The organism is Variovorax glacialis, assembly GCF_051216375.1.
GTDB lineage: Bacteria > Pseudomonadota > Gammaproteobacteria > Burkholderiales > Burkholderiaceae_C > Variovorax.
Map to the genome: position 1 here is coordinate 393,296 of NZ_JBPJZT010000005.1, position 56,766 is coordinate 450,061.

A 56,766-nucleotide genomic window follows, 5' to 3' on the forward strand; every position below is an offset into this window, starting at 1 on the left:
TTCGACGAATCCACAGCCTCGCCTTCCAACGAAGGCATCGAATCCGCGCTGAACCAGAACGTCCCCGTCGACGCCTATTCGCATGCAGTCGCGACGGTGGCCGACAACGTCGGTCCGGCCGTGGTGCGCGTGCAGAGCGGCACGCCCGGCCGCCGTGGCGGGCTGGGCTCCGGCGTAGTCATTGCGGGCGACGGGCTGGTGCTCACCAACAGCCACGTCGTCGGTGGCGCGCGGCGCGTGCGCATCGGGCTCGCGGAAGCAGCCGGCGACAAGGAAGCCGAAGTGCTCGGCGACGATCCGGCCACGGATCTCGCGCTGCTGCGGGCGGAGCTTCCGCGCGGTGCGGCCACGGCCACGCTTGGCGATTCGAAGATGCTCAGGCGCGGCCACCTGGTGGTGGGCATCGGCAATCCGCTGGGCTTCGAGTCGACGATCACCGCGGGCATCGTGTCGGCGCTCGGCCGCTCGCTGCGCTCGCAGAGCGGCCACCTGATCGACGACGTGATCCAGACCGATGCCGCGCTCAACCCCGGCAACTCGGGCGGCGCGCTGGTGGCGGCGTCGGGTCAGGTGGTGGGCATCAACACGGCGATGATCGCCGGGGCGCAGGGGCTGGCGTTCGCGGTGTCGAGCAACACGGCCCGCTTCGTGATCGGCGAGTTCATCGCGCATGGCCGGGTGCGGCGCGCGCACCTCGGCATCGCCGCGCAGACGGTGCCGCTGCCAAGGCGCGTGGCGCTGGCCGTTCATTCAGGGGCCAGCGCCGTGCGCGTCGGCGAAATCCAGCCCGGCGGCGCCGCGGACCTCGCCGGCTTGCGCGTGGGCGACATCCTCCTGGCGCTGGACGACGTGGTGGTCGGCGGTGCGGACGATCTCCTTCGCCTGCTCGGCGCGGACCGCATCGGGCGGCCGGTGGAGGTGTCGCTGCTGCGCGATGGCCGACTCGTCACGCGGACAGTGACGGCGCAGGAACGCCCCGCGCCGACCTCAGCGCGACGGTAGGACGGCCGGCTGGGCGATCGCCGCCTCGACGTCGCGGTGGAACTTCGCCGAGCACCATTCGGTGGCGCCGAAGTGCAGCACCCGGTTCGCGCCGCTGGCGAGCGTGGACTGTGCGGACACACCGAGCGCGAAGTCTTCGTCGAGCGCGCTCCAGAACGAATCGACATTCTTGCGCCAGTAGTTCAGCGACTTCTCGGTCTTCGGCATCTCGGGAATCAGCGTGCTTCCGAGCACGCGCGAGCCGTCGACCCCTTCGGGCAGCACGGTGAAGGCGTTGGCGTGGTCGCCTTCGTGCAGGATGAACGTCGCCGGAAAGAAGAAGTAGATGATGTTCGAGTGCGGCCCCACCTGCCATTCGCTGGTGGGCTGGCCGCGCAGGCTTTCGATGCTGCGCTTGGGCAGGAAGAGACGATGGTGCTGGCCGTCGTGGTCGGCCATCAGCAGGTTGTCATGGAACAGCGGCGCGATGCTGTCGCGGTGCGCGTACTGGAAGTGGTAGGTCTCCAGGTTGGCCTCGAAGGGAATCTTCCAGTTTGCGGCGTTGGGAAATTCGCGCCGGTGAAAAGGCACCCAGCTGTCGTAGCCCCATGAACGGAGGTCCGCGCCGAAGCGACCCAGCCAGGCATCGATGTCGAGCACGGCGGCCTCACCCTTGCCCACCACACGCGGAACGACCCAGACAAGCCCCAGCGCCTCCGCAGCAGGCAACCGCGCCAGCCCGCAGTCCGAGGCCGGCGCATGCGGAAAATCCTCGCCATGCGGACGTCCGCGCAAGGCACCGTCGAGACCGTAGCTCCAGCTGTGATACGGACACACCAGCACCCGCTGGGTCGACGCGCCCGGCGGCTTCAGCCGCGCCCCGCGATGCCGGCAGGCGTTGATGAAGGCGTTGATGCGCCCCTCTCCGTCGCGGACGATCAACAGAGGCAGTCCCGCCACATCGATGGCCAGCGAGTCGCCCGGCTGCGCGAGCGAGGCGGAGGGGCACAAGGCGAGCGGATAGCGACGAAAAAGGACTTCGACTTCACTCTGATAGCGCACAGGATCCAGGTAGCGCTCCACCGGACTCGTGGTCGATTCGCCGCGCTCACTGCCCTTGCTCTCGATCAGCGCCATCGCGCGCCTGATCAGCGCGACCTGCTCCTCATGATTCATGAATGGACCCGATTGGTTTGTGACCCGCTCCGCATCATTCCAGAAATACCGCGGAACCGGCTCCGCCGGGCCGTTGGTATTGCCCCCTGAAAGGGGGTGGAGAGCGACACGCAGTGCGCGAGCCTGGGGGTCAGTGAAAGTCCCTGCTCTTGTTGACCTGCGCCAGCCTGCCCAGCATCGGCGTCAGGTCCCTGAACCCCGTCGCCACCAGGTGCCGCACCTCGCCCCCGCTGTCCACATCGCGTTGCCACGTGCCCTGCACCGCCAGCAGCGTCGACTTGAGCAGCGGCTCGCGCCAGGCCTCGATCACGTGGCTCCAGACGATCACGTTGACGTTGCCCGTCTCGTCCTCGAGCGTGACGAAGATGGTCCCCTTGGCGGTCTGCGGGCGCTGGCGGCCCTTGACGATGCCGCAGGCCCGCACTGTCTGGCCGCTGGGCAGCGAGCGCAGTTGCTCCGCACTCATCAGGTTCATGCGGGCGAGCCGTGAACGCAGCAGCGCGAGCGGATGGCGGCGCAGCGTGAGGCCGAGCGACACGTAGTCGCCGAGGATTTCCTCGCCCTCGGGCGCGGCGGGCAGTTGCAAGGTGGGCTCGTGGATCGGCACGCCCTTGAGCAAGGCGGGTGCGCGGCGCTGGGCGGTGGCGTCCCACACCTGCTGGCGGCGGTGGCCCGAGAGCGACATCAATGCATCGGCGGCGGCCAGTGCCGCCATGTCCTTGGCGTCGAGTTCGGCCCGCAGTGCCAGGTCTTCGGTGCTGGTGAAAGGCGACTGCGCCCGCGCCGCGAGAAGACGCTCGGCGCCGGCCCGGCTGAGGCTGGCGACTCGGCCCAGGCCCAGGCGCACGGCGGGCGGGCCGGCGTTGCCGAGGCGATCGGCATAGCGTGCATCGGTGCCGGCCGGCATGCGCGGCGCGTCGGGTGCGCGGGCTTCGAGGCTGCTGTCGAATTCGCTCGCCGTGACATCGACGGGCCGCACCTCGACGCCGTGGCGCCGCGCGTCCTGCACGAGCTGCGAAGGGCTGTAGAAGCCCATCGGCTGGGAATCGAGCAGTGCCGCCAGGAAGCAGGCAGGCTCGTGGCGCTTGAGCCAGCTGCTGACGGTGACCAGCAGCGCGAAGCTCGCGGCGTGGCTTTCGGGAAAGCCGTAGTCGCCGAAGCCGAGGATCTGCTTGAAGATCGATTCGGCAAAGGCGGCCTTGTACCCTTTGCGGAGCATGCCGCGCACGAGCTTGTCGTGAAACTTGCCGAGGCCGCCCTTGCGCTTCCAGGCAGCCATGGCGCGGCGCAGCTGATCGGCCTCGTCGGCTGTGAACTCAGCCGCGATCATGGCGATCTGCATCACCTGCTCCTGAAAGATCGGAACGCCCAGCGTGCGCTCCAGGGCCGGGCGCAGTTCGTCGCTCTCGTAGTGGATGGGGAGCCCCTTGCGCACCCGTTCGCGCTGCTTGAGGTAGGGATGCACCATGCCGCCCTGGATGGGCCCGGGCCGCACGATCGCGACCTCGATCACCAGGTCCTCGTAGCTGCGCGGCTTCAGGCGCGGCAGCATCGACATCTGCGCCCTGCTCTCGATCTGGAAGACCCCGACGGTGTCGGCGTCGCAGATCATGTCGAACACCTCCGGGTCGTCATTGGAAATCTGATGCATCTGCAGCGCCGTGCCGCGCCAGCGGTTCATGAGGTCGAGCCCGCGGCGGATCGCGCTGAGCATGCCAAGTGCGAGCACGTCGACCTTGAGCATGCCCATGGCTTCGAGGTCGTCCTTCTCCCACTGGATGACGGAGCGGTCCTTCATCGACGCCTTTTCCACCGGCACCAGGCGCGTGAGCCTCGTATGGGTGAGGACGAAGCCTCCGACGTGCTGGCTCAGGTGGCGCGGGAAGCCCTTGAGCTCGCAGGTGAGGTCGATCCATTGCTGCAGCTTGAGCGGGTCTTCCTGCACCCCCGCACGCAGGGAAGCTGCCTGCAGCTGCTCGCCGAGCACGGTCTCGTCGAACCAGTAGTGGTCCTTGGCGAATTCGTCGATGAGCCGCGCATCGACGCCGAGCGCCTTGCCCACGTCGCGCAATGCGCTGCGCGAGCGATAGCAGATCACGACCGCGGCGATGGCGGCGCGCTCCCGGCCGTACTTGTCGTAGATGTACTGGATGACTTCCTCGCGCCGCTGGTGCTCGAAGTCGACGTCGATGTCGGGCGGCTCGCGGCGATGGCGGCTCAGGAAGCGCTCGAACAGCAGGTGGCCCTTGGCGGGATTGATCGAGGTGATGCCGAGGCAGTAGCAGACGGCTGAATTGGCGGAGGAACCGCGGCCCTGGCAGAGGATATTTTGCGAGCGGGCGAAGCGCACGATGTCCTCGACCGTGAGGAAGAACATCTCGTATTCGAGTTCGAGGATGAGTTGCAGCTCCCGCTCGAGCAGCCGGGACACCATGTCAGGAATGCCTGCCGGATATCTCCCGCGTGCGCCTTCCCAGGTCTTGCGCACCAGCGTCTGCGCAGGCGTCTCTCCGTTGCCCACGCTTTCGAGCGGGTACTTGTAGGTTTCGCGGATCACCTCCGGATCGAAGCGGCAGCGCTCCGCCACCCGGAGCGTGTTCGCGAGCATCTCCCGCGTGTAGAGCCCGGCCAGCCGCACGCGCTGCCGCAGGTGCCGCTCGGCGTTGGACTGCAGCGCGAAGCCGCACTCGGCCACGGTCCTGCCTTCGCGCACCGCGGTGAGCACATCCTGCAGCGGCTTGCGCGCGCGGGCATGCATGTGCACGTCGCCGGCCGCGACGAGCGACACCCCGGCACGCTCACCCGCCGCCACCAGCGTGACGAACCAGAGGTCGTCGTCGAGTTCGTTGAGCATCTCGACCGCGAGCCAGAGGTTGTCGTCGTACAGCGATTTCGCCGCCATCAGGTCTTCGTGCAGCGTGGCGGCATCGACCTCGCCGCCGGGCTGTCGATCGGGCACGAAAAGAACCTGGCAATGCTGCAGCGAGGCGACATCGCTGCCGTCCCAGCTCACGCGGTATTCGCCCTTGGGCAGTTCGGTGGTGCGCGCAGCGGTGATGAATTCGCAGAGGTTGCCCCAGCCTTCGGTGTCGTTCGCGATGACTACCAGCCTGAAGCGATCGAAGCGGAATTCGCTGCCAAACAGCAGGCGGAAATCCGGGTTGCGCGGGATCGGCGGTTCTTCCGGGTGTTCGCCGTCGTGGACGTCGAGCTTCGCGGGCAGTTCGCGCAGGCCCACATGGGCGCGCACCACGCCGGCCACCGAGCATTCGTCGGTGATCGCGAGTGCCGCATAGCCGAGCTGGTAGGCGCGCTCCACGAGTTCCTCGGGCGTGGAGGCACCGCGCTGGAAGCTGAAGTTCGTGAGGCAATGGAGCTCGGCATACCCCGGCAGGCCCGACACGGGCGGCAGCGGCTTCGGCAGCGCGTGCACCGCGGCGAGCTTGAGCGCCCGGATCTTCTTGTCGCTGAGTTCAGGCATAGAGGCCTTGCAGGTACCAGCGCACTTCGTCCGATGCAAAGGAGGCGGCCGGGCGCTCACGGAAGATCCAGACCAGGCCGGCCTCGGGGCTCTCCGCGACGTAGTAGTCGCGCACAGCGGGGCGGCCGCCGTCTTCCACACCTCCCCACCAGCCGGCTTCGACACGTTGCGGGCCGATCAGGCGACGCAATGGCCCGCGATAGCACGGGCGCTCGCCGTCCATGTCGAGGCGCAAGGGCTCGGCCAACAGCCAAGCTGGATAAATCGAATCACCCCCAGGCTCGCGCACTTCGTGTCGCTCTCCACCCCCTTCCAGGGGGCAACACCGGTGGCCCGGCAAAGCCGGTTCCACGGTGTTCCTGGCATCACTCTCAGGGGGGCGCATTTCGTTTTGTTTCCTGGAACGGGGGTGGGTGCGCTGGGTGGGCTTGTTGGCTTCCTTGTTGACTTGCAGGGCGGGGTGCCATGTCTGTTTGTGTTCGGGGCGGTGATCGGCTTGCGGCCTGGACATGAGCACCTGCTGCGGACCGAGTCGGGCGCTGAGGCGTTCGACCATTTCATGGAGCTTGTCGCCCTTGCGGTTGTCCTCGGGCAGGAAGCTGGTGCTGGCGCCGGTCCACGGATCGGTTTCGAGGGTGCGCAGCCGCAGCCAGCTCGCGGGTGCGGCGAGCGTGGTGAGGGCCAGTTTCTCGGCCAGCAGGCGGCGCAGGTGCGCCATGTCCTGCGTGGCCTCGGCGGTGCGCACGGTGATGTGCTGGTGCGGCGGCAGGTTCACGCCGTTGAAGCGCTTGAGGTCGAGCGTCCACTGCAGTTCGAGCGCGCGCGCGCCACGCTGACGGGCCCGAAGCCAGATCTGCAGCGCCGACAGCAGGCGGTTGGCCGACCACATGAGTTCGGGGGCGCCTTCGGCCAATGCGGGCAGTTCGAGCTTCTGCTCGAACACATCGGGCAGCGTGAGCCAGCGATGGCTTTCGGGTCGCAAGCCGAAGGCCGCATCGAGGACCGTGCGCAGTTCCTTGCCGAAGCGCCGCGTGAGACCGCCTCGCGGCAGTGCCGCCACATCGCCCCAGGTGCGGCAACCGAGGTGCGCCAACACTTCGAGGTGATCGCGCGCGGCGCTCAGCGTGTCGAGCGGCAGACCGGAGGGCACATCGGCAGGCGGCTGCTCGCCGCGCGCGAACATCCGCAGCCGCGCGATCGCGACGAGGCAAGTCGCGCCCTGCGCCTGCTGCACGCGCACCGGTGCGGGATTGAGGCTCAGGATCTGCCGCATCAGGCCCAGCCGCCCGCCCCACAGCCGCTCGCAGGCGGACACCTCGAGCAGCAGCGCCTCGTCGACCCAGGCGACGCGCGGAGTGAACTGCAGCGCCCACCAGCCGAGCGCCTCGCCGGAGGGCATGGTCCTTTCCTTCTCCGCCTCAGGCTGCGGCCAGCGCAACGCGATCCAGTGCATGTCGTTTTCCCTGGTGGAGGTCGATGCGCACGACCGTGGCCGCGCTTTCGCTATCGCTTTCGTGCAGCACGCCTTCCTGTTGCCGGCGCAGCTTGCGCCGGAGCTGGCTCGCCGCCAGCAGCGCGGCCATGCGCTCGCTGCAGGCCGGCAACTGGATGGGCGAGGCCAGCGGCGGCCCGCGGCGCTTGAGGATGTGGACGTCGAGCCGCGATCTGTCCTCCTCGCAGAGCGCCACCTGCAGGCGCAACCGGGCCGGCGACGTGGAGGACGCCGAAGCCGCCGGCCGGAGCACGAACAGCAGGGATTCGTGCTGCGCCGCCGCAAGCTGCAGCCGCCGCAGATCGCCCATGCGCGCCTGCGGCAGCCACGCGAGCACGGCGGCCACGTCGGCGCAGCGCAGCGCCTGCTCGCACGCCCAGAGCCGTGCGGACGCCGCCTCGCTGCGGACCCACAGCAAGGCCTCGACCGGCAGACCGTGCGCGGACAACGAAGGGCCGAAGGGTTCGTGGGGCGCGCCGATCAGCGCCACCGGCCCGGTGCCGGCCTGCACCGCTTTCGCAAGGGCCGGCAGCAGCAATTGCCATGAATGCGCTTCGGGCGCGGACAGCAACAACTCGGTCATGGCCCCGACCGGCCAACCGCCACCGGGCAACTGCGCATCGAGTTGGGCATGGCCGGTGGCGATGACCTGCGCATCGGCCATGCCCAGTTCATCCCCGCGCCAGACCTTGTGGCGCGCGGAGGGGGAGAAAGAGTCGAAGGAAGGGAGGCCCATGATCAAGCAAGAAACTGTATTTTTATACAGTATTCTTGAGGTCTGCCGGCAAATCTTTGTTCCATGCCAATGGCGGCAGGGACATACGCCCGCAGTCCTTCGCAGGCCCAGTGGGATCCCGCAAACAATTGCAAACTTCAACCTACTAGGTTAATCTCCGCCTTGGAAAAGAAGACGCCGCACTGCAAGTTGTCGCTGATCCGTTCCTTGATCGAGTCGGGAAAAGTCAGGTCCACCTATTCGGCGTTGGCCGGCGCGGCCGCCCTGGGATTTGATTTCGACGCGATCGTCGGCGTCGTGATGGCACTGACCCCTGCCGACTTTCACAAGAGCATGACCACTCACGCCGACCACCGCATCTGGCAAGACGTCTACCGCCCCCGCACCAACGCGGGCATGGTCTATCTGAAGCTCACCGTCATCGATCACGCGCTGATCGTCTCGTTCAAGGAGTCATGAACATGAGATGCCCATCGTGCGAAGCAGCCGATCTGACCCGGGCGACGCGGGACCTGCCCTATACCTACAAGGGCGAATCCACCCTCATTGCGAGCGTGACCGGCGACTTCTGCCCGGCCTGCGGCGAGAGCGTGCTCGATGCTGCCGAATCCTCGCGTGTCAGTGCTGCAATGCTGGAGTTCAACAAGCAGGTGAACGCATCGATCGTCGACCCAGGCTTCATTGCCAACGTACGCAAAAAACTCGCCCTGGACCAGCGTCAAGCCGGCGAGATCTTCGGGGGCGGAGTCAATGCGTTTTCACGCTACGAGAACGGCAAGACCAAGCCTCCCCTGGCGCTGGTGAAACTCCTCAAGGTGCTCGATCGGCATCCTGAACTGCTCGATGAAATCAGAATGGCGTAACGGCGCTGCAGCCCGCGGCCGGGACCTCACGATGTCTTCATTCACCCTCACCCGCAGCCGGCTTCTGCGCCTGGGCGCGGCCCTGTCGCTCTACGCCGCATCGCCGCTTCGCGCATTCGCTCAAAACCCTGGAGCCGTCCGCATGAACACCCGCCCCATCCCCTCCACCCACGAAGCCCTGCCCGTGATCGGCTGCGGCACCTGGATCGGCTTCGACGTCGCCGCCGGCAGCGCGGAGTACCAGCGACTGCCGGGGGTCCTCGATGCGCTGTTCGCCGCGGGCGGCAAGGTGATCGACAGTTCGCCGATGTACGGACGCGCCGAGGCCGTGACCGGCGATCTCCTGGCCGCGGCGAACCAGCGACCCAAGGCCTTTCTCGCCACCAAGGTCTGGACCAGCGGACGCGATGCCGGCATCGCGCAGATGGAACAGTCCTTCGCGCGCCTGCGCACCGATCGCATCGACCTGATGCAGGTGCACAACCTCGTCGACTGGCGCACGCACCTCAAGACCTTGCGCGGCTGGAAGGACAAGGGCCGCGTGCGCTACATCGGCATCACGCACTACACCGCATCGGCCTACGCCGAGGTCGAGGCGGCGCTGCGCGCGGAGAAGCTCGACTTCCTGCAGATCAACTATTCGTTCGACGAACGCGAGGCGGCGCAGCACCTGCTGCCGCTGGCGGCCGAACGTGGCGTCGCCGTCATCGTCAACCTGCCCTTCGGCGGTGGCGGCCTGCTGCGGCGGCTGCGCGACAAGCCCCTGCCCGCCTGGGCTGGCGAGATCGGCTGCACGAGCTGGGCGCAGGTGCTGATCAAGTTCGTGCTGAGCCATCCCGCCGTGACCTGCACGATTCCGGGAACGAGCCGGGCCGAGCACATGGCCGACAACGCCGCGGCGGGCGCAGGCGCCTTGCCGGACGCGGCGTTCTGGCGCCGCAAGGATGTTTCGCTGCCGGGCTAGGCGAGAAAGCGCAGAAGCTGCGCGTTGACCTCGTCCCAGCGCTCGAACTGCACCCAGTGCCCCGCGCCGTCGATCACGACGCCCTCGCGCTGTGGGTGGCCGGCCGCAAGCTGCGCGACCAGCGGGCGCGGATCTGCGGTCACGTCGTATTCGCCCCAGAGCAGCAACTGCGGTCCTCCGATGGCATCCAGCGCCGACTGCAAGCCGCCCGAGAGCGAGACCTCCTTACTGCGGAATCGCGTGGCATGGCACGAGATGTCGTGGATCGCGAAGGCCAGCGCATCGATGGCCGTCTTGTCGTGCAACATCAGCGCGGCCAGGTTGTGCAGCAGCGCTGCGCGCTCCTGGTCGCGGTCTTCGGCGGCGCGCCAGTTGATCATCTCCACCGACATGCGCCTCAGCGTGCCGTGGCCACCGCTGCCCATCAAGGCCAGCCGGCGGATGCCTCCGCGCCGGGCGCCGAACTTCGCGGCGACCAGGCCGCCGAAGGAGAAGCCGCCGAGGTCGATCTCGGTCCCTTCGCCGATCAGGCTGTCCAGCGTTCCGGCAAGTGCATCGAGCGAGGGATCGACGGCCGCCTGGCCCGACGCCGGCTTCGGCGGCGTATCGGAATCATGGAAGCCCGGCAGGTCGGGCAGCCACAGCGTGTGCCGGGCCGAGAGCGCCTCGACGTTGCGCAGCCAGTGCATCCAGCTTCCGTGGCCGCCATGCAGCAGCACCAGCGGCGGACGCGTCTCGTCAGTGCCGAAGCGGCGCCAGCGCACGCGCACGCCGCCATGCTCGGCGTCATGGTGGCTGGCCAACGCATCGATGCGCGCGATCAGGCGGAGCGCATCGGTTTCCGCGTGGGGGTCGAAGGTCGAGAAGTAAGGCACCGGTGCATTGTGCCGCGCACCGGGTTCAGGCCGCAGCGCCGAAGCGGAAGCTCGACACGGCGATGCCGCCCATGAAGGCGTCCTCGTGGTAGATGCGCTCCCCCGCTTCGCCTTCGGCGGCGCCGACCGCGACCATCAGCGGGATCAGATGCTCTTCACGCGGATGCGCGATGCGGGCCGCCGGTGCCGCCGACCATTGCAGGAGGCGTTCGACCCGCTGCCCGGCCGTGGCGCCGACCACCGCATCGTCGAGCCAGTCGTCGAAGGCCTTCGACACGTCACGCGCCTGCGGCCCGAACTGGCGCAGGTTGTGATAGCTCAGGCCGCTGCCGACGATCAGCACGTTCTCGTCACGCAAGGGTGCGATGGCACGGCCGAGCGCGATGTGCTCGGCCGGATCGAGCCCCCGCCGCAGCGACAGCTGCACGACGGGCACGTCGGCCTTCGGGTAGATGGCGGCCATCGGCGAGAAGGTGCCGTGGTCGAATCCGCGCTCGGCGTCCATCCGCGCGGGCAGGCCCGCCGCCTCGATCAGCCCTTGCACGCGGCGTGCAAGTTCGGGCGAGCCGGGCGCGTCGTAGTGCACGCGGTAGGTGTGCTCGGGAAAGCCGCCGTAGTCATAGATCATCGGCGGATGCGAGTTCCCCATCACGGTGAAGGCGGGCTCCTCCCAATGCGCGGAAACCATCAGGATCGCGGCCGGCGTGCGGCCAATCTGGCGCGGCATATCGGCCAGTGCGGCTTCCAGCTTGTCGTAGGTGGGGCCCATTTCCTTCTTCATCCACGGCCACGGGCCACCGCCGTGGGAGATGAAGTAGGTCGGAAGGGTGGACGGTTGCGTGCTCATGGAATGCTCCTTGGCACCAGTCTAGAGATTTCCGAAGAAGAAATCGATACGCTACGATTCATCGATTCATTTCTCCACAGGAAACCGTCGATGGACCGTCTGACCAGCCTTCGTGTGTTCAGGGAGGTGGTGGAATCGGGCAGCTTCGTCGCGGCCTCGGATCGCCTCGGCATCTCCGCGCCCATGGCCAGCAAGCACGTGGCGCAACTCGAGAAGTCGCTGGGCGCGCGGCTGCTGCACCGTTCGAGCCGGCATCTCAGCCTGACCGAAGCCGGCCAGGCCTGGTACGAGCAGAGCCGCCGCGCCCTCGACCTTCTCGACGCCGCCGAGGCCGCCATCGGGCAGAAGAACGAGACGCCACGCGGCCAGCTCAAGATCAGCGCGCCCGTGTGGTGCGCCACGCCGCGGTTCGCCCGCGTGCTGGCCGGTTACCGCGAGCGCTTTCCGGACGTGCTGGTCGACATGCACCTGGAAAACCGCAAGGTCGATCTGGCTGCCGACGGCTACGACCTCGCGCTGCGCGCCACGCAGGAGCCCTCGCCTGCGCTCATTGCCCGACCCTTGTGTCGTCTTCAGTTCCATCTGGTGGCGTCGCCGGACTACCTCGCGAAGGCGGGCCGGCCCGCGGTGCCTGCGGACCTCGCGAAGCTGGGCGCCATCGTTCCGAGCTACGTCACCCTGGAGGGTCTGGCGCTCAAGGGACCCGGTGGGCGACTGGCCCCCTTGCGCCTGCAGCCGGTTATGAAATCCGACGACACGACGCTCACCCTGCATGCCGTACGCGCCGGCATCGGCATGTCCTTCCTGCCCGAATGGCTTGTCGACGACGATCTGGCGCAAGGCCGCCTCGTGCGGCTGGTGCCTGACTTCGCAGCGCCGCCGGTGACGCTCTTCGCGGTCTACACCAGCCGGCAATACATGGCGCCGAAGCTGCGCAGCTTCATCGACTTCGTCGGCGAGCAACTGGGTGCCCGCGGGCCGGCCCGGCCAAAACCCTTTCCGCGCGGAACGGCTCCGCCGCCAGTACAGTGACGCCTCATTGGAGACAGCCTGCCTTGTTCCGTTTCTTCGAAAAACTCCTTCATCCCTATCCGCCCGCCGAACCTGTGCTGCCGCCGCACGGGCTCGTTCCCTTTCTCTGGGCGTGCACCCACGGCTTGCGGGGCAAGATCGCCACGATGGCGGTGCTCACGGCCGTGATGTCGGCCTTCGAGGCGCTGCTGTTCGCCATGATGGGGCGCATCGTCGACTGGCTCGGCGGCCAGGCGCCGGCACGCCTGTGGGATGAGCGCGGCACGACGCTGATGTGGCTCGGCTTCGCCCTGCTCGCGAGCATCGCGGTGGTCGCGCTGCAGACCATCGTCAAGCACCAGACGCTGGCGGTCAACCTGCCGATGCGGCTGCGCTGGAACTTCCACCGGCTCATGCTCGGCCAGAGCATGGCCTTCTACCAGGACGAATTCGCCGGCCGCATCACGGCCAAGGTCATGCAGACCGCGCTGGCGGTACGCGACACGGTCTTCGTGCTGGCCGATGTCCTCGTCGCGATGGGCGTCTACGTCGCCACCATGGTCGTGCTGGCCGGCGCCCTCGACCAGCGGCTGATGCTGCCCTTCATCGCCTGGCTGGCGCTCTATATCGGCTCGCTGGCCTTCTTCGTGCCGCGCCTCGGCAAGGTCGGCAAGGCCCAGGCCGATGCACGCGCGCTGATGACGGGGCGGGTCACCGACGCCTACACCAACATCGCCACCGTCAAGCTTTTCTCGCACACCCAGCGCGAGGCCGGCTTCGCACGCGCGGCGATGAAGGAATTCATCGTCACCGGCTACGGCCAGATGCGGCTGGTGAGCGCCTTCGAGATCGTGAACCACACGCTGAGCATGGGCCTGACCGCCGGCATGGCGGGCACGGCGCTTTGGCTCTGGTCGCAGGGCGCGGTCGGCGTAGGCGCGGTGGCGGCGGCGACCGCCATGGCCTTGCGCCTCCAGGGCATGTCGCACTGGATCATGTGGGAGATGACGAGTCTGTTCGAGAACATCGGCACCGTGCAGGACGGCATGAAGACGCTGTCGCACCCGCGCAGCGTCCTTGACGCGCCCAATGCGCACACGCTGGCCGTGCCGCGCGGCGAGGTGCGCTTCGAGCACACGACCTTCCGCTACGGCGACGGATCGCGCCCCGTGATCGACGACCTGACGCTCACCGTCGCCCCCGGCGAGAAGATCGGCCTCGTGGGCCGCTCCGGCGCGGGCAAGTCGACACTGGTGAACCTTTTGCTGCGCTTCCACGACCTGGAGAGCGGCCGCATCCTCATCGACGGCCAGGACATCGCCCATGTCACGCAGGACAGCCTGCGCGCGCACATCGGGATGGTCACGCAGGACACCTCGCTGATGCATCGTTCGGTGGCCGACAACATCGCGTACGGCAAGCCCGACGCGAGCGAGGGCGCGATCCACGCTGCGGCAGCGCGCGCGGAAGCGCACGACTTCATCCAGACGCTAGGCGACCCCAATGGACGCCGCGGCTACGAGGCGCACGTGGGCGAGCGCGGCGTCAAGCTTTCCGGCGGCCAGCGCCAGCGCGTCGCCATCGCGCGCGTGATGCTGAAGGACGCGCCGATCCTGCTGCTCGACGAGGCCACCAGCGCGCTCGACTCCGAGGTTGAGGCCGCCATCCAGGCCAGCCTCTATCGCCTGATGGAAGGCAAGACGGTGATCGCGATCGCGCACCGGCTGTCGACGATCGCGGCCATGGACCGGCTGATCGTGCTCGACGAGGGGCGTGTGGTCGAGGAAGGCGACCACAAGTCGCTGCTGGCGAAAGGCGGGCTGTACGCGCGCCTGTGGGCGCACCAGAGCGGCGGCTTCCTGGGGGACGGCAGTGACGAGGACGAGTACGCGGTGCAGGAACCCTCGACGGTCTGACTCGCGAGTCCTACAGGGCACGGTGACACTTGCCGACATTGCCAGGCCTGGCGAGCGCGCATTCTCGACTCGTCTTCAACAAGAGGAGTTTCCACCGTGAATTCCATCATCTACATCGTCGGTCTGGTCGTGGTTGTTGTCGCTGTGCTCTCTTTCTTCGGGCTCCGCTGAGAACACCATTTCCTCTTTTCCATTCGCCCCGGCTACGGGGTTGTCGGGGTCGCCGGGCGGCCCCGTTTTTCATGGGCGATCGGCCGATCTGGCACGGGCATAATTTCGCGCTCCCTCCGGTGCGCCGGCATTGCTCTGTGTTGTAAAGGAAGCCGTTGAACCCGTTGGCGCCCACCTCTCCGTTCCAGGATGCGACGATCACCGAGGCGGTGCAACTGGTCGAGGAGGCGGGGCCGCTGGATGACGCACAAGCGGTGCGAGAAGCGATGCGGCTTCGGACGGACGCCGCTGGCCGCATCGTCGAACGCGCGAACCTGCTCGGCCAACGCATCGGGCTTCAGGACACTTTGGCGCGTGCACGCGCGTCGTCACCATGGGTGCTGCTCGGGCTGGTGGCGGTGATCGTCATCGCGGGCCTCACGCTGGCCGGCAACGTGCTCGGCAGCGATCGGCAGATCAATGTCGTGGTGGCGCTGACCAGTCTGCTCGGATTTCATCTCGTCACGTTGGTGCTGTGGCTGCTCGGGCTCGTGGTTCCACTTGGCGGGATCAACGTGTCCTTCGGCGGGCTCTGGCTGGCGCTGACCGCGCGCGTCGCGGGCGGCAGGCACGGGCAGGCGCCGGTGCTGCTGCGGGCCGTGACACGGCTGCTGAACCGCGCCCGGTTGCTGCCCTGGGCGCTGGGCTTCGTGAGCCATGCCATCTGGACGCTCTCGTTTGCGGTGGTGCTCGCGGCCATGCTGTTCGCACTCGCGTTTCGCAACTACACGCTGAGTTGGGAGACTACGATCCTCGAGCCGGACTTCTTCGTGCACAGCGTGCAGTTGCTCGGCCGCGCACCGGCGTGGCTCGGGTTTCCGGTGCCGGATGCGCAGGCCATCCTGTCGCCGCTGGCTGCCGCTTCGGGCCAGCGTGCCTGGGCCTTGTGGCTGACAGGCTGCATCGTGGTGTACGGCCTGGTGCCACGGGCGGCGTTTGCGCTGCTCAGCGCGGTCGTGTGGCAGGCGCGCAAGGCGGCGCTGCGGCCCGACCTGTCGCAGCCGTATTACCGCAAGCTGATCGCGCGCTTCGATGCGCTGGCGCCGCCGCACATCGTCGATGCCGATCCCGGGCAGCAGGCTCAGTCGGCGCCCCGTGGCCTCGCCGCAGGTGAAACAACCGACACGCTGATGGCCGTCGGTTTCGAATTGCCCGACGAGCTTCCCTGGCCGCCGGCGGCGCTCGACATGCGTGGCGCACAGGCGATGCGCGTCGACGGCAGCGCGATGGCCCGGCGCGAGCTGTTCGATGCGCTGGCCCGCTTGCGCCCCCGGCGCGTGCTCGTCGGCTGCCATGCGGCGTCCAGTCCGGACCGCGGCACCGAGCGCTTCCTGCGCGAGGTCATGGCCCTCAGCGGGGAGTGCCGGTTGTGGGTGTTCGGCGCTGCGACGGACAACGCCGCCCGTCAGCGCTGGCATGCCTGGCTGGCCGATGCCGGACTCGATCGGCTGCCCGCAGGCGATGCGCTGGAGCCCATGCTGCACGGATGGGCCTGAGCATGAACAATTCCGCCATGCCCATCCGCATCGCCGTCGTCGGCCACACCAACGCCGGCAAGACCTCGCTGCTGCGAACGCTCACGCGCCGCGTGAATTTCGGAGAGGTGTCGGAACTGCCGGGCACCACGCGCCACGTCGAGTCGATCGACCTCATGGTCGACGGCGCATCCGCCGTGCGCTTCTTCGACACGCCGGGGCTGGAGGATGCCGTCGCGCTGCGCGAGCATCTCGAAGCCTACGACCGGAACCTGACGCCGCCCGACCGCATTCGCCAGTTCCTGCAGGGGCCCGAAGCGCATGGCGCGTTCGAGCAGGAGGCCAAGGTGCTTCGCGCGCTGCTCGACGTGGATGCCGCGTTCCTCGTCATCGATGCGCGCGAGCCGGTGCTGCCGAAGTTCCGCGCGGAGATCGAGTTGCTGAATGCCTGCGCCCGACCGGTCCTGCCCGTGCTGAACTTCGTCGGCCGCTCCACCAGCCGCGAGGCCGCATGGAAGGAACTGCTTTCGGCGTACGGGCTGCATGTGGTGGTGCGCTTCGACGCGGCTGCACCTTTCGTCGGCGCGGAGCGTGATCTCTATCGCGATCTGGCGACCCTGTTGCGCGACCGGCGTGTGGCGCTGGACGGCGTCGCCGCTTTTCTCGACGCCGAGTTCACGCAACGCCGGCAAGCGGCGAGTTCCCGCATCGCCGAGTTGCTGGTCGACGCGACGTCGATGCGTCGCACGGCCTCGGCCACCGAATTCGCCCTGGCCGAAGGTCGCCAGCGGCTGGTGACTGGGCTGCAGAAGTCGCTGTTCGACAAGGCCCAGCGTTGCGCGGACGATTTGCTCGCGCTCTACGGCTTTCGTGAAGGCGACGCGGACGAGGCGCCGCTGCCGCTGGTGGAGGGTCGATGGACAATGGACTTCTTCCATCCCGAGGCGCTCAAGGACGCCGGCATCCTGCTTGGCAAGGGCGTGGCTGTCGGCGCGGCGGTCGGCGTGGTCGCGGATCTGGCGCTGGCCGGTCTGTCGCTCGGAGCGGGCGCGGCGCTGGGGGGCGCGATCGGCGGTGCGGTGTCCCAGGGCTGGGGGCCGTTGGGCCGGAAGCTGGCCAACAAGTTGCGCGACGTTCATGAACTCACGGTGGAAGACCGCGTTCTGTTCGTTCTCCTGAGTTGGCAGTTGAGGCTGTTGCGGGCGCTGGAGCAGCGCGGCCATGCGGCGGTCGACCGGATCGATACGGGCGCCGGTGCATCGAACGCGACGGATGCCGCCCATGGAACGATTGCCGAGGTGGTCCGTGCCGCGCAACCCGCGCGCAGCCACGCGGACTGGGAGTCCGGCGCCCGTCTGCGCTGGCGCGAGGCGCCGCAAAGGCAGGATCTGGTGGCGCAGGTGGCGCACCGTGTTGCTGGCGCGATCGAGGTGGTCGAACGGGGTTGAGACGCGTCGGTTCCCGGCCTGCGTTGTGGCTGGCATCATCTCGGTCATGGAAGATCTCTCCCCTCGTCCCCTGGCGATCATCAAGCTGGGCGAAACCTTCGATGCGCTGCGCGAAAGGCGTGGCGACTTCGAGCACTGGATGGCGGCCGGTCTCGGTGACACGCGCTTGCCGGTCGTGGTGCTCGATCCGCGGCGCGGCGACACGCTGCCGTCGCCCGCCGAAATCTCGGGCGCCATCATCAGCGGCTCGCACGCGATGGTGTCGCATCGCGAACCGTGGAGTGAAAGCACGGGAACCTGGCTTGCGCAACTGGTCGCCAGTGGCACACCGGTGCTTGGCATCTGCTTCGGCCACCAGCTGTTGGCGGATGCCCTCGGCGGCGAGGCCGGAGATCATCCGGGCGGCATGGAGATCGGCACGGTGCAGGTCGAACTCACGCCCGAAGCCGCCGACGATCCGTTGATGCACGATCTGCCGTCGCGCTTCGATGCACATGTGGTTCACCGCCAGAGCGCGCTGCGGCTTCCGGAAGGCGCCATACGGTTGGCGGGCAACGACTTCGAACGCACGCAAGCGTTTCGCATCGGCGAGAACGCATGGGGCGTTCAGTTCCATCCGGAGTTCGACGTGGACATCATGCGCGGGTATGTGGATCACCTTGCGGAGCCGCTGCGTGCGGAGGGCGTCGATCCGAATGCGTTGCGAGAACGCGTGACTGGCACTGCGAATGCCGGTAGTTTGCTTGGGCGCTTTGCGCTTATCGCAGAGGCGCACGATGCCAGCGGACGCAGCGGCGTTTTTTTGAGTCTCGCTGTTGGCGATGGAGAGAGCGCCCGGTAGGCGGTGCGCGGAAAAAGGGCCGCGCGTGTCTGAGCGAAGCGAGTTTGCGCGGACCCCGCGTACCGTGAGCAGCGCAGGGAAGCCGCGAAGCGGCCGGTGACGTCGGCCGGCACAGGGCACACCGCCCGACGACGCCCCCCCGGACCCGAACTACCAAATATCAGGCAACAGCCACCCCAGAAGACGCTGCTCCAGCGATCTGCCGCAATGCGCGCTCAAAGACCTCCACAGGCTGCCCCCCAGAAATCAGGTGCTGGTTATTGATGATGATCGCCGGCACCGAATGAATCCCGGCATCCGTATAAAGCCGCTCCCGCTGACGCGTCTCGACCGCGAACTCGTCGCTATCGAGAATGGCCCGCGCTCTCTCCGTATCGAGACCAGCTTCACCCGCAAGCCGCACGAGCACATCCGGGTCCGAAGGATTCTCGCCGTCGGTATGGCAAGCCTTGAGCAACGCCTTCTTCAACGCGACCTGCTTCGCCACGTCTTCAAGCTCGGCCCAATGAAGCAGCCGGTGCGCATCGAAGGTGTTGTACACGCGGGAACGACCTTCACGCCTGAACTCGAACCCGACGGCCGCACCGCGCGCACGGATCGCTTCGCGCGCCTGCGCCTGCTGCTCACGCGTGGAACCGTACTTCTGGTTGAGATGCTCGAAGGCATCCTGGCCCTCGGACGGCATCTGCGGATTCAACTCGAAAGGCTGAAAGCGCAGTTCGGCGGTCACGTCTGGCGCGACGTTCCTGAGGGCGGCTTCGAGCGCGCCCAGGCCGACGGCACACCAGGGGCAGGACACGTCGGATACGAAATCGATATGGAGGTGGGTAGACATGGCACGGATGATGAGGCCGACCGCGCAAGTTTCAACCGCCCCGCCGTCGATCACCCCACAGGCTTTGCGCCATCCTGGCTGACCAGTTCGCGCCCGAACTGCGCCACCAGGCCGCGCAGCCAGCGATGCGCGGGCGAGTGATGCGCGCGGTCATGCCAAAGCTGGTAGAAGCGCATCCGCGGAAAGCCTTCTGGCGCCTTCAGCAGCGCCAATGGCAGCAGCTGCGCGTGATATTCGGCGAAATGACGCGCGGTCGTGAAGATCAGTTGCGTGCTGGCCGCGATCGACGGTGCGAGGCCGAAATAAGGCACCTGCACGCGCGCATCGCGCGCCAGGCGACGCTCACCCAGGTAAGTCTCGACAACCCCGCGCTGCGCCATCGCGTAGGGCACCGGCACCACATGGCCGGCGGCCAGATAGTCGTCCTCGCCGACCTGCGTGGCTCCCTTCGCCAGCGGATGGTCGCGGGCCATCAGGCAGACCAGCTCATCTTCCAGCAGCAGCGAGATGTGCAGGTGCTCGGGCGGCGCAGGCCAGTTGCCAATCACGAGGTCGAGTTCGTCGTCACCGAGCGCGCGCTCGAAATCGAAAGTCGGGCCGAGCGCGCGAAGCTCGATGCGGCAGTGCGGCGCCTCGACGCCGACGTGCTGCGCAAGCCGCGCGATCCACGACGGCGCGATGTAGTCGGGTGAAGCGATCCTGAAGCGCTGCTCGGCATGCGCTGGGACGAACTCGTCGGGCTCGATCAGCAGCGCCTCCAGTTCGGCCAACGCCCGTCGTGCCTGGCTCGCCAGGCCCGCTGCGCGGGCGGTCGGCACCATCGCCGTGCCATCGCGCACCAACAGGGCGTCCCCGAAGATCTCGCGAAGCCGCTTCAGCGAGCCGCTCACCGCAGGCTGCGTCTGCCGCAGGCGGGCGGCGGCACGCGACACGCTGCGCTCTTCCACCACCGTGGCGAGCACGCGCAGCAGGTGACCGTCGAGCAGATCGACGCCGCGTTGCATGGTGTTTTCCCCTAGTCCCCGTCTATCGATATGTCCGATGCAGTCTATAGCGAATCACATGCCGCGCCGGTATCGACAGGTCGGGGTGTCGGCTGGCCCAATCCCCAGACCCCTTCGATGACCCTCATTGACCCGCCAAGGAGATTGTTCATGGCCACCCTGGAAGTCCCGCAACACGCAGCGCCCACCGCGCCGCCCAGCGCGCTCGACGCGGCATACAGCCGCATCACCTGGCGCATCATTCCCTTCATCTTCGCGCTCTGGGTCCTGGCCTGGGTCGACCGTGTCAACGTCGGCTTCGTCAAGCTCACCATGCTCGACGAACTAGGCTGGAGCGAAGCGGTGTACGGGCTCGGCGCCGGCATCTTCTTCCTTGGCTACTTCTTCTTCGAAGTGCCGTCGAACCTGCTGCTGCAGAAGATCGGCGCCCGCAAGACCATCATGCGCATCACCATCGGCTGGGGCATCGTCTGCGTCGCGACCATGTTCGTGAAGACGCCGGCGATGTTCTATTTCCTGCGCTTCCTCATGGGCGTGTTCGAAGCCGGCTTCTATCCCGGGATCATCCTGTACCTGACCTACTGGTACCCGAGCGAAAGGCGCGCCAAGGCCTTCGGCATCTTCATGTCGGCTTCCGCCATCGCAGGCGTCCTGGGCGGCCCGATGGCCGGCACCATCATGAACAACCTGCACGGCATGAACGGCTGGTCGGGCTGGCAGTGGGTTTTCCTGATCGAAGGCATCCCGTCGGTGCTGGCAGGCTTTGTGACCTGGTTCTACCTGACGGACCGCCCCGAGGAGGCCAAGTGGCTCACGGCCGAACAGCGCCGCCTGGTGCACGAGGACATGGCGCGCGACAGCAAGGCGCTCGGCCATCGCGAAGAGAGCCTGATCGCATCGCTCAAGGACCGCCGCATGTGGCTGCTGATCCTGATCTTCTTCTGCATCATCGCGGCCAACTCGTCGCTGACCTTCTTCGGCCCGTCGGTGGTCAAGGAAGTGGGCTTCAGCAATCCCGCGACCGTGGGCTGGATCATGGCCTTCTCGTACCTCTGCGGCGCGGTCGGCATGGTCTACAACGGCCTGCACTCCGATCGCCACCAGGAGAGCCGCCTGCACTGCGCCTTCGCGGCGGCCCTGGGTGCTGTCGGGCTCGCGCTCACGGCGCTCTTCATGAAGCAAAGCCCGATGCTCGCGCTGGCAGCGCAGACGCTCGCCATCGTCGGCACGATGAGCGCGATCCCGGTGTTCTGGCAACTGCCGGGCCGCTTCCTCGCCGGTGCCGCGGCCGCGGGCGGCGTGGCGCTGATCAACTCCATCGCCAATCTCGCCGGCTTCGGCGCACCGTCCATGCTGGGTGCCATCAAGGCCTCGACCGGACTGTTGTCACCTGGCCTGTTCATCGTGGCTGCGGTCGAAATCTGCGCCGCCATCCTCATCATCGCGTTCGTGCCACGCTTCGCGAAGAAGGCGGTGGCCCAATGAGCGCGGTCCTTGCAGTCGAAGCGCCAGCATTGACGCTCGCCGATATCAACCAGGTCGACCGCGTGCGCTTCGTCGCCGCGCTCGGCGGTGTGTTCGAACATTCGCCCTGGGTGGCGACCAATGCGTGGGCCGAGCGCCCGTTCGCGAGCATCGACCACCTGCACCGCGCGATGATGGACGTGGTGCGCGCAACGTCCCGCGAGGTGCGCATCGACTTCCTGCGCATGCACCCGGAGCTGGCGGGCAAGGAAGCCCAGGCCGGCACCATGACCGGGCATTCGACGACCGAGCAGGCCGGCCTCAATGCGCTCAGCCGCGAGCAGTTGCAGACGCTGCGAACGCTCAACGCCGCGTATGCGAACAAACATGGCTTTCCCTTCGTGATTGCCGTGCTCGCCAACACCCGCGCGCAGATCTTCGAGGCCCTTCGCACACGCACCGCGAGGGATACCGACACCGAACTCGAAGCCGCGCTGGACCAGATCGCGATCATCACGCGGCTGCGGCTTGGCCGGCTGCTCGCGTCGACGGCCGTGTAGCCACGCGGCACAACGAAAAGAGTGACTGGAGACAAGACAGCATGGACACCCCGACCCTCACTCGCCGCGCCTTTTTGCCGGCGGGCCTCGCACTCGGCAGCCTTGCGGCAGGCGCTGCCGCCGCGCAGAACGCGCCGGCCGGCCTCACCACGGCGCCGGTCTCGCAACTCGACCTGAGCCCGCGCCTCACGATGCATGCGATCGACACGCACAACGGCAGCCCCGGCGCCGGCATGAGGGTGCAGCTCTCGCGGCACGACGGCGACGACTATCGCGTCCTGCGCCGCTTCGAAACCAACCGCGGCGGACGTACCGACGAGCCGCTGCTGGTCGACCAAAGCTACCAGCCCGGGCGCTACGAACTGCTGCTGCAGGTCGAGGACTATTTCGCGGCGCGCGGCACCTCGCTGCCGAAGCCGAACTTCCTCGCCCAGGTGCCGGTGCGCTTCCTGATCGCCGACCCCAAGGAGCGGATCCATCTCGCGATCCTGTTCACGCCCTGGGGTTACTCGTACTACAGAGGTAGCTAGGTCCACCCCCAGCCTCGCCCACTTCGTGTGGCTCTGCACCCCCTCGAGGGGGCGCACCCCTGCGGACCGGCGGAGCCGGTTCAGCGGGTGCCTGCCGATGGGGCTGATACCGCGGCGCTCATTTCATCGAACATAGGAGACACGACATGGCTGGCATTTCTACCCATGTACTCAACAGCGGCACGGGTCGGCCCGGCGCTGGCATGCGCATCGACTTCTCGGTGCGTGACGGCGACGGCTGGAAGCTGGTCAAGAGCGTCACCACCAATGCCGACGGGCGCACCGACCAGCCGGTGCTGGCACCTGATGCGGCGCGTGTCGGGCAGTACGAACTGCTCTTTCATGTGGGCGACTTCTTCCGGCGGCAGACGGGCGGGAACGACACGCCCTTTCTCGACACGGTGCCGGTGCGCTTCGCGATCTACGACACGCAGCAGCACTACCACGTGCCGATGCTGTGCACGCCGTGGAGTTGCTCGACTTATCGCGGCAGCTGAACGCCGCCGCTGCGCATCAGAGGCTGCGCCAGAAGTCGACGAGCAGTTGCGTGAATTCCACCGGGCGTTCGACCGCGCTCAGGTGGGCGGCTTCGATGGTGACCAGGCGCGAGCCGGGAATGGCGGCCACCATCGCCTCGGACATCGCGGGTGGCGTCGCCTCGTCGAGCGTGCCGGCGATCACCAGCGTGGGGACGGCAATACGGTGGTTGCTCTCGCGGAAGTCGATGGCGGCGACGGCGTCGCAGCTGGCGATGTAGCCGGCTGCGTCGGTGCCTACCAGGGTGTCCTGCAGCGTCCGGGCGGCGGCGGCGCCTTCCGGCGTGGAGACGTAGGCGGGCGTGAGCCAGCGCGCGACGGCGCCAGGCGCGATCGCCGCAACGCCTTGGGCCTGCACGGCCTCCACGCGTGCGCGCCAGGGCGCGGCATCGGGATAGTGCGGCGACGAGTTGGCGATGACCACGCTCCTGAGCAGCTTCGGATGCTTGGGCGCCAGCGCTTGCGCCGTCATGCCGCCCATCGAGAGACCGACGAAATGCACCGGCTCGCCTTGCGCCTCGCGCTCGATCACTTCGACCGCATCGTCGGCCAGTGTCTGCAGCGTCAACGGGCCGCGGACGACTTCGGAGGCGCCATGGTTGCGGTGGTCGTAGCGCACCACGGTGTGGGCGCGTGCCAGCAAGGCGGCGACGCCGTCCCACATGTGGAGGTCGCAGCCCAGCGCGTGGCTCAGCACGACGATCGGGCCATTGCCCTCGCGGACGACATTCAAACGGGTCATGGTGTTTCCTTTCGTGGATGAGGGATCGGCAGGCGCGGCAGCCAGACATAGGCGATCAGCACCAGCGTAAGCCCGGCCAGCGCCATCGGCACCACCATCGGCCAGGCGCCGTTGCTGAACTGGGGATTGACGAAACTCGCGGCGATCTGCCCGACGACGAACGCGACCGCCATCATCGCAAAGCCCGACCACGATACCGCGCGGCCGGCCAGGTGCGGCAATTCGCCGACGGCCCCCGCCTGCCCGCAGGGTTGATGGATGCCGTGGCCAATGCAGTAGATCGCGTGGCCCAGCAGCAGCGGCCACGCCGACAACGGCAGTAGCCAGCAGCCCAGCGCCTGCACGAGCGGACCGGCAATGCTAAGCAGCGAGCCCATCTGCACCGCGCGCACCGCGCCATGACGCGTGAGCAGGCGGCGGCACATCGTCGTGCTGAAGATGTAGACGAGCGAGCCACCCGCCGGAATCCAGCCGTACCAGGCAGGCGAAAGCCCGAGGTAGCTGATGTAGACCATCGGCGACAGCAGCAGGAAGCAGAACAGGCCGCCGTAGGTCGCGGCAGCGAGCGAGGCCCATGCGCGAAAGCTCTGGCTGGCGAAGACTTCGCGCACGCTGCCCTTTGCCGCGGAAGGATCGGACGCCTTGATCCGGGTTTCGGTGAACCCGCGAAAACACAACGCCCACAGCACCAGCGCATAGACCGCCATCCCGCCGAGCACCCAGCGCCAGCCCGTCGCCTGCACCGCATAGGCGCCCAGCACCGGCGCGATGAGCGCCACCACGCCGAGGCCGGTCAGGCCGCGCGCCATGACGTGCGGCCCTTCGTGCGCCGGGTAGAGATCACGAACTGCCGCGCGCGCACAGACAAGGATGGCCGCCATCGAAAAGCCTTGCAGGGCCCGGCAGCTCACCAGCATGGGAATGCCCGGCGACACCGCGCAGCCCAGCGCCGCGATCGTGTAGCACGCAAGGCCGGTGAGGAGCACCGGACGGCGGCCGAAACGGTCGGACAGCGGCCCGCATGGCAACTGCCCGAAACCGAAAGCCAGGACGAAGACGGTGAGGCTGGCGCTGGCGGACCCGAGGTCCCGTGCGATCGCCGGCAGTGCCGGGAGATAACTGTCGGTCGCCACCGGTTGCGCCGCGAGCAGCAACGGCAACAGCAATGCGAAGGAGATGCCGCTGCGCGCGGCAGCCCCGGTCACTTGGGTGCGTCCGCGAGCAGGCCCTTTTCGCGCAAGATGCCGGTCGCGATGCCGAACGCGTGGTTGGCCACCGGCACGCCGCAGTAGATCGCGGCCATCATGATCACTTCCTTGATGTCGTCCGGCGTGAGTCTCGATTCGGGCGGGCCGTCGAGCGCTGCGCGCACGTGCATCGCGAACTCTTCGTAGGCGTGGATGCCGAGCATCATCGAGAGCACCATGTAACGGCGCGTCTTGTCGCCCAGTGCGGGGCGCCCCCAGATGTCGTTCCAGGCGTGGCGCGTGATGAGTTCCTGGAACTCGCTGTTGAAGTCGTTGCGGTTCGCGAGCGACCGGTCGACCCAGGCGTCGCCGAGGACCCGACGGCGGTTGACGAGACCCGATTCGTAGTCGGGCGCGGGGGTATCGGGGGAAGTCATCGTACGGTGTCCGGTGTGTCGAGTTGAGCCTGCAATGCCAGGGCCTGCGCCAGCGCGGTCGCTCCGGCCACCTCGGCCAGCGCCGGGTCGAACCATTCGTCGGCGGCATCGCGCGGCAATTCCGCGCGCAGGCGGTCGATATTGGAACGCATCCGTGTGACGTCCACCTGCAATCCAGGCAATGCCCCCGCGAGCGCCCGCGCGCTGCCGTGTGCGGACATCAGCAGTTGCGGCCACTCGGCCAGTTCGGCCTGCCAGGCACCCAGTGCGCGCTCGTGCTCCTGCGGCATCGCGGCCAGGAGCGCCGCCACGCGCTGGGGCGCGCGATGCGCCGCGGCGAGCGCGACCATCGACGCCACCGGATTGCGCTTGTGCGGCATCGCCGACGAGCCGCCACGCCCCGGTTCGCTGGGCTCGGCGAGTTCGCCGACTTCGTACTGACCCATCAGTGCGATGTCCTTCGCGATCTTGCCCAGGCTGCCGACCATCAGGCCGAATTCGCAGCCGAGCGCGATCCATTCGTCGCGTTGCGTGTGCCATGTCGCGCCGGGGTCGCCCAGGCCCAGCGACTGGGCCATGTGACGGCGGACTTCAGGCCCCTGCCCTTTCATTTGCGCCAGGGTGCCGACGGCGCCGCCGAGTTGCACGTTGAGCGCGTGTCGGGCTGCTTCGCCGATGCGCGCATTGCTGCGCACGAGCGGCGCCGCCCAGCCCACGCACTTGAGCCCGAAACTGGTGACCGACGCCGGCTGCATCAGCGTGCGCGCCAGGATGGGCGTCGTGGCATGGCGTTGCGCATGCTGCAGCAATGCCTGCGCCGCCTTCGACAGATCCGCCTCGATCAGCGTGACGGCCTCGCGCGTGACGAGGGCCATCGCGGTATCGATCACGTCCTGGCTGGTGCTGCCGAAATGCACGTAGCGCACGGCCTCGGCGTTGAAGAGGCCGACGGCCTCCTTCAGTGCCTTGACAAGCGGGATCGCGACGCTGCCCGCCCGGCCGCTGTCGCGCACGATCTTGGCGACGTCGAACAACTCGACCTTGCAGCTTCCGACGATGGAATGGGCGGCCGATTCGGGGATCAGCCCGATCTGCGACTGCGCGCGCGCGAGCGCCGCCTCGAAGCGAAGCATGGCGTCGACGAAGTTGCGGTCGCTGAACGCGGCCAGTGTTTCGGACGTGGAGAGAAAGCCTTCGAAGATGCTCATGGGGGTAATCAGTAGGCGAGCGTGGCGACGGCGCGAAGCTCTTCCGGCGTGGCAGTGCCGTAGCCGAAGAATTCAAGGTACGCCGGGATCATCTCGAACAGCATGTCGGTGCCGACCTGCACCATGCAACCCTTGTCGCGCACGGCGCGCAGGAGCGGCGTGTATTCGCTCTTCATCACGACTTCGCCGACGAAGGTGGTCGGCGCGATGCGGGCGACGTCGAAAGGCATCGGGTCGTCCTCCTTCATGCCGAGCGGCGTGGCATTGACGATGACGTCGAAGCCGGCCGGATCGCTCGACCCGGTGGTGACCTTCAGCTTGGGATAGTGCGTGCGCAGCCGTCCCGCAAGCGCCTCCGACGATGCGGCGTGCGCATCGTAGAGCGCCATCTCGGCGACACCGGCCGCAGCCAGCGATGCCGCGATGGCCGAGCCCACGCCACCGCTGCCCGACACGAGCACGCGTGCGCCATCGAGCGGGCGCCCCTTGCGCAGCACGCCGCGCACGAAACCCGCGCCATCGAACTGGTCACCTAGCAAAGTGCCGTCGGGCCGTTTCAGGATCGCGTTGCATGCGCCGGCGATCTTCGCGGTGGGCGTGACTTCGTCGACCAGCGACATGGTCGTGATCTTGTGCGGCATGGTCACCAGCGCACCGCGGATGTTGGTGAGGCGGAACACCGAGGCCAGCACCCCGGCGTAGTCCTCGGCCTTGACGCCCATCGGCATCACGACCGCATCGATGCCCTGCTTGTCGAACCAGGGGTTGTAGATCATGGGAGCCTTGAAGCTCTCCGTGGGATAGCCCAGGTGGGCGATGAGGGTGGTCTTGCCGGAGATCATGATGTTCCTTCGTGGGCATACGCCGGCACACCGCCGGTCACATGCGATTCGCTGATCCAGCGCGCGCTCTTCATGGCGCGCTGGCCGATGACCATGGGGTCGGAATTCACGTAGTCGTCGTTGAACACTTCGAAGGTGTAGCGGCCCCGATACCCCTTGTCCTCCAGCAACTGCACCATGTCGCGCGCGTCGTGCAGTCCCTCGCCCGGAAACAGGCGCTGGTGGCGGGGGAGTTCGATCATGTCGGCCTGGCGATCGCTGTATTCGAAGAAGTAGTCGGCGAGCTGCACCAGGAAGATCTTCTCCACCGGCACCTCCGCCAGTTGCGCCAGCGTCTCCGGCGTGTCGTCACCGTGCACCGACATGTGGAAGAAGTCAAGGTTCAGGCCGACGTTCTCGCGGTCGCAGCGGCGCACGATGTCCCAGGCCTGGTGCCAGCGGTTCGTGTGGCGGCCCCAGGAGAGCGCCTCGTAGCAGATGCGGATGCCGAGCGGCGCGGCCAGGGTGGCGAGGGTGCGCAGGTCCTCGGCCGCACGGTCGGGGTCGTCGATGGCGAGCGGGGACGTCGTCGAGCAGCACAGCAGGAGGTCCGTGTCGACCAGCGCCATCTGCCGCAGCTGCTCGCGCGCCATTTCGAGGCGGTGCGGGCGCATGGCGTCGGGCGCGCATTCGAAATCACGCAGGGGCTGGAAATCGGTGACCTTCAGGCCGCTGGCCTTCACCAGTTGCGCAGCCTTCTCGACGCCCGCCGGGTGGTTGATGAGGTCGCGCGCCCACAACTCCACGCCCGCGAAACCGGCCGCCTTCATGCACTCGAGCTTGTGGCCGAGTTCTCCGCCCATGGTGACGGTGTTGAAGCCGAAGCGGTCGAGTGCAATGGCCATGGATCTCTCTGTCGTGAAGGGCGGTGTCAGGCGATGAATGCAAGGTGCGCGCGGCGCGGCACGTCGACGAGTTCGGGTTCGGGCTTGATTTCGAGCATCGTGGGACGGGTGTCGTCGAACGTAGGCCAATGCGGAAGGCCATCGACGTTGGGGTTGCCCGTCTTCGCGAACTGGCACCAGTAGGCCTGCATCAGCGCGGTCACGCGATCGTCTTCCTGGCACCAGTCCCGCGTGAGTTCGCGGGTGGTGCCGAAGACGTAGGGGTACTCGGAACTGTGAAACACCCCGAGTTCCGTCGCAGGATCGGCTTCGCGATAGGCCTGGCCGGGTTTGAAGGGTTGCATGTGCGCGAAGTAATAGAGGTAGGTGGGCGCGACGGGCGCCTGCGCACGCGCAGCGGCATGCACACCGCCTGCGAAGAGTTCATCGCCGAACAGCGCCCTGCTCGACTTCACGGCTTCCGCGTCGCTGCCTGCCGGATAGAGCGCTTCGGCTGCCGTGGCCCGCTCGCCGAAGCGCGTGCGCAATTGCGCCCGGAAGGCCTCGGCATTGGAAGCAGCAGGAAAGGTGGTGCCTTCATCGCGGTTCCAGCCGGTCAGCAGCGGCACCGCCTGCTGCTCGCCCGCGGCAAAGATGTCGGCCAGCGGCTTGGGCAGGAACTTGCCATCGGCAATCGGCATGAACCGCGAGGACTGCGCAAGGTAGCGTTCGAGCACTGCGTCGGCGCTCAAGGCGCGCAGCGACGCGATCGTGCCCGCGCCCCCGGCGAAATGCACGCCACGCTCCTCCGCTTTGGCCAGACTCCCCGTGGGGCTGATGCCGAAGCTCTGCGCGATAGCGTGTTTGAAGAGGCCCTGCGCTTCGGGAGATGCCATCAGTGCGATGACACCGTGGGCTCCGGCGGACTGGCCGAAGACCGTCACTATCCCGGGATCGCCACCGAAGGCCGCGATGTTGCGCTGGACCCAGCGCAAGGCCGCTGCCATGTCCATCAGCCCGTAGTTGCCCGACGTGCCTCCCGCTTCCGCGCTCAATTCGGGATGCGCCAGGAAGCCGAAGGGACCGAGACGGTAGTTGATGGTGACCAGTACCACGCCCTGTTGCGGCAGGTCGCCGCGCACGAAGACCGGGTTGGCCGCGGATCCCTGCTGGAAAGCGCCGCCATGGATCCACACCATGACGGGCAGCGCTTCGCCCGGCGTCTTCGCCGGCGTCCACACGTTCAGGTAGAGACAGTCTTCGCTCATCGCCTGCGTGCCGGCGAACTCGGCGTAGACCGAGTCGGCCGCACGGCCCGGCTGCACGCATTGCGGCGCGAAGCGATCGGCCAGCCGGACACCCTCCCAGGCCACCACCGGTGCCGGCGCACGCCAGCGCAAGTCGCCGACCGGCGGCGCGGCAAACGGAACGCCGAGGTAGGCGCGCACGCCCGTCGCTGCATCGGACACGCCGGCCAGCAGGCCGCCGTCGACTCGCACCGTGTTGTCGGCAGAGTCTGCAGCCAACGTCTGGAGGGAATCGCGCTGCATCAGATCTTCGCCTTCGGGTTCTTGCCGAGTTCGTGCATCGGCACCTTGTAGGTCTCACGCGCCGTCGAGATGGAGATCGCGGCGATGACCGCGGAGATGGACGTCAGCGCGGCCACGGGCATCCAGCCGTTCGGGCCTTCGCCCATGATCGCCGCGCTGATGGTCGGCGCGAAGCCGCCGAGCGCGAAGCCGATCTGCGTACCGATGGCCATGCCGGAGAGACGCACGCGGGTGTCGAACATCTCGCCGTAGAGCGACGGCCAGATGGCGTTCGCCGCGCTGTAGACGATGCCGGAAGTCAGCAGGCCGAACACGAAGATCAGCGTGAGATCGCCCTTGCTGATGGCCCATAGCGTCGGCCAGATCAGCACCGCGCAGCCCAGCGCGCCGAAGATGAAGACCGGCTTGCGGCCGATGCGGTCGGACAGAATGGCCCACAGCGGGATCGCAGCCAACGCGACGACGTTGGAGCACACCAGCAGCGTGAGCATCGTGGCGCGCGGAATGTGCACCGTGTTCACGGCATAGGAGAGCACGAACAGGCCGAAGATCGTGCTCACGACCGACACCAGCGCGCCGAAGATCACGCGCAGCACGGCGGGCGTGTGGTCGCGGAACAGGACGGCCGCGGGCAGCTTGACCGTCTCGTTGGCATCCGACTCTTCCTTGAACGCCGGCGTCTCGGGCAACGTGCGCCGAACCCAGAAGCCGACCGCCACGACGACCGCGCTCAGGAAGAACGGGACGCGCCAGCCCCAGGACAGCAACTGGTCCTCGGGCAACGCGGAAATCGGCAGGAACACGATCGTCGCCAGGATGAAGCCCATCTGCGTGCCGCTCAGCGTGAAGCTCGTGAAGAAGGCACGGCGATGGTCGGGCGCATGCTCCAGCGTCATCGAATTGGCGCCGGCCTGTTCGCCCGCGGCAGATAGTCCCTGCAGCAGGCGCAGGATCACCAGCAGGATCGGCGCGGCCATGCCGACCTGGTTGTAGGTGGGCAAGGCACCGATGAGAAAGGTCGAGATGCCCATCAGCAGCAGCGTGAAGGTCAGCACCTTCTTGCGGCCGAACTTGTCGCCGATATGGCCCATGAAGAAGGCGCCGATCGGCCGCGTGATGTAGCCCACGCCGAAGGTCGCGAAGGCCGCCACCGTGGCGAGCTTGGGGTCGACAGACGGAAAGAAGATCTTGCCGAACACCAGCGCGGCCGCGGTGCCGTAGATGAAGAAATCGTAGTACTCGACGGCACTCCCGATCCAGCTTGCGAAAGCGGCCTTCCTGGGTGTCTTGACGACCTCGGGTTCAAGCGACCGGGATGCGTCGGCGGGGCTCATCGTGATGGCCATGGTTCTTTGCCTCTCCTTGTAATGGCGAAAAGCGCTCTCAGGCCACACTGGCCGAGTGGTAGCGCAACGGGTGGTGAATTTCCTGGGCCATCGCGGCCGGGTAGATGAGTTCGCGCAGGAAGTCCGCGTCGTGGCGAACGCCATTCGCCGCGTCCTTGTGCCCGAAGAAATCGAGGTAGTGCGGCATCTGCTGGATCAGCATCTCGAAGCCGGCCTGCGCGTTGAGACCGCGCTCGCGCGCGGCGCGCACCAGCGGCGTGGGCTGGTTGCGCAACAGGATGTCGAACAGGGCGGCGTGCGCCTCCATGCGGGCGACGTCGACGGGGAGCGCGTCGTCGGGCGACAGGCCGAGCGAGGTCGCATTGACGACGAGGTCGTAGCCCGCCGGATCGTTGCTGTCGACGGCGACGGTGTTCGCATCGAAGAATGAATCGAGCTTGGCCGCTACGCCGGCGGCCTTGCCGGCCGCGGTGTCGTAGAAGGCGATGTGCTCGGCACCGTTGACCGTGCCGCCCTCGGCCAGCGCCACGCCGATCGCCGCTGCGCTGACACCGGCACCGAGGATCAACACGCGCTTGCCGCGGAATGGGATGTTGTAGCGGTCCAGTGCGCCGATCAGGCCCTCGCCGTCGAACAGGTCGCCTTCGAGTTCGCCGTTGTCGATGCGACGCACGACGTTGACCGATCCCGCCACGCGGCCGAACAGCCCGCAGCCGTCGAGCAGGTCGACCAGCAACGGCTTGTGCGGCGGCGCGATCGCCATGCCGCGCACGTTCCTGGCGAGGAACGCCGCCTTGACGAACACCGCCAGGTCACGGCGCGGCACCTGAACGGGCGCCATCACGGCGTCGATGCCGAAACGCTCGAACACCGCATTGAACATGCGCGGCAGGCGCACGTTCTTCACCGGGTCTCCGGGGAGGAGATAGAGGGCCGTGCTGCCGACGATGGGTGGGAACATGAATCGTGTCTCGCTTCTTCGGGATGTTCGACTATCGCGCGATTCGAAAGGAAGCGCCGCTAATGTAGTTGCCCATGCGCCGCGGTGGCTGCGAATCGGTTGACAAAAACTCGATTATCGACCAGCTATGATCGATAATCGGACGAATTGAGGGTATCCCCCAGATCTGCCGGAGCCGTCCCATGAGTACAGACCTGTCCCCTGCCCCGCCGGGCCTCGACAAGCGCGACTGGATCGCCGGGCTGGAGCGAGGCGTCTCGATCATCGAAGCCTTCGACGACGCGCACCCGCGCATGACCGCCAGCGAGGCAGGTCAGCGCACGGGGATGACCCGCACCGCGGCGCGGCGCTACCTGCTCACGCTGCAGCACATGGGTTATGTGGCGTGCGACGGCAAGCTCTTCTGGCTCACCCCGCGCGTGCTGCGGCTCGGCCAGTCCTATCTCGAATCCGCAGGGCTGCCGCGCATCGTGCAGCCCTTCCTCCAGCGCGTCGCGGCCGGCACGCACGAGATCGCCTACCTGAGCGTGATGGATGGCGATGAAGTGGTCTACATCGCGCGCAACGGCCCCAACCGCAGCATGAGCACCGGCTACGTGCTGGGAGCGCGCGTGCCAGCGCAGGTGACGGCATCGGGGATGCTGATGCTGGCGATGCGCAGCGACGAGGAACGCGTGGCCTGGCTGGAGACCCATGAACTGGCGGTGTTCACTTCGCACACCATCGCGAGCAAGGAGCGGATGAAGCTCGAACTCGCGCGCATCCGAGCCCAGGGCTGGGCGCTGTCGGAGCAGCAGCTGGACCTCAACTCGCGCGGCATCGCGGTGCCGCTGCGGGACCGTCATGGCGATCTGGTCGGGGCGCTGAACGTGACGATGCCGATGGGTCATGAAAGCAGCGAAGACGCGGTCGCCCGCGTCTTGCCGGTCTTGCGCGAAACCGCGCAGGCGATGCGGAGTCTGATCTGACCCCGCCCGCCTGCGCAGCGCCCTCTCAGGCAACGGCCTTGGCCAACCTCGCATCCGACAGGGTCTGCTCGCGCATCTGCTCGTAGTCCGCCTTGGGGACCGGCACCGCATTCGGATTGCCGAGGTCCTTCATGTGGATGCGGTACGTTTCGCGGGCGCTTAGCACGGCCAGCGCCGAGATGATCGTGATGCCGAAGGTGAGTGCGCCGATCGTCAGCGGGATGTTGGCCGCGCCGGGAGGCGCCACGGCGACGAAGAGTGCGGGCAGCAAGGCGGTGACGGCGGTGCCGAGGTTCTGCGAGATGGCCATGGCCGAGCAGCGCGAACGCGTCGGGAACAGTTCGGGATAGAAGCTCGGGAACACGGCGTTGTAGCCCTGGTAGACGATGCCCCACATGAGCAGCGACATGACGATCGCCATCGGCACGTTGTGGATGCTGATCGCATAGAGGTAGCCGAAGGACAGCAGCCCGGAGCCGAGCGCGCCGATGATGATGGGCGGCTTGCGGCCGATCTTGTCGGATAGGTTGCCGACGTAGGGGATGACGAGCACGGCCAGGATGTTGCCCAGCACCGGAATCCAGAGGTAGATGTCCTTCTCGAAGCCGATGCCGTAGGCGGGTTGCACCGCATAGGCTGCGCCGAAGACCGTCGCGACCACGGGGATGACATTCATCAGGGCCGCGCAGACCACGCGGAGCATGTCGCGCCAGCTGTTGGTGAGCGCCTCGACGATCGGCGCCTTCTGCACGACGCCCTCGCGGGCCTCTTCCGCGAAGGCGGGCGTCTCGTCGACCTCGCGACGAATGATGTAGCCCGCGACGATCACCACGAAGCTCAGCAGGAACGGAATGCGCCAGCCCCACGAGAGGAAGGCATCCTGCGGCATGTAGTGCGCGAGGGGCAGGAACACGGCGGCGGCCAGGATCTGCCCGGCCTGCACGCCCTGCAGGCTGAAGCTGGCGAAGAAGCCGCGACGGCCGAAAGGCGCGTGCTCGAGGATCATCGAGCTGGCGCCGGAGATTTCACCGGCGACGGCGAAGCCCTGGATGAGGCGCAACACGACGAGCAGGGCCGGTGCGAGCAGGCCGACTTGCGAGTACGTCGGCAGCAGGCCGACCGCGATGGTCGAGAAACCCATCAGGAACATGCAAACGATGAGTACGTGCTTGCGACCGCGCGTGTCACCCCAGTGCCCGAGCACGAAGGCGCCGATGGGCCTCGCGATGTAGCCGACGCCATAGGTGGCGAGCGACGCGATGATCGCGATGCTCGGATTGCCCGACGGAAAGAAGATCTGCGGAAAGATCAACGAAGCCGCGGTGGCGTAGATGAAGAAGTCGTAGTACTCCAGCGCCGAGCCGATCCAGCCGCTGGCGGCGGCCTTGCTGGACTGGTGTCGGCCTTTCGGCTCGTGATCCTTGGGGTTGCTCATTTGTCTCTCCGATAGGGGTGGGTTCGAATGGGTCTGCAAGAAATCGGGACGGAAATCAGTCGCCGTGCGATCACCGTTGACTGAGCCGCGACTGTGAGGCGAGCTCGACTTCCCGACAATGCTGCGCGACGGTCGTACGATCGATCATCGAACGCGTCTGTCCAGTATTCGTACGCAGTCAGGGTTTGTCCCGACCGTCGGCGGTCGGGCGGTCGCCGGTCAGGAGAAGATCGCCGTCGCGATGGCGGCGGCGCCCGACGCGATCAACGCCATGGCCCAGACCGCGTCGAGATCGATCCAGGCCGTGCGCAGGACCCGCAGGCCGAGAAAGCGATAGACGATCCAGGCAATACCCAGCCCCGAGCCGATCATCGCGACGCTGTGAACGAGGGACACGGTCACGGCGATGCCCACGCTTGAGCGCATCAAGGCCATCATGGACGAGTGGTCGAAGACCGGAAGGGCCGCGCCTTCCGTCGCGCCGGCCGACAGCGGCTCGCACAGTCCGAGGAGGATCGGCAACAGCATCAGCGCGGCGCCGTGCGCGGTCGCCATCAGGAAGGACCACAGCGCCAGTTGCGTCGGGCGGATGCGCCCCGCCCATCGATGGCGATGCGGCAGCACGAGCCGCGACACGCCGAACAGCATCACCAGCGCGCCGATGCCGATGCGGATCTCCTGCCCCCATTGCAGCATCCACGCGAGCATGGCGAACGGCACGAGCACGAGCGCCATCGCGAGCAGGTGGCCGACGCCCAGCGGCACCCACGTGGCCAGGACGGCGGCGTTGCGCTTTTCACCCAGCCCATTGGCGACCGCCAGCGGCCAGCCCATGGCCGGATTCAGGCCGTGGAAGACGCCGATCGCCACCACGCCCGCCCAGAGGGAGACCGTTGCGGCGGTGCTCATGCGCAACCCCGCATCGGCCCGTCTCAGGCCGACGGATAGCAGAAGGAATCGGTCGAGCAGTCGCCGCCCTGCAGACGGATCTGGTGCGCGCCGTATTCCGCGCCGAAATCGACGACGAACTTCGGGTCGAGTTCGATGCCGCCGTCCTTGCCGACGTTGCACATCACCTGCCGCCCCGGTATGCCGTCGGGATAGAACTGGGCGTCCCACTTGCTGTAGAGCGAGTTGGTGAAGTACACGCGCTTGCCGTCGCGGCTGATCTCGGTCATCTGCGGGCCGCCGCCGAAGGCCGACCCGTTCGGATGCGGCGTGTGCTTCGCGATGCCGCCGATGCGCACGCTGCCGGCCAGACGCGGATTCATCGGGTCCGACACGTCGTACTGGCGCAATTCACCGGTGCCCCAGCACGCCACGTAGAGGAATCGATCGTCCAGCGAGAGGTCGATGTCGCTGATCAGCGGCGGCACGGCGCCGAAGCCCTTGAGCAGGTCGGGCAACAAGGCCGCGTCGGCCGGCTCAGGCGAGACCACCGCGGTTTTCTTCGCGTGGAATTTGCCGCCCTCACGCCACCAGGTCCAGATTGAGGCCTCGAGGTTCGTGGTATCGATCGCCACGCCGACGAAGCCGTATTCGCGCGTCGGATCATGTGCGGGCCGGATCTCAAGCGCCATCTGGTGGTTGGCACCCAGGTCGATGGTCTGCACGTGACGACGCGCGCGCAGTTCCCAGAAGTGAAGCTGATGGCCGTAGCGATTGGCCAGCAGGTCTTCGGCCACGATGCCGTTCTCGATCTGCGGCGGCAGTGCCCATTCGCCGGACACCATGTAGTCGCGTGGCAGGTTCCACCAGAAGTCGTAATGGAGCTTCTGCGGCCCGCGGTCGATCTCCCACTTGCCGAGCACCTCGAAACTTTCGCAATCCATCAAAAACACGCCTGGCGGGCCGTCCGTTCCATCGGCGCCAGCACCGCCGACCGTGCTGATGTAGAGGCCTTCGGGTCCGCAGTGCACCGTGTGCGGACGCGAATAACCGGTTTTGCGGATCACTTCCTCGGGCTCGATCGTTCGCACGATCGTCGGGCGCGTCGGATCGGGTTGCGTGTCCACGACGTAGACGCGCGAAGAGCGTATGCCGGGGATGATCAGGTAGCGCCGTTTCAGGAAGGCATGACCCGACATCGGCGACAGCGCCGAACTGCAGGCGTTCCAGCCGAAGTGATGGAACTCGTCGCCCCGGTTCGGCATGTCCAGCCGATGCAGCACGGTGCCGTAGGTCCTGGAAGTCGGGTCGACGTCGACGACGGCCAATGCATCCGGCCGGGAGGCGTCGGGTGAGAGTAGCGCCGTATAGGCGATGCGCTCGGGCTCGGCTTCCATCGCGAGGCGCGGAGAGGGATGGAAAGTGGGGTCGGTTCGCAGCGATTCGAGCATGGCGGGCTCCTGCAGAAATGACGACGCGACGGCCAGCTCCCGACTTAGGCGCTGGCCCGGCAGCGCGCCAGTATGCGCGCGGCCGACGACGGACGGTAGCCCCTGAATGCATCACGGATGGCGCATCGATACCGTGATGACGCCGACGCTTCGCTCGGGCGGCCCCAAGGGCCCGAATACATACTTTCTTGCATTTTCCCGGGTTAACCCTCGACGCCTTCGCCGGGCTCGCTCCTACCATTTATTCAACTTGAATTAATTAATGGCGCCGCGGTCCAGCCGGGGTGGCAAGGAGACAAATCAGTGAAATCCGCGGGTCCCGGTCGTGGCACGAATTCGGTCAACCTCCGCCTCTACAACGAGCGGACGCTGCTGCAGCGTCTGCGTCGTGCGGGCGAGGCATCGAAGGCGGATCTGGCGCGCTGGGCCCAGTTGACGAACACGGCCGTCGGCAGCATCGTGCAGTCGCTGGAGGAATCGCGGCTGATCGAAGCCGCAGGCCGCCGCCAGGAAGGCCAGCGTGGCCAGCCCGCGGGGCTCTACCGCATCAATCCCGAGGGCGCCTACGGCATCGGCGTCCGCCTCGACCGCACCAGCATCGAAACCGTGCTGATCGACCTCGGCGGCAAGATCCTGGCACGCGAGGCGCACGACCTGCTGCTGCCCCACCCCGACGAGGCGCTCAAGCTGGTTCGAAAGGACGTCGGCCGGATGATGACCGTGCTCGCCCCGGCGCAACGCCGCCGGCTCATGGGCGTCGGCCTGGCGCAGCCCTACAACCTCGGCAGCTGGCTGCGTGAACTCGACCTCAAGGCGGACTTCCGCGTCTGGGACGAAGTCGACTTCGACACCTTGCTGTCGCAGGCCGTGGAACAGCCGGTCTTCAAGGAAAACGACGGCAACGCCGCAGCGATCGCCGAGACCTTCTTCGGCGTCGGCCGCGAGGAGAACGACTTCCTCTACGTCTTCATCGGCGCGGCCCTCGGCGCCGGCGCGGTGATCGGCGGCGAGAGCCTGCGCGGCAGCAGCGGCAATGCAGCCGACCTCGGGCTGATGCCTGTACCGCCCAGCCGCCTGGCATCGGCGCCGGTGCCCGACCGGCCCTGGGACATCCTTCTCTCGCGCGCGTCGCTCAACTCGCTCGCGCGCCATCTGCGGCATCACGGCATCGCGATCAAGGGCCACGCCGACCTCGAGGCCTGCGTCAAATCCGGTCGCGTCGAAGTGCTCGAATGGCTCGACGACTGCGTCGACGCGCTGGTGCCCTCCCTTCGCGCGTCGCTTGCCGTGCTGGACCTGCCCGCCGTGGTGATCGACTGCGACATCGACAACGGCATCGTCGGCGACCTGATGAAGCGCATCGACTCCGGCCTACGCCTGATCGCGCCCGAAGCCCGGCAGACCCCTCGCATCCTTCGTGGCACCTTCCGCGCCGATGCCGGCGCGATCGGGGCGGCAAGCCTGCCCATGTTCTTCAATTTCTCGCCGCGCGCCGACGTGCTGCGCGGCCGCCCACACCCCGCCAACAAGGAGACGGCCAATGCCTGAATCCCCCGCCGCGCTGCTAGAGCTGCGCAAGATCTCGAAAACCTTTCCGGGCGTCAAGGCGCTGCAGGATGTCCGGCTCAGCGCCCGCGCCGGCCACGTGCACGCACTGATGGGCGAGAACGGCGCCGGCAAGTCGACGCTGATGAAAGTCCTGTCGGGTGCCTACATGCCCGACCCCGGCGCCGAGATCCTGATCGACGGCAAGCCGGTGCACATCGATGGCCCTCTTGCGGCCAAGAACCTGGGCGTGTCGGTGATCTACCAGGAGCTCAGCCTGGCGCCCAACCTGACCGTGGCCGAGAACATCTACATGGGCCGGCCCCTGCGCCGCGGCGGCTTGGTCGACCGCGCCGGCATGTCGAACGCCTGCGAAGCCACCCTGCAGCGGCTCGGCGCGGACTTCGTCGCCGCGACACGCGTGGCGACGCTCTCGATCGCACAGCGGCAACTCGTGGAAATCGCCCGCGCGGTGCATTTCGATTGCCGCATCCTGGTGATGGACGAACCCACCACGCCACTCTCGACGCACGAGACCGACCGCCTGTTCGTGCTCATCCGCCGCCTGCGCGACGAAGGCCTCGCGATCCTCTACATCAGCCACCGCATGGACGAGATCGACGAGCTCGCCGACGAGGTCACCGTGCTGCGCGACGGCACCTACGTCGGCACGCTGAACCGCGCCGAACTGTCGCGCGACAAGCTCGTCAAGATGATGGTGGGCCGCGACCTGTCGGGCTTCTACCGCAAGGAGCATCACGGCCAGCACACCGGCGCCAAGGCGCTGACGGTGCGCGGGCTCAGCGATGGGCGGCGCGTGCACGGCTGCAGCTTCGAGCTGCATTCGGGCGAAGTGCTCGGGCTGGCCGGACTGGTCGGTGCCGGCCGCACCGAGCTGGCCCGGCTGATCTTTGGCGCCGACCCGCGCACCGGCGGCGACGTATCGCTGAACGGCGCGGGCGCGGTGCTGAACATCACCAAGCCCATCGACGCGATCCGCTCCGGCATCCTCTATCTCACCGAGGATCGCAAGGGACAAGGCCTGTTCCTCGACCTTTCGGTGCGCGACAACATCAACGTGATGGTGTGCCCCCGCGATGCGAACGCAGGCGGCGTGATGGACGGCAAGCGGGCGGCACAGCGGGCGCGCGACGCGATCGCCCAGCTGTCGATCCGCGTGGCCTCGGCCCGCGTCAATGTCGGTTCGCTCTCGGGCGGCAACCAGCAGAAGGTGCTGCTCGCCCGCCTGCTCGAACTCGCCCCGCGCGTGCTCATCCTCGATGAGCCGACACGCGGCGTCGACATCGGCGCCAAGAGCGAGATCTATCGCCTCATCGACGAACTCGCACGGCGCGGCGTCGCGGTGCTCGTGATTTCCAGCGAACTGGCTGAAGTGGTCGGCATCTGCGACCGCGTGATCGTGATGCGCGAAGGCCACCTCGTCGGCGAGGTCGGCGGCGACAGCGGACAGGCCATCACCCAGGAAAACATCGTCGCGCTCGCCACCGGCGCGGTTCCCACCCACACCCCGACGCTGCACTGAGACGGCCCACAGGAGACATGCAATGACCAAGCAGACATCGCCCGCCATTCCGGCGACCGAGAACCCCGCCCTGCCCTCCGCGCTGCGCGGCGCCACGGGCAAGGAAATCATCCGCGCCCTCGGCATGCTGCCGGTGCTCATCCTGCTGTGCATCGGCTTCAGCTTCGCGAGCGAGAACTTCTTCAGCCTGCAGAACCTGTCGATCATGACGCAGCAGGCCTCGATCAACATCGTGCTTGCGGCCGGCATGACCTTCGTGATCCTGACGGGCGGCATCGACCTGTCGGTCGGCTCCATCCTGGCCGCGTCGGCGGTGGTGGCGATGCTGGTGTCGAACTTTCCCCAGTTCGGCATGCTGGGCATCGCGGGCGGGCTGGCCTGCGGCCTGCTGTTCGGACTGATCAACGGCGTGCTGATCGCCTTCATCAAGCTGCCGCCCTTCATCGTCACGCTGGGCTCGCTCACCGCGGTACGTGGCATCGCGCGGCTGATCGGCAACGACACGACGGTGTTCAACCCGCAGCTGCCCTTTGCCTTCATCGGCAACGGCGAAGTGCTGGGCATTCCCTGGCTCGTGATCATCGCGTTCGCGGTGGTGGCGCTGTCGTGGTTCATCCTCCGGCGTACGGTGCTGGGACTGAACATCTATTCGGTCGGCGGCAACCCGGAGGCCGCGCGCCTTGCAGGCATCAAGGTCTGGGCGGTGTTGCTGTTCGTGTATTGCACCTCGGGGCTGCTCTCGGGACTCGGCGGCGTCATGGCCTCGGCACGGCTCTATGCGGCCAACGGACTGCAGCTCGGCGCCTCGTACGAACTCGACGCGATCGCGGCGGTGATCCTTGGCGGTACCAGCTTCGTGGGCGGCACCGGCTCGATCCTGGGCACGCTGATCGGCGCGCTCATCATCGCGGTACTCACCAACGGCCTGATCCTGATGGGTGTCTCGGACATCTGGCAGTACATCGTCAAGGGCCTCGTGATCATCGGCGCCGTCGCGCTCGACAAATATCGCCGTAAGGATTCGGCGAGGACATGAACGAGCCCACCCCCAGGCTTCGCGCACTTCGTGTCGCTTCGCCTACCCCCTTGCAGGGGGCAACACCGGCGGCCCGGCGAAGCCGGTTCCGCGGTGTTTCCCGAATTTTCGACCCACGCTTTTGAGCATTTCAACCACCAACGTCAGGAGACTTTCATGCGCAACAAACTCTTTGCTCTCGCCGCCATTGCGGCCGCTTTCGCCCTGCCCGTGGCACACGCCCAGCAGAAGGAATTCAAGAATGTCGGCATCACGCTCGGCTCGATGGGCAATCCCTTCTTCGTCTCGCTCGCCAAGGGCGCGGAGGCGAAGGCCAAGTCTTACAACCCGAGCGTCAAGGTCATGGCGCTGTCGGCCGACTACGACCTGAACAAGCAGTTCTCGCAGATCGACGGCTTCATTTCCGCCGGTGCGGACCTGATCCTTGTCAACGCCGTGGACGCCAAGGCCATCGAACCCGCGCTGACCAAGGCGAAGAAGGCCGGCATCGTGGTGGTCGGCGTCGACGTGGCCGCGAACGGCTCGGATGCGACCGTGCAGACCAACAACGTGCAGGCCGGCGAGATCGCCTGCCAGTTCATCGTCGAGAAGCTCGGCGGCAAGGGCAACGTGATCATCCAGAACGGGCCCCAGGTGTCGGCCGTGATCGACCGCGTCAACGGCTGCAAGACGGTGCTCAAGAAGAACCCCGACATCAAGGTGCTCTCGGATGACCAGGACGCGAAGGGTTCGCGCGAAGGCGGCCTGAACGTGATGCAGAACCACCTGACGCGCTTCCCGAAGGTCGATGCCGTCTTCGCCATCAACGACCCGCAGGCCATCGGCGTGGACCTCGCGGCCAAGCAGCTCAACCGCAAGAACATTGTCATCACGTCGGTCGACGGCGCGCCGGACATCGAGACGGCGCTCAAGAGCGATACGCAGGTGCAGGCATCCGCCAGCCAGGATCCGTACATGATCGCGCAGAAGGCCGTGGAGATCGGACACGACATCCTGAACGGCAAGAAGCCCGAGTCGCAGATGACGCTGCTGCCGTCGACGCTGATCACGCGCGCGAACGTCAAGGACTACAAGGGCTGGCAAGCGCCCCGCTGAGCCGGAGATCCATCATGTTCGTGGTCTGCGGCGAAGCGCTGATGGATGTCTACATGGGCGAGTCCACGCCCACGGGGATGATGCTCGACGCGCGCATCGGCGGCTCGCCGCTCAACGTGGCGCAAGGGCTCGCGCGGCTGGCGCGTCCGGCCGCCTTCCTGACCGGCCTGTCGACGGACGCGCTTGGCGAGCGCCTGCTGGCCTCGCTTCGCGCCGAAGGCGTCGACACGTCGCTGATCCTTCGCAGCGACGGGCCGAGCACACTCAGCGTCGTGAGCGTCGATGCCAGCGGCGTTCCGCGTTACGCCTTCCACGGCAACGGCGCGGCCGACCGGCAGATCACCCACGACACGCTGCCCGCACTGCCGTCGGCCACGCGCGTGCTGCAGTTCGGCTCCTATGCGCTGGCGGTCGAGCCCGTCGGGAGCGCCCTTCGCGCCCTGGCTGCGCGGGAGCGGGAACGGCGGCTGATTGCCTACGACCCGAACGTGCGTCTCAACGTCGAGCCCGACCTTGCGCATTGGCGGGAGGTGGTCGAGCAGATGGTGTCGATCGCGCACCTCGTGAAGGTCAGCGACGAAGACCTGGGCCTGCTCTATCCGGCCGAAACGCCGGAGCAGATCGCCGCTCGCTGGCTCGCGCAAGGCGCCGCACTGGTGGCAGTGACGCGCGGCCGACATGGCGCCAGCGCATGGACACGGACCGCGCAGGCCGATGCGCCATCCCCGGAGACGAAAGTGGTCGACACTGTCGGCGCGGGCGATACCTTCCAGGCGGCGTTGCTGACCTGGCTGGACGAGCACGATGCGCTCACGCCCGATGCGCTGTCGGCGCTGGATGGCGCATCGCTCGACGCCCTGCTCCGCTTCGCCGCGCGCGCCGCGGCCATTACCTGCTCGCGTCGCGGTGCGGACATGCCGCGTCGGGCCGAACTCGACTGATCGACGCACTCAGGAGGCGTCGAACCGAGGGTTCTCCACTAGAGGAAGGAAGACTCGGGTGACGAGGACTCGCTGCCGGACGACGGCTGTTCCTGCCGCACGTTCACGTCGCCGCACTGCGCGCGATTGCGCAACGCGTGCTCCATCACAACCAGCGCCAGCATCGCCTCGGCGATCGGCGTCGCCCGGATGCCGACACAGGGGTCATGACGGCCCTTGGTCACGACCTCGACCGGCTGGTTGTTGACGTCGACGGACTGGCGCGGGCTGATGATCGAACTGGTCGGCTTGATCGCGATGCTCACTTCGAGGTCCTGCCCGGTGCTGATGCCGCCGAGCACGCCGCCCGAATTGTTGGTCACGAAGCCTTCGGGCGTGATCGAATCGCCATGCGTGGTGCCGCGCTGCGTGACGCTTGCGAAGCCGGCGCCGATCTCGACGCCCTTGACGGCATTGATGCCCATCATGGCCCAGGCGATGTCGGAATCCATCTTGTCGAACAGCGGCTCGCCGAGACCGACCGGCACCTTCGACGCGGTCACGCGGATGCGCGCGCCGCAGGAATCGCCGGCCTTGCGCAGCGCGTCCATGTAGGCCTCCAGCTGCGAGACATCGGAAACGGGCGCGAAGAAGGGGTTGTTGGGCACGTGGTCCCAGCTCTCGAAGGGGATCACGATGTCCCCGATCTGCGCCATGCAGCCGCGGAAGACGGTGCCGTACTTCTCGTACAGCCACTTCTTTGCCACCGCGCCCGCGGCCACCATCGGTGCTGTCAGCCGCGCCGACGACCTGCCCCCGCCACGCGGATCGCGAATGCCGTATTTCTTGAAGTAGGTGAAGTCGGCGTGCCCCGGCCGGAACTGCTGCGCGATCTGCCCATAGTCCTTGCTCCGCTGGTCCGTGTTCTGGATCAGCAGCGCGATCGGCGTCCCGGTCGTCTTGCCTTCGTAGACCCCGCTGAGGATCTGCACCGCATCCGGCTCGTTGCGCTGCGTCACGTGCCGACTGGTCCCCGGACGGCGACGATCCAGGTCCCCCTGAATATCGGCCTCGCTCAACGCCATCCCCGGCGGGCAGCCATCGATGACGCATCCGATCGCGGGCCCATGAGATTCGCCAAAGTTGGTAACCGCGAAAAGTGTGCCGAAGGTATTGCCGCTCATGCGCCGGATTATCCCAACAATCAGTCCCCCTCCCACCAGCCCACCGCAGCACCCCTTTAGGGGCTTGGAGCCAGAAACACCGCCGATCCGGCTTTGCCGGTCGGCTGGTGTTGCCCCCTGCAAGGGGGTGGAGAGTGACACGAAGTGCACGAGCCTGGGGGTTGGTTCAATTTATGCGTGCTGCGCCGCAACATCCATTGACCCCTTCGAGGAGCGTGAACATGCTGGACCGTACCGACACGAAGTTCTCCCACGTCAAGCCCGGCGACACCGACTATGTCTCCGGCGGGTTGCGCGATTTCTTCCTGTACCGCGACCTGGGCATCGCCGAAGCGACCAACGGCAAGGTGATCGCGCACCTCGTCAAGGCCAACATGGCACCGGAAACGGGCACCGGCTGGCACCGCCACGAGGCGGACTTCCAGATCGTCATCATGGTGAAGGGCTGGGCCCGCTTCATGTACGAAGACAAGGAGACGCTGGTCGAGGCCGGTGACGTCGTCCACCAGCGCCCCGGCATCCGCCACTACCTCTTCGACTACTCGCCGGACATGGAGTACCTGGAAATCGTCTCGCCCGCGGACTTCAAGAGCGTGGATGTTGAGCCGGCCTGCGAAGTGCCCGCGCCCACGCCCTGGAAATAGGCCCTGCCAGCATCGGCAATGTGCCGCCGACCGTGAACAAGCCGGTCGCCCGGGCGAGTGGGTCAAAATCTCCGGATGCCCGCTCACCCCCTTCCTCCCCTCAATCGCCAGTTCGTCTCCCACTTCGGGGAGATGGGCAGCAAGTGGGGCATCAACCGAACGGTCGGCCAGATCTACGCGCTGATCTTCATCTCGGAACGCGCACTCAATGCCGACGAGATTGCCGAGTCACTGGAGTTTTCGCGCTCGAATGTGAGCATGGGCCTGAAAGAACTCCAGGCCTGGCGGCTGGTGCGCCTGCGGCACCACCCGGGCGACCGCCGCGAATACTTCGAAGCGCCGTCGGACGTATGGGAAATCTTCCGCGTGCTGGCCGAGGAAAGGCGCCGACGCGAAATCGAACCCACGCTCTCGATGCTCCGGATGGCGCTGCTCGAGGAGCCCACCTCCGACGAGGAACGCCATGCCCAGCAACGCATGCGCGAGATGCACGACCTGATCGACCGCCTCATGAAGTGGTTCGACGACGTGCAGCGCCTCGCGCCCGAAACCGCCATGCAACTCATGGGCATGGGCGCCACGGTGACGAAGGTGCTCGGCCTCAAGGACCGGCTGACAGGCGGCAAGGACAAAAAACCGGCCGCCTGAGCTCAGGGCTTTTTCAGCTTGTCGCGACGAATCGCGTCGTCTTCCATCAGCTCGTACCACATCGCGTTCAGCACCGCGAAGGTTGCGGCGAGGGGCAATCCGAGAATCCAGGCGAAGTACCACATGAGTGAATTCCTTGGTTGATTCCTGAGGGGCGGGTCAGTAGGCGTGGCCGCGGTCTTCGCTGATCGCGTTGGCGTCCACCTTCCCTCGCAGCACGTAGTAGACCCAGCTGGTGTAGGCCACGATGATCGGAATGAAGATCACGGTCACGACAAGCATGATGAACAGCGTCAGGTGGCTCGACGACGAGTCGAACACGGTGAGGCTGGCATGCGGATCGATCGACGAAGGCAGGATGAACGGGAACATCGACACGCCGACGCTGAGGATGATCCCGGTGATGCTCAGCGCGCTGGCCAGCAAGGTCAGCATCTCGGCGCGCATGCGCAATCCCAGCAACGCAATCAGCGCACCCCCGAGGCCCACCGCCGGGACCAGATACAGCCAGGGGTGCGCCCCATAGTTGGCGAACCAGGCGCCTGCGTACACCTCGGCGGTCTTCAGCAGGGGGTTCGACGGGCCGTCCGCGGGCAACGTGCTGGTCACGCGATAGCCGTCCACGAAGGACCAGAGCATGAACCCGGCCAGCGCATACAGGACGACGGTGGCGACAGCGGCCACGCTCCCGTAGGCACGTGCGCGCTGGGAGACCATCCCCTGCGTCTTCAGCTGCAGCCATGCGCTGCCGTGCATCACGAGCATCGCGACCGACACCAGTCCGCACAGCAAGGCGAACGGATTCAGCAGGCCGAAGAAGGAGCCGTCGTAGAAGATGTGCATGTCGGTGCCGAAGCGGAACGGCACGCCCCGCAGCACGTTGCCCATGGCCACGCCGAAGATCAGCGAAGGCACGAAGCCGGCGATGAACAGGGCGATGTCCCAGCGCGCCTTCCAGCTCTCTTCATCGCGCTTGCCCCTGAACTTGAAGGCCACCGGCCGCAGGATGAGCGCGACGAGGATCGCGAACATCGCCAGGTAGAAGCCCGAGAACGAGACCGCATAGAGCTGCGGCCAGGCCGCAAAGATCGCGCCGCCGCCGAGGATCAGCCAGACCTGGTTGCCCTCCCAGACCGGGCCGACGCTGTTGATGATGACGCGACGCTCGAGATCGTTGCGCCCGGCAAAGGGCAGCAGCATGCCGGTGCCCAGGTCGAAGCCGTCGGTCACGGCAAAGCCGACGAGCAGCACGCCAAGCAGCAGCCACCAGACGACACGCAGGAATTCGTAGGAGAGCAGTGTGTGCAGGATCATGGTCGTGCTCCGTCAGTCAGCGGAAAGAGGCCTGGGCCGGAGTGCGGCCAGTTCCGGATCGGCTCCGGCGCGGTACACGGACGGCGCCGGCACCGGCTGCTCCTTGGGGCCCTTGCGGATGGCCTTGAGCATCAGCTTCATCTCGATCAGGAACAGGATGGTGTAGATCAGCACGAAGCCGAGGATGGTGATCAACAGCGTCATGGCGCCGAGGTTCGACACGGCCACTGCCGTCGGCAGCACGCCTTCGATCACCCACGGCTGGCGCCCGACCTCGGCCACGATCCAGCCCAGTTCGGCCGCGAGCCATGGCAAGGGGATCGCGAACACCGCCGCCTTCAGCAGCCACGGGTAGGCGTCGAGCCTTCGCCGCGCCGAAAGCACGAAGAAGGTGGCCGTGAGCACGATGAAGAACATGCCGAGCCCGACCATGATCCGGAAGGACCAGTACAGCTGCGCCACGGCGGGCACGGTGTCCTGGGCCGCCTGCGCGACCTGTTCGGGCGTCGCCTTGCGTGGATCGTCCACGTAGCGCTTGAGCAGCAGTGCGTAGCCCAGGGCGTGGCCGTTCTGCTCGAAGATGTTGCGGGCCGATGCCGGAACCGCCGCCTCGCTGCCGGCCTCGCGGATCTGCTGCAACGCGTCATAGGCGGAGATGCCGACGCGGATGTTCAGCTCCGCGCGGTGCACCAGGTCATCGATGCCGGGAATCTCCGTGGTCAGCGAGCGTGTGCCGATGAGGCCCAACAGCATCGGGATGTGAACGGCGAAGTGGGTCTCGCGCGTCCGCTGGTCGGGAAAGCCAAAGGCCGTGAAGGCTGCAGGCGCGGGCTCGGTCTTCCACATCGCCTCGAGTGCCGCGACCTTCATCTTCTGGTGCTCGGTGGAGAGATAGCCGCTCTCGTCGCCCAGCAGGACCACCGACAGGGAGGCGGCCAGGCCGAACGAGGCGGCGACCGTCATCGATCGCTTCGCGAGTTGCAGGTGACGCCCCTTCAGCACGTACCACGCCGAGACGCCGAGCACGAAGATGGCGGCGACCGTGTAGCCGGCCGATACGGTGTGGACGAACTTGGCCTGCGCCACGGGGTTGGTCAGCACCGCGAAGAAGTCCGTCACCTCCATGCGCAAGGTCTGCGGATTGAAGGCGGCGCCCACGGGGTTCTGCATCCATCCATTGGCGATCAGGATCCACAGGGCCGAAAAGTTGGACCCGATCGCGACCAGCCAGGTAACGATCAGGTGGGCCACCTTGGACAACTTCTCCCAGCCGAAGAAGAACAGCCCGACGAAGCTCGCTTCGAGAAAGAAGGCCATCAGCCCTTCGATGGCCAGCGGCGCGCCGAAGACATCGCCCACGTAGTGGCTGTAGTAGCTCCAGTTCATGCCGAACTGGAACTCCATCACGATCCCAGTCGCAACGCCCATCGCGAAGTTGATGCCGAAGAGCACGCCCCAGAACTTGGTCATGTCGCGCCAGATGGTGCGGCCGGTCATCACATAGACCGTCTCCATGATCGCGAGGATCACCGACAGGCCGATGGTCAGCGGGACAAAGAGGAAGTGATACAGCGCCGTGAGGGCGAACTGCAATCGTGAGAGGGCGACGATATCGAGGTCCATGGGGTTCCTTTCGTGTTCTTGCGTATCGCTCGTTTCTCAGTCCGGCCGCAGTGCGCACAGTGCAGCTTCGAAAGCCGGCGTGCCGCGCGGGAGATCGGCCACGATCCGGCCGTCCTCCATGCAGAGCAGGCGGTCGGCCAGCGCGGCCTCGCGCCGCAGGTGGGTCGCGATGACAAGAGTGCGACCTGCGGCCTGGACATCGAGGCGCTGCAACACGTCGTGCGCAGTCGCAGTGTCCAACGCTTCGGTGGGCTCGTCCATCAGCCAAAAGGGTACGTTCCGCATCAACAGGCGGGCGAGCGCAAGACGGCGTGACTGGCCGCCGGAAAGGCCGAGGCCGCCCTCACCGAGTCGCGTGTCGAGGCCCGAGGCCATCGTGTTCACATCGTTGGCCAGGCCCGCTGCCTGGAGTGCGCGCCACACCCGGGCGTCGTCGGCCTGGGGGTCGGCCAGCAGGAGGTTGTCACGCAGGCTGTCCTGGAACAGTTCAGTGCGCTGGGTCAGCAGGCAGTGCGGCCGGATGAGGATCTGGCCGGATTGCAGCGACAGTTCGCCCGCAAGTGCTGCGAGCAAGGTGGACTTGCCGGCGCCGCTGGGGCCGACGAGTGCCACGCGCTCTCCGTTGGACAAGGCCAGCGACAAGTCGTGCAATGCGGGTGTCCGGCTGCCCGGATGAGCAACGGTAGCTGCAGTCAGACACAGTGCACCCCCGTGGTCGAGCAAGTCGCTCGTGACTTCGGTGGCGGCGTCCGGCTGCGCCATGCGCGGCGCCAACCGCCTGGCCGCCAACCATGTGCGGCCAGCTTCGAGCGCACCTCGGCGCAAGGCGGCGAAGGGTTCGACGGCGGTGAGCGCAATCAGGACCACAAGGGCCGCGGCAGGTGCGCTCACCACGCCCTCGCCTGCAAGCCATCCCGCTGCCAACAGCACGCCGGTCAGCGTCAATGTACCGACCACTCCATACGCCACGCCGGTGCCGACATCCAGACGATTGAGCTTCATGTCCGCCTTGGCAAGATGACGGTCCGCTGCGGCGAGCGCATCCTGCTGCGCGTCCAGCCTGCCGGCCATGATCAGTTCCGTCTGCCCCGCCACCAGATCCGCTGCCCGCGCCCGCAAGGCTTCCATCGCGTGCGCACGCAGCACCGAGGCTGGCCTCGCATGCGCGGTAATCCACAGCGCGATGCCCCAACCCGTGCCGACAAGCCAGAGTGCCAACGCCAGCCCCATCCACGGATTCATGAAGCCGAGCACGATGCCGGCCAGCATCGCTGCACCGAAGGCCGCGCCGGCCGGCACGAGCATCCGCAGGTAGAACGACTCGAGCGCGTCGATGTCGGACGTGAGGCGAAACAGCAGACGTGATGGCCGCGCCAGCAATTGCCGCGCAGCGGCGGGACGCGCCCATCCGCGAAAGAGCCGCTCGCGCAGCGCAGCCAACACGTCGAAGGTGGCGTCGTGCGTGACGAGCCTTTCACCGTAGCGCGATGCCGTGCGGCCGAGCGCGAGCAGGCGGATGCCGGCCGAGGGCATGAAAACGTCGAAACGAATGGCAGTCATTGCGTTGAGGCCCGCGAGCGCCGTGGCGGTAATGAACCATCCGGACAGGCCCAGCAGTGCCATGCCCATCAGCACGGTCAGGGCCGCCATGGCCACGCCCAGCGCAAGGCGGCCCCGCTCCGCGGCCAGGAAAGTGAGAAGGACGGGACGAAGATCGCGCCAGAGCTTCACGCGGCTTCCTCCTCGGGCATCGCCTCCAAACGGATCACGCGATTCATCCGCGCAGCGAGGACGGGATCGTGCGTCGCCACGATCAGCGTCTTGCCGCAAGCGAGTTCGAGCAGCGCGTCGATCACGCGCTCTGCGGTCCGGGTGTCGAGGTGAGCGGTCGGCTCATCGACGAGCAGCAGATCCGCATCGGGATGTGCGGCGACACGTGCGAGCGCCAGCCGTACGGCCTCGCCGCCGGAGAGGCCCGTGCCGCCCTCCCCCAGGGCGTTGGCCGGATGCGCCTGCGCGACATCGTCCAGCGCGGCAAACTGCATTGCCGCTTCGACCTGCGGCGCATGGACGCCCGTGCGACCCAGCGCGACATTCGCCTGCACCGAGCCGGCAAACACATGCGGCCTCTGGCCCATCCACGCCATGCGGGCGCGGAGCGACACCACCGTGCGGTCCGACAACGGCACGCCGCCTATCAGGATCTCGCCCCGCTGAGCGGGCACCAGGCCGGCGATCAGGCAAAGGAGGGCTGTCTTGCCCGATCCGCTCGGTCCCACCAGCGCGACGTGCTCGCCAGCAGTCACGCGCAAGTCATAGCCTTCGAAAAAGGCATCCTCGCCGGCATGCGCAAAGTGCAGTCCCTGGATTCGGACCGAGGGCGCGCCCGCCTTCGCCGGGCCTTGTGGCGCGGGCGTCGCTTGAGCACCCGGCAGCGGCACGCCGCCACGCGCCAGTCGTTCGAGCGACTCCAGCGCCGCCTCGCCCGCTGCCCGGTCATGCCACACCGCCGACAACTCGCGCAGCGGCTCGAAGAAGGCCGGTGCCAACAGCAGGATGAACATGCCCTGCCCCAGGCTCAGACGAACGCCCCAGGTTCCGAAGCCGAACGTGCCCAACAGATGGAAGCCGACGAAAGCCGCCACCATGGCCACGCCCAGGGCCGAGAACAACTCGAGCACGGCAGACGACAGGAAGGCAATCCGAAGCACCGCCATGGTCCGTGCACGCAGGCTCTGCGCGGCCTCGCCCAGGCGCCGGGCCATGGCGTCGGCGGCCCCCAAGGAGCGCAAGGTCGCCAGCCCGCGAAGGCGATCGAGCAGGAACGCATTCATGTCGCCCACTTCGATCATCTGCGCCTCGCTCGCGGCTTTGGCGCGCCAGCCGACGATGGCCATGAAGACCGGGATCAGCGGTGCCGCGACCAGCAGCACCAGGGCCGCCACCCACGACAGACATGCGACCACGGCCACGATCACGACCGGAACCACCATCGCTCGCCAGCGCGCGGGACCGTAGCGCACCAGGTATGGCACCACCGCCTCGGCCTGCTCGGCGATCACACTGGCCGCGAGACCCGATGCAGGCCGCGCGCTGTCGAGCGGCGATCGTGCTGCCAGCGCCGAGGCCACCCGTGCACGCAAGCCGGACAGCTGCGAACGGGCTGCCACATAGACCCGGCGAATGCCCCATGCTTCGCAGGTCGCACGCACCACCCCCAGGAGCAGGATGCCTGCGGCGGGTATCAGGGTCGCCGCGATGCCCTCGCCCTCGCCCAGACGCTGGACGGCCCATGCGAGCAATGCCGCCTGCGGCAGCCACAGCAGCGAAGCAAACCCCTGGACCAGACTCCCCAGCCCGGAAGAGTCAAAAGAACGCAAGCCAGCGGTCGACGGTGCGGGTGGGTTCACTTGTTTGGGTTCGTGTAATTTCAGTACTTACTGAAAACTCGCCAATCATAAGAGATGTCACGCTGCGCCGGCCATCTTCGCCGCAAAGGCCTCGCGAGGATGCCTAATCCCCATGACGCAAGCGCTAAGCTTCGATGTCGATCGACGGAGAACGCCAATTGAAGATCCTTTCCATCACGCCGACTTACTTTCCGGAGGTCGGGGGTATCGAGTCTTTCGTGCGCGAGCTTGCGACGCGCATCTCGCGCGGTGGGACGCAGGTGGACATTGCGCACGTCTCGGCCAACCACGCGACCTCCTCGATGAGCGAGATGGACGGGATCAACGTTTACCGGGTGCCCGTCACGGGCAATCGCCTCGTGGGCTACGCGCGCGGCCTGGGCCGCTTGGCCGCTGGCTATGACCTGCTGCATGTGCACGACCCCCAACTGATGCTGCTGACCGGCAATGTGATCCTGCAATGCAAGGACATCCCCGCCGTCGTGAGCACGCATGGCGGCTTTCGCCACACTGGGCAGCACCAGCTCTTCAAGCAGATTCACGAACGCCTGCTGATGCGCCGGCTGTTGCGCCATTACCGCAAGGTCCTGGCGGGCAGCGATTCCGACGTGACCTACTTCAGCAGGTTCTCGGACAACGTCGAGAAGAACGAGACCGGCGTCAATTTTTCCAAGTTCGCGAGCGGCCGCAGCCCCGGCGCGCCCGATCCGAGCCGATGGATCTACTGGGGCCGCTGGTCGCGCAACAAGCGCATCGACGCCGTCATCGACACGGTCGCCATGGCGAGGGACAACGGCATCGCCATCGACCTCCTGATTGCCGGCCCCGACTTCGACAAGCTCGGCGAATCACTGCAGGCGAAGATCGATTCCCTCCGCCTCGGCGATTCGATCAGGATGCGCCCCTACATCGAGGACGCTGCCTTGATGCAGGAACTGCAGCAGCGCACGGTCTTCATCACCGGCAGTGAATACGAGGGCTTCGGCATCGGCATCGTCGAGGCCATGGCCGCCGGCAAGATCGTCGTCTGCCGCGACATCCGCCCCATCAACGGTTTCGTCGACAAATCGGAGACCGGCTTCTTCCTCGACTTCGACAATGGCCCGAAGGACCTGGCCACGGTGCGCGAGATCACCAGCCTCGACGTGGCGCGCTGCGAGGCGATGTCCGCCGCGGCGCAGCGCAAGGCCAAGCGTTATGACTGGGAATCCGTGGCGCTGAAGTTCAGCGAACACTACGCGAAGGCGTTGCGCGGCCGGGGGCAGGACGGCGCCCTGCACCCCCGCTAGACCCTAGCCCTAGCCCGAGACCATCAGGCCGCAGGCCAGCAGCCCCGCGAACAGGCCCAGCACCGCGCGCCACGTCGCGGGGCGCGATTCGACCCAGCGATACAGCAGGACGGCGGCCGCCACCGACAACGCGAAAGTCGCCATCAGTCCGAGCATGTCGATCCAGGGCGTCGCGGGCATCAGGCGGCTCACCACGGCGCTCACCAGCAACAACACCGGAAAGTGGATGAGGAAGAGCGAGTACGAGATACGTCCCAGCCGCACCAGTGGCTCGCCCATCGACGGCCAGGCGGCAGGCTTCAGGCCATCGAGGTGCTGCACGATGGCGACCCCCAACGCCGTGACCAGCGCCGTCGCGATGCGGCTGCGCCAGTCGAGCGCCAGCGCCGCCGCCCCGAGGAGGGCGAGCAGCACCACTGCAAACCCCCACGTGCTGGCGCGCGTCGCACGGCCGATCCAGAAGACCAGCATGCCGAGCCCGTAGGAGCCGAAGAAATAAAACGCGGTGGTGTCGAGTTCCTCGTGACGATTGAATACCGCGAGCGAGGCGATCACCAACGCCAGCACGAGCCCGGCCAGCAGCCAGCGCGATCGCTCCGGCCGCACGGACCATCGCCGTTGCATCAGTTCCGAGAAGCCGATCGCAGCGAGGGCCAGCACGAAAAGCTGGAAGTCGATCGCCACGTACCAGACGCCGGTCGACAAGGCGTCGTAGCCGAGCAGGTCCTGGAGCAACAGCCCGTGCGCCAGCAGTTGTGCCATCACGGGCGGTGCGGGCACGGCCTCGTCGTCCAGCCACGGGCGGACCAGCGCCGCGACGAGGACGCTGAAGATCAGCGCAACCAGATAGGGCATGACCAGCCGGCCGTAGCGCTGGAAGACCCGCACCAGCGGCCGATCGACGCGCAGCACACCGTCTGGCGCGAGACTCCCCGCCGCGAGGAATCCGGCCAGCACAAGAAACACCTGCACCGCCAGCCGCCCATCCTGGGAGAACCAGTCGAACAAGCCCGGCGCCAGCGCCGACGCACCCGCCGGCATCGGCCCGTAGCGCGAGAGGTGATGCCCGACGATGACGGCGCAGGCAATGCCCTTCACCGCATCCAGCAACGGCATGCGGCCTGCGGGGGCTGGCACGGGAGTGCCCATCGTCACGCGTTCAGACGGCAAGGCGGCGGCGCGCTTCCTGGTATTCACGCTTGAGCTTCTCGACATAGGCCGCCGCGGTAGCGACCTCGGTCACGGCGCCGATACCCTGGCCCGAACCCCAGATGTCTTTCCATGCCTTGGCCTTGCTGCCCTCGCCGCCGCCGAAGTTCATCGTCTTCAGGTCGCCCTCGGGCAGGTTGGCCGGATCCATGCCCGCCGCCACGATGCTCGGCGCGAGGTAGTTGCCGTGCACGCCGGTGAAGAGATTCGAATAGACGATGTCGTCCGACGTGCCGTCGACGATGGCCTGCTTGTATTCCGCGCTCGCGCGGGCTTCTTCCGTCGCGATGAACGCCGTGCCGATGTACGCGAAATCGGCGCCCATGGCCTGCGCCGCCAGCACGGCGCCGCCGGTTGCGATGGAGCCCGACAGCGCAACAGGGCCGTCGAACCACTGGCGGATCTCCTGGATCAGCGCGAACGGGCTCTTCACGCCCGCGTGGCCGCCGGCGCCCGCAGCGACGGCGATGATGCCGTCCGCGCCCTTCTCGATCGCCTTCTTCGCGAAGTTGTTGTTGATGATGTCGTGCAGGGTCACACCGCCATAGCTGTGCACCGCGTCGTTGACGTCGGTGCGCGCGCCGAGCGAGGTGATGACGATCGGCACCTTGTACTTCACGACCATTTCCATGTCGTGCTCCAGCCGGTCGTTGCTCTTGTGCACGATCTGGTTGATCGCGAACGGCGCGGCAGGCTTCGTCGGATTGGCCTTGTTGTAGGCGGCGAGCTCCTCGGTGATTTCCGCGAGCCAGTCTTCGAGCTGGGCAGCGGGACGCGCATTGAGAGCGGGCATCGATCCCACCACGCCCGCCTTGCACTGCGCGATCACCAGCTTCGGATTGCTGATGATGAAAAGCGGTGAGCCGATGATGGGCAAGGGCAGGTTGGCGAGCACGGGCGGCAACTTGGACATGGGGTCTCCGGACTATGTGAATGAACTATCAAAAGCGGTCAACAAGGCAGGGCTTTTTCGCAAAACACCGCGGAACCGGCTCCGCCGGGCCGCAGGTGTTGCCCCCGGCAGGGGGTAGGCGGCCACACGAAGTGGGCAAGCCTGGGGGCGAGCTCAAAAAGCTTCGAGCGCGAGTGCAGTGACGCTCTCGGCGCCCTCGACGATGCTGTCGCGAAGGCCCGGCGCCTTGTTCAGGATGTGTTCGGCATAGAAGCGCGCGGTGGCGATCTTGGCCTTCATGAAGGCCACATCGGTGCCAGCCTTCGCGAGGTCTTCCGCGATCAGCAGCGAACGCGCCAATTGCCAACCGGCCACAACGTTGCCCGCGAGCATCAGGTATGGCACGCTGCCTGCGAACACCGCATTCGGCGAAGCCTTGGTCTGGCCTGCGACGAACTCGACGACATCGACGAAGGCTTGGCGCGCCGCTTTCAGGCGCCTGGCCATCGCCAACGCATCGGGCGTGTCGCGCTTGCCGAGGTCCGCTTCGGTCTTCTCGATCTGCGCGGCAATCGCCTTCGCGGTCTGGCCGCCGTCGCGCGCGGTCTTGCGGCCCACGAGGTCGTTCGCCTGGATCGCCGTCGTGCCTTCGTAGATCGTCAGGATCTTGGCATCGCGCAGGTACTGCGCCGCCCCGGTCTCCTCGATGAAGCCCATGCCGCCGTGCACCTGCACGCCCAGCGAGGCCACTTCCAGGCTCATCTCGGTGCTGTAGCCCTTGACCAGCGGCACCAGGTATTCATAGAAGGCCTGGTTCTGCTTGCGCGCGTCGGCATCGGCATGATGGTGCGCTGCGTCGTAGGCTGCGGCGGCCACAGTCGCCATCGCGCGGCAGCCTTCGGTGTAGGCGCGCATCGTCATCAGCATGCGCTTGACGTCCGGGTGATGAATGATTGGCGCGCTCGCGTTGATCGACCCATCGACGGGCCGGCTCTGCACACGGTCCTTGGCGTAGGCCACTGCATGCTGGTAGGCACGCTCGGCGATCGCGATGCCCTGCATGCCGACGGCATAGCGCGCGGAGTTCATCATGATGAACATGTACTCGAGGCCGCGGTTTTCCTGGCCGACGAGGTAACCCACCGCACCGCCGTGGTCGCCGTATTGCAGGACAGCGGTCGGGCTGGCCTTGATGCCCAGCTTGTGCTCGATGCTGACGCAATGCACGTCGTTGCGATCGCCCAGCGAGCCGTCCTTGTTGACCAGGAACTTCGGCACCACGAACAGGCTG

The 56,766-nt window shown here is 67.0% G+C and carries 51 protein-coding genes (2 of these 51 only partly in view); 22 read left to right on the forward strand and 29 right to left on the reverse strand.

Features of this window, described 5'->3' with window-relative positions:
- A protein-coding gene (locus ACSFBL_RS16495; protein ID WP_435516854.1) for a S1C family serine protease crosses the window boundary here: on the forward strand, nt 1-1,002 show its 3' portion. The gene continues 3 nt to the left of window position 1, outside the view; the window shows 1,002 of its 1,005 coding nt (coding positions 4-1,005); the start codon falls outside the window, past its left edge; it ends in the stop codon at nt 1,000-1,002.
- Here ACSFBL_RS16495 and ACSFBL_RS16500 read toward each other — a convergent pair.
- From ACSFBL_RS16500 to imuA, 4 genes are all read right to left on the reverse strand, one after another.
- Nucleotides 988-2,157, reverse strand: coding sequence for an aromatic ring-hydroxylating oxygenase subunit alpha (locus ACSFBL_RS16500; protein WP_435516855.1), 1,170 nt, complete (start codon nt 2,155-2,157; stop codon nt 988-990). The genes ACSFBL_RS16495 and ACSFBL_RS16500 overlap by 15 nt on opposite strands.
- Nucleotides 2,158-2,287: 130 nt before the next feature.
- A complete protein-coding gene (locus ACSFBL_RS16505) occupies nt 2,288-5,638 on the reverse strand; it encodes an error-prone DNA polymerase (RefSeq protein WP_435516856.1) in 3,351 nt (1,116 codons plus the stop codon).
- A complete protein-coding gene (locus tag ACSFBL_RS16510) occupies nt 5,631-7,091 on the reverse strand; it encodes a Y-family DNA polymerase (RefSeq protein ID WP_435516857.1) in 1,461 nt (486 codons plus the stop codon). Before ACSFBL_RS16510 ends, ACSFBL_RS16505 begins: the two co-directional genes overlap by 8 nt.
- Nucleotides 7,057-7,866 carry a translesion DNA synthesis-associated protein ImuA gene (gene imuA / locus ACSFBL_RS16515; RefSeq protein WP_435516858.1) on the reverse strand — a complete coding sequence of 270 codons (810 nt, stop codon included), beginning with the start codon at nt 7,864-7,866 and terminating at the stop codon, nt 7,057-7,059. The genes ACSFBL_RS16510 and imuA overlap by 35 nt, the downstream gene beginning before the upstream one ends.
- Nucleotides 7,867-8,028: 162 nt before the next feature.
- Between imuA and ACSFBL_RS16520 the strand changes: the two genes are divergently transcribed.
- The 3 genes from ACSFBL_RS16520 to ACSFBL_RS16530 are packed head-to-tail and all read left to right on the forward strand — an operon-like array spanning nt 8,029 to nt 9,693.
- Complete coding sequence (locus tag ACSFBL_RS16520) at nt 8,029-8,325, forward strand: type II toxin-antitoxin system MqsR family toxin (protein ID WP_435516859.1); 297 nt, start codon at nt 8,029-8,031, stop codon at nt 8,323-8,325.
- Between the two features lie 2 nt (nt 8,326-8,327).
- The gene (locus ACSFBL_RS16525; RefSeq protein ID WP_435516860.1) at nt 8,328-8,729 is read left to right on the forward strand and encodes a type II toxin-antitoxin system MqsA family antitoxin; all 402 of its coding nucleotides are present in this window, start codon (nt 8,328-8,330) and stop codon (nt 8,727-8,729) included.
- A gap of 31 nt (nt 8,730-8,760) precedes the next feature.
- Nucleotides 8,761-9,693, forward strand: coding sequence for an aldo/keto reductase (locus ACSFBL_RS16530; protein ID WP_435516861.1), 933 nt, complete (start codon nt 8,761-8,763; stop codon nt 9,691-9,693).
- On the opposite strand, the gene ACSFBL_RS16535 is transcribed toward ACSFBL_RS16530, so the two are convergent.
- Entirely contained in the window at nt 9,690-10,568 is an 879-nt protein-coding gene (locus ACSFBL_RS16535) for an alpha/beta fold hydrolase (RefSeq protein WP_435516862.1), read from the reverse strand. The two genes, ACSFBL_RS16530 and ACSFBL_RS16535, sit on opposite strands and share 4 nt — an antisense overlap.
- A 25-nt stretch (nt 10,569-10,593) precedes the next feature.
- Nucleotides 10,594-11,415 (reverse strand): DODA-type extradiol aromatic ring-opening family dioxygenase, encoded by an 822-nt coding sequence (locus tag ACSFBL_RS16540; protein WP_435516863.1) that lies wholly within the window; start codon nt 11,413-11,415, stop codon nt 10,594-10,596.
- Between the two features lie 90 nt (nt 11,416-11,505).
- Between ACSFBL_RS16540 and ACSFBL_RS16545 the strand changes: the two genes are divergently transcribed.
- From ACSFBL_RS16545 to ACSFBL_RS16565, 5 genes are all read left to right on the forward strand, one after another.
- Nucleotides 11,506-12,447, forward strand: a complete 942-nt coding sequence (locus ACSFBL_RS16545) for a LysR family transcriptional regulator (protein ID WP_435516864.1) — start codon at nt 11,506-11,508, stop codon at nt 12,445-12,447.
- Nucleotides 12,448-12,470: 23 nt separating this feature from the next.
- Entirely contained in the window at nt 12,471-14,342 is a 1,872-nt protein-coding gene (locus tag ACSFBL_RS16550; protein ID WP_435516865.1) for an ABC transporter ATP-binding protein, read from the forward strand.
- A 326-nt stretch (nt 14,343-14,668) separates the two neighbouring features.
- Nucleotides 14,669-16,048 (forward strand): DUF2868 domain-containing protein, encoded by a 1,380-nt coding sequence (locus ACSFBL_RS16555; RefSeq protein WP_435516866.1) that lies wholly within the window; start codon nt 14,669-14,671, stop codon nt 16,046-16,048.
- Nucleotides 16,049-16,050: 2 nt separating this feature from the next.
- Nucleotides 16,051-17,475 (forward strand): GTPase/DUF3482 domain-containing protein, encoded by a 1,425-nt coding sequence (locus tag ACSFBL_RS16560; protein WP_435516867.1) that lies wholly within the window; start codon nt 16,051-16,053, stop codon nt 17,473-17,475.
- Nucleotides 17,476-17,521: 46 nt separating this feature from the next.
- The gene (locus tag ACSFBL_RS16565; protein WP_435516868.1) at nt 17,522-18,316 is read left to right on the forward strand and encodes a glutamine amidotransferase; all 795 of its coding nucleotides are present in this window, start codon (nt 17,522-17,524) and stop codon (nt 18,314-18,316) included.
- A gap of 160 nt (nt 18,317-18,476) precedes the next feature.
- Here the strand turns inward: ACSFBL_RS16565 and ACSFBL_RS16570 are convergent, their stop codons facing one another.
- Together ACSFBL_RS16570 and ACSFBL_RS16575 are read right to left on the reverse strand one after the other, a co-directional pair.
- A complete protein-coding gene (locus ACSFBL_RS16570; protein WP_435516869.1) occupies nt 18,477-19,151 on the reverse strand; it encodes a DsbA family oxidoreductase in 675 nt (224 codons plus the stop codon).
- Between the two features lie 50 nt (nt 19,152-19,201).
- Nucleotides 19,202-20,155: a LysR family transcriptional regulator gene (locus ACSFBL_RS16575; RefSeq protein WP_435516870.1), complete on the reverse strand. Its 954-nt coding sequence runs from the start codon at nt 20,153-20,155 to the stop codon at nt 19,202-19,204.
- Between the two features lie 150 nt (nt 20,156-20,305).
- Between ACSFBL_RS16575 and ACSFBL_RS16580 the strand changes: the two genes are divergently transcribed.
- The 4 genes from ACSFBL_RS16580 (at nt 20,306) to uraH (ACSFBL_RS16595) (ending at nt 23,206) form a co-directional block, all read left to right on the forward strand.
- Nucleotides 20,306-21,640: an MFS transporter gene (locus ACSFBL_RS16580; protein ID WP_435516871.1), complete on the forward strand. Its 1,335-nt coding sequence runs from the start codon at nt 20,306-20,308 to the stop codon at nt 21,638-21,640.
- On the forward strand, nt 21,637-22,179 hold the full coding sequence (gene uraD, locus ACSFBL_RS16585; RefSeq protein ID WP_435516872.1) for a 2-oxo-4-hydroxy-4-carboxy-5-ureidoimidazoline decarboxylase: 543 nt from the start codon (nt 21,637-21,639) through the stop codon (nt 22,177-22,179). Before ACSFBL_RS16580 ends, uraD begins: the two co-directional genes overlap by 4 nt.
- A gap of 41 nt (nt 22,180-22,220) precedes the next feature.
- Nucleotides 22,221-22,709: a hydroxyisourate hydrolase gene (uraH, locus tag ACSFBL_RS16590; RefSeq protein WP_435516873.1), complete on the forward strand. Its 489-nt coding sequence runs from the start codon at nt 22,221-22,223 to the stop codon at nt 22,707-22,709.
- Between the two features lie 146 nt (nt 22,710-22,855).
- Complete coding sequence (uraH, locus tag ACSFBL_RS16595; RefSeq protein WP_435516874.1) at nt 22,856-23,206, forward strand: hydroxyisourate hydrolase; 351 nt, start codon at nt 22,856-22,858, stop codon at nt 23,204-23,206.
- 16 nt (nt 23,207-23,222) lie between these two features.
- Here the strand turns inward: uraH (ACSFBL_RS16595) and ACSFBL_RS16600 are convergent, their stop codons facing one another.
- The 9 genes from ACSFBL_RS16600 to ACSFBL_RS16640 are packed head-to-tail and all read right to left on the reverse strand — an operon-like array spanning nt 23,223 to nt 32,381.
- The gene (locus ACSFBL_RS16600; protein WP_435516875.1) at nt 23,223-23,987 is read right to left on the reverse strand and encodes an alpha/beta fold hydrolase; all 765 of its coding nucleotides are present in this window, start codon (nt 23,985-23,987) and stop codon (nt 23,223-23,225) included.
- The gene (locus ACSFBL_RS16605; protein ID WP_435516876.1) at nt 23,984-25,192 is read right to left on the reverse strand and encodes a multidrug effflux MFS transporter; all 1,209 of its coding nucleotides are present in this window, start codon (nt 25,190-25,192) and stop codon (nt 23,984-23,986) included. The genes ACSFBL_RS16600 and ACSFBL_RS16605 overlap by 4 nt, the downstream gene beginning before the upstream one ends.
- Nucleotides 25,189-25,611: a carboxymuconolactone decarboxylase family protein gene (locus ACSFBL_RS16610; RefSeq protein ID WP_435516877.1), complete on the reverse strand. Its 423-nt coding sequence runs from the start codon at nt 25,609-25,611 to the stop codon at nt 25,189-25,191. Before ACSFBL_RS16610 ends, ACSFBL_RS16605 begins: the two co-directional genes overlap by 4 nt.
- The gene (gene pcaB, locus ACSFBL_RS16615; RefSeq protein ID WP_435516878.1) at nt 25,608-26,819 is read right to left on the reverse strand and encodes a 3-carboxy-cis,cis-muconate cycloisomerase; all 1,212 of its coding nucleotides are present in this window, start codon (nt 26,817-26,819) and stop codon (nt 25,608-25,610) included. Before pcaB ends, ACSFBL_RS16610 begins: the two co-directional genes overlap by 4 nt.
- 8 nt (nt 26,820-26,827) lie before the next feature.
- Complete coding sequence (locus tag ACSFBL_RS16620) at nt 26,828-27,661, reverse strand: shikimate dehydrogenase family protein (RefSeq protein WP_435516879.1); 834 nt, start codon at nt 27,659-27,661, stop codon at nt 26,828-26,830.
- Nucleotides 27,658-28,545, reverse strand: coding sequence for a sugar phosphate isomerase/epimerase family protein (locus tag ACSFBL_RS16625; RefSeq protein WP_435516880.1), 888 nt, complete (start codon nt 28,543-28,545; stop codon nt 27,658-27,660). Before ACSFBL_RS16625 ends, ACSFBL_RS16620 begins: the two co-directional genes overlap by 4 nt.
- A 26-nt stretch (nt 28,546-28,571) precedes the next feature.
- Entirely contained in the window at nt 28,572-30,074 is a 1,503-nt protein-coding gene (locus ACSFBL_RS16630) for a carboxylesterase/lipase family protein (RefSeq protein WP_435516881.1), read from the reverse strand.
- A complete protein-coding gene (locus ACSFBL_RS16635) occupies nt 30,074-31,420 on the reverse strand; it encodes an MFS transporter (RefSeq protein ID WP_435516882.1) in 1,347 nt (448 codons plus the stop codon). The genes ACSFBL_RS16630 and ACSFBL_RS16635 overlap by 1 nt, the downstream gene beginning before the upstream one ends.
- Before the next feature lie 37 nt (nt 31,421-31,457).
- On the reverse strand, nt 31,458-32,381 hold the full coding sequence (locus tag ACSFBL_RS16640; protein ID WP_435516883.1) for a shikimate dehydrogenase family protein: 924 nt from the start codon (nt 32,379-32,381) through the stop codon (nt 31,458-31,460).
- A 182-nt stretch (nt 32,382-32,563) separates the two neighbouring features.
- Here ACSFBL_RS16640 and ACSFBL_RS16645 point away from each other — a divergent pair, with 182 nt between their 5' ends.
- Nucleotides 32,564-33,349: an IclR family transcriptional regulator domain-containing protein gene (locus ACSFBL_RS16645; RefSeq protein WP_435516884.1), complete on the forward strand. Its 786-nt coding sequence runs from the start codon at nt 32,564-32,566 to the stop codon at nt 33,347-33,349.
- 25 nt (nt 33,350-33,374) lie between these two features.
- Here the strand turns inward: ACSFBL_RS16645 and ACSFBL_RS16650 are convergent, their stop codons facing one another.
- The 3 genes from ACSFBL_RS16650 to ACSFBL_RS16660 all read right to left on the reverse strand — a co-directional run bounded on the left by ACSFBL_RS16650 (nt 33,375) and on the right by ACSFBL_RS16660 (nt 37,123).
- Complete coding sequence (locus tag ACSFBL_RS16650; RefSeq protein ID WP_435516885.1) at nt 33,375-34,784, reverse strand: MFS transporter; 1,410 nt, start codon at nt 34,782-34,784, stop codon at nt 33,375-33,377.
- A 219-nt stretch (nt 34,785-35,003) separates the two neighbouring features.
- Nucleotides 35,004-35,693, reverse strand: a complete 690-nt coding sequence (locus ACSFBL_RS16655) for a hypothetical protein (protein WP_435516886.1) — start codon at nt 35,691-35,693, stop codon at nt 35,004-35,006.
- Between the two features lie 23 nt (nt 35,694-35,716).
- Nucleotides 35,717-37,123, reverse strand: a complete 1,407-nt coding sequence (locus ACSFBL_RS16660; protein ID WP_435516887.1) for a selenium-binding protein SBP56-related protein — start codon at nt 37,121-37,123, stop codon at nt 35,717-35,719.
- Nucleotides 37,124-37,426: 303 nt separating this feature from the next.
- On the opposite strand from ACSFBL_RS16660, the gene ACSFBL_RS16665 reads away from it, so the two are divergent.
- The 5 genes from ACSFBL_RS16665 (at nt 37,427) to ACSFBL_RS16685 (ending at nt 43,283) form a co-directional block, all read left to right on the forward strand.
- Nucleotides 37,427-38,671, forward strand: a complete 1,245-nt coding sequence (locus tag ACSFBL_RS16665) for an ROK family protein (RefSeq protein ID WP_435516888.1) — start codon at nt 37,427-37,429, stop codon at nt 38,669-38,671.
- Nucleotides 38,664-40,211: a sugar ABC transporter ATP-binding protein gene (locus ACSFBL_RS16670; RefSeq protein ID WP_435516889.1), complete on the forward strand. Its 1,548-nt coding sequence runs from the start codon at nt 38,664-38,666 to the stop codon at nt 40,209-40,211. Before ACSFBL_RS16665 ends, ACSFBL_RS16670 begins: the two co-directional genes overlap by 8 nt.
- Before the next feature lie 22 nt (nt 40,212-40,233).
- Nucleotides 40,234-41,247 (forward strand): ABC transporter permease subunit, encoded by a 1,014-nt coding sequence (locus ACSFBL_RS16675; protein WP_435516890.1) that lies wholly within the window; start codon nt 40,234-40,236, stop codon nt 41,245-41,247.
- A 156-nt stretch (nt 41,248-41,403) separates the two neighbouring features.
- Nucleotides 41,404-42,342, forward strand: coding sequence for an ABC transporter substrate-binding protein (locus ACSFBL_RS16680; protein WP_435516891.1), 939 nt, complete (start codon nt 41,404-41,406; stop codon nt 42,340-42,342).
- A 14-nt stretch (nt 42,343-42,356) separates the two neighbouring features.
- Nucleotides 42,357-43,283 carry a carbohydrate kinase family protein gene (locus tag ACSFBL_RS16685; RefSeq protein WP_435516892.1) on the forward strand — a complete coding sequence of 309 codons (927 nt, stop codon included), beginning with the start codon at nt 42,357-42,359 and terminating at the stop codon, nt 43,281-43,283.
- A 38-nt stretch (nt 43,284-43,321) separates the two neighbouring features.
- Here the strand turns inward: ACSFBL_RS16685 and aroC are convergent, their stop codons facing one another.
- On the reverse strand, nt 43,322-44,446 hold the full coding sequence (aroC, locus tag ACSFBL_RS16690) for a chorismate synthase (RefSeq protein ID WP_435516893.1): 1,125 nt from the start codon (nt 44,444-44,446) through the stop codon (nt 43,322-43,324).
- Between the two features lie 221 nt (nt 44,447-44,667).
- Here aroC and ACSFBL_RS16695 point away from each other — a divergent pair, with 221 nt between their 5' ends.
- Nucleotides 44,668-45,090: a cupin domain-containing protein gene (locus ACSFBL_RS16695; RefSeq protein ID WP_435516894.1), complete on the forward strand. Its 423-nt coding sequence runs from the start codon at nt 44,668-44,670 to the stop codon at nt 45,088-45,090.
- Nucleotides 45,091-45,165: 75 nt separating this feature from the next.
- Entirely contained in the window at nt 45,166-45,738 is a 573-nt protein-coding gene (locus ACSFBL_RS16700; RefSeq protein WP_435516895.1) for a GbsR/MarR family transcriptional regulator, read from the forward strand.
- A 2-nt stretch (nt 45,739-45,740) separates the two neighbouring features.
- Here the strand turns inward: ACSFBL_RS16700 and cydX are convergent, their stop codons facing one another.
- From cydX to cydD, 5 genes are read right to left on the reverse strand one after another with little or no spacing between them, the layout of a single operon-like run.
- Nucleotides 45,741-45,863 (reverse strand): cytochrome bd-I oxidase subunit CydX, encoded by a 123-nt coding sequence (gene cydX, locus ACSFBL_RS16705; protein WP_435516896.1) that lies wholly within the window; start codon nt 45,861-45,863, stop codon nt 45,741-45,743.
- A gap of 34 nt (nt 45,864-45,897) precedes the next feature.
- Nucleotides 45,898-47,052, reverse strand: coding sequence for a cytochrome d ubiquinol oxidase subunit II (gene cydB, locus ACSFBL_RS16710; RefSeq protein WP_435516897.1), 1,155 nt, complete (start codon nt 47,050-47,052; stop codon nt 45,898-45,900).
- 12 nt (nt 47,053-47,064) lie between these two features.
- Entirely contained in the window at nt 47,065-48,675 is a 1,611-nt protein-coding gene (locus ACSFBL_RS16715) for a cytochrome ubiquinol oxidase subunit I (protein ID WP_435516898.1), read from the reverse strand.
- Nucleotides 48,676-48,711: 36 nt separating this feature from the next.
- Nucleotides 48,712-50,406, reverse strand: coding sequence for a thiol reductant ABC exporter subunit CydC (gene cydC / locus ACSFBL_RS16720; protein ID WP_435516899.1), 1,695 nt, complete (start codon nt 50,404-50,406; stop codon nt 48,712-48,714).
- Nucleotides 50,403-52,055, reverse strand: a complete 1,653-nt coding sequence (cydD, locus tag ACSFBL_RS16725) for a thiol reductant ABC exporter subunit CydD (protein WP_435516900.1) — start codon at nt 52,053-52,055, stop codon at nt 50,403-50,405. Before cydD ends, cydC begins: the two co-directional genes overlap by 4 nt.
- A gap of 188 nt (nt 52,056-52,243) precedes the next feature.
- Between cydD and ACSFBL_RS16730 the strand changes: the two genes are divergently transcribed.
- Complete coding sequence (locus tag ACSFBL_RS16730) at nt 52,244-53,374, forward strand: glycosyltransferase family 4 protein (protein ID WP_435516901.1); 1,131 nt, start codon at nt 52,244-52,246, stop codon at nt 53,372-53,374.
- Between the two features lie 9 nt (nt 53,375-53,383).
- Here the strand turns inward: ACSFBL_RS16730 and ACSFBL_RS16735 are convergent, their stop codons facing one another.
- From ACSFBL_RS16735 to ACSFBL_RS16745, 3 genes are all read right to left on the reverse strand, one after another.
- A complete protein-coding gene (locus tag ACSFBL_RS16735; RefSeq protein ID WP_435516958.1) occupies nt 53,384-54,490 on the reverse strand; it encodes an acyltransferase family protein in 1,107 nt (368 codons plus the stop codon).
- A 43-nt stretch (nt 54,491-54,533) separates the two neighbouring features.
- The gene (locus ACSFBL_RS16740; protein ID WP_435516902.1) at nt 54,534-55,496 is read right to left on the reverse strand and encodes an NAD(P)H-dependent flavin oxidoreductase; all 963 of its coding nucleotides are present in this window, start codon (nt 55,494-55,496) and stop codon (nt 54,534-54,536) included.
- 153 nt (nt 55,497-55,649) lie between these two features.
- Nucleotides 55,650-56,766, reverse strand: partial view of an acyl-CoA dehydrogenase gene (locus ACSFBL_RS16745; RefSeq protein WP_435516903.1) — the 3' portion only. Its footprint extends 674 nt past the window's final position; the window shows 1,117 of its 1,791 coding nt (coding positions 675-1,791); its start codon lies off the right edge, out of view; its stop codon occupies nt 55,650-55,652.

Bases quoted from the DNA above. Each gene is read 5' to 3' on its own strand.
- ACSFBL_RS16565 (WP_435516868.1), top strand. From the start codon at position 17,522: ATGGAAGATCTCTCCCCTCGTCCCCTGGCGATCATCAAGCTGGGCGAA.
- ACSFBL_RS16610 (WP_435516877.1), bottom strand. From the start codon at position 25,611: ATGACTTCCCCCGATACCCCCGCGCCCGACTACGAATCGGGTCTCGTC.
- ACSFBL_RS16650 (WP_435516885.1), bottom strand. From the start codon at position 34,784: ATGAGCAACCCCAAGGATCACGAGCCGAAAGGCCGACACCAGTCCAGC.
- ACSFBL_RS16570 (WP_435516869.1), bottom strand. From the start codon at position 19,151: ATGTCTACCCACCTCCATATCGATTTCGTATCCGACGTGTCCTGCCCC.
- ACSFBL_RS16630 (WP_435516881.1), bottom strand. From the start codon at position 30,074: ATGCAGCGCGATTCCCTCCAGACGTTGGCTGCAGACTCTGCCGACAAC.
- ACSFBL_RS16680 (WP_435516891.1), top strand. From the start codon at position 41,404: ATGCGCAACAAACTCTTTGCTCTCGCCGCCATTGCGGCCGCTTTCGCC.
- ACSFBL_RS16635 (WP_435516882.1), bottom strand. From the start codon at position 31,420: ATGGCCATCACGATGAGCCCCGCCGACGCATCCCGGTCGCTTGAACCC.
- ACSFBL_RS16655 (WP_435516886.1), bottom strand. From the start codon at position 35,693: ATGAGCACCGCCGCAACGGTCTCCCTCTGGGCGGGCGTGGTGGCGATC.
- ACSFBL_RS16735 (WP_435516958.1), bottom strand. From the start codon at position 54,490: ATGCCGTTGCTGGATGCGGTGAAGGGCATTGCCTGCGCCGTCATCGTC.
- uraH (WP_435516873.1), top strand. From the start codon at position 22,221: ATGGACACCCCGACCCTCACTCGCCGCGCCTTTTTGCCGGCGGGCCTC.
- ACSFBL_RS16540 (WP_435516863.1), bottom strand. From the start codon at position 11,415: ATGAGCACGCAACCGTCCACCCTTCCGACCTACTTCATCTCCCACGGC.
- ACSFBL_RS16560 (WP_435516867.1), top strand. From the start codon at position 16,051: ATGAACAATTCCGCCATGCCCATCCGCATCGCCGTCGTCGGCCACACC.
- cydX (WP_435516896.1), bottom strand. From the start codon at position 45,863: ATGTGGTACTTCGCCTGGATTCTCGGATTGCCCCTCGCCGCAACCTTC.
- ACSFBL_RS16620 (WP_435516879.1), bottom strand. From the start codon at position 27,661: ATGATCTCCGGCAAGACCACCCTCATCGCCCACCTGGGCTATCCCACG.
- uraD (WP_435516872.1), top strand. From the start codon at position 21,637: ATGAGCGCGGTCCTTGCAGTCGAAGCGCCAGCATTGACGCTCGCCGAT.
- ACSFBL_RS16575 (WP_435516870.1), bottom strand. From the start codon at position 20,155: ATGCAACGCGGCGTCGATCTGCTCGACGGTCACCTGCTGCGCGTGCTC.
- ACSFBL_RS16645 (WP_435516884.1), top strand. From the start codon at position 32,564: ATGAGTACAGACCTGTCCCCTGCCCCGCCGGGCCTCGACAAGCGCGAC.
- aroC (WP_435516893.1), bottom strand. From the start codon at position 44,446: ATGAGCGGCAATACCTTCGGCACACTTTTCGCGGTTACCAACTTTGGC.
- ACSFBL_RS16695 (WP_435516894.1), top strand. From the start codon at position 44,668: ATGCTGGACCGTACCGACACGAAGTTCTCCCACGTCAAGCCCGGCGAC.
- ACSFBL_RS16670 (WP_435516889.1), top strand. From the start codon at position 38,664: ATGCCTGAATCCCCCGCCGCGCTGCTAGAGCTGCGCAAGATCTCGAAA.
- ACSFBL_RS16715 (WP_435516898.1), bottom strand. From the start codon at position 48,675: ATGGACCTCGATATCGTCGCCCTCTCACGATTGCAGTTCGCCCTCACG.
- ACSFBL_RS16580 (WP_435516871.1), top strand. From the start codon at position 20,306: ATGGCCACCCTGGAAGTCCCGCAACACGCAGCGCCCACCGCGCCGCCC.
- ACSFBL_RS16530 (WP_435516861.1), top strand. From the start codon at position 8,761: ATGTCTTCATTCACCCTCACCCGCAGCCGGCTTCTGCGCCTGGGCGCG.
- ACSFBL_RS16505 (WP_435516856.1), bottom strand. From the start codon at position 5,638: ATGCCTGAACTCAGCGACAAGAAGATCCGGGCGCTCAAGCTCGCCGCG.
- ACSFBL_RS16685 (WP_435516892.1), top strand. From the start codon at position 42,357: ATGTTCGTGGTCTGCGGCGAAGCGCTGATGGATGTCTACATGGGCGAG.
- ACSFBL_RS16660 (WP_435516887.1), bottom strand. From the start codon at position 37,123: ATGCTCGAATCGCTGCGAACCGACCCCACTTTCCATCCCTCTCCGCGC.
- ACSFBL_RS16525 (WP_435516860.1), top strand. From the start codon at position 8,328: ATGAGATGCCCATCGTGCGAAGCAGCCGATCTGACCCGGGCGACGCGG.
- uraH (WP_435516874.1), top strand. From the start codon at position 22,856: ATGGCTGGCATTTCTACCCATGTACTCAACAGCGGCACGGGTCGGCCC.
- pcaB (WP_435516878.1), bottom strand. From the start codon at position 26,819: ATGAGCATCTTCGAAGGCTTTCTCTCCACGTCCGAAACACTGGCCGCG.
- imuA (WP_435516858.1), bottom strand. From the start codon at position 7,866: ATGGGCCTCCCTTCCTTCGACTCTTTCTCCCCCTCCGCGCGCCACAAG.
- ACSFBL_RS16500 (WP_435516855.1), bottom strand. From the start codon at position 2,157: ATGAATCATGAGGAGCAGGTCGCGCTGATCAGGCGCGCGATGGCGCTG.
- ACSFBL_RS16640 (WP_435516883.1), bottom strand. From the start codon at position 32,381: ATGTTCCCACCCATCGTCGGCAGCACGGCCCTCTATCTCCTCCCCGGA.
- ACSFBL_RS16510 (WP_435516857.1), bottom strand. From the start codon at position 7,091: ATGCACTGGATCGCGTTGCGCTGGCCGCAGCCTGAGGCGGAGAAGGAA.
- ACSFBL_RS16675 (WP_435516890.1), top strand. From the start codon at position 40,234: ATGACCAAGCAGACATCGCCCGCCATTCCGGCGACCGAGAACCCCGCC.
- ACSFBL_RS16600 (WP_435516875.1), bottom strand. From the start codon at position 23,987: ATGACCCGTTTGAATGTCGTCCGCGAGGGCAATGGCCCGATCGTCGTG.
- ACSFBL_RS16700 (WP_435516895.1), top strand. From the start codon at position 45,166: ATGCCCGCTCACCCCCTTCCTCCCCTCAATCGCCAGTTCGTCTCCCAC.
- ACSFBL_RS16740 (WP_435516902.1), bottom strand. From the start codon at position 55,496: ATGTCCAAGTTGCCGCCCGTGCTCGCCAACCTGCCCTTGCCCATCATC.
- ACSFBL_RS16625 (WP_435516880.1), bottom strand. From the start codon at position 28,545: ATGGCCATTGCACTCGACCGCTTCGGCTTCAACACCGTCACCATGGGC.
- ACSFBL_RS16545 (WP_435516864.1), top strand. From the start codon at position 11,506: ATGGACCGTCTGACCAGCCTTCGTGTGTTCAGGGAGGTGGTGGAATCG.
- cydB (WP_435516897.1), bottom strand. From the start codon at position 47,052: ATGATCCTGCACACACTGCTCTCCTACGAATTCCTGCGTGTCGTCTGG.